General features: G+C 60.5%; 40 protein-coding genes (1 of these 40 running past the window's edge). 32 read left to right on the top strand and 8 right to left on the bottom strand.

All coding sequences use genetic code 11. The annotated features are described in order from the left end of the window. The 20 genes from Q7C33_RS15730 to Q7C33_RS15635 all read left to right on the top strand — a co-directional run. A partial coding sequence (locus Q7C33_RS15730) for a DUF2345 domain-containing protein (RefSeq protein ID WP_407683745.1) occupies positions 1–1,687 on the top strand: 1,687 nt, incomplete at its 5' end. 5 nt (positions 1,688–1,692) lie between these two features. Continuing rightward, positions 1,693–2,211, top strand: a complete 519-nt coding sequence (locus tag Q7C33_RS15725) for a hypothetical protein (RefSeq protein WP_407683744.1) — start codon at positions 1,693–1,695, stop codon at positions 2,209–2,211. 138 nt (positions 2,212–2,349) lie between these two features. Continuing rightward, positions 2,350–2,781 (top strand): hypothetical protein, encoded by a 432-nt coding sequence (locus Q7C33_RS15720; RefSeq protein WP_407683743.1) that lies wholly within the window; start codon positions 2,350–2,352, stop codon positions 2,779–2,781. A gap of 105 nt (positions 2,782–2,886) precedes the next feature. Then, positions 2,887–4,932, top strand: coding sequence for a lipase family protein (locus Q7C33_RS15715; protein ID WP_407683742.1), 2,046 nt, complete (start codon positions 2,887–2,889; stop codon positions 4,930–4,932). 28 nt (positions 4,933–4,960) lie between these two features. Continuing rightward, complete coding sequence (locus tag Q7C33_RS15710; RefSeq protein WP_334597536.1) at positions 4,961–5,734, top strand: hypothetical protein; 774 nt, start codon at positions 4,961–4,963, stop codon at positions 5,732–5,734. Then, positions 5,731–6,504, top strand: coding sequence for a hypothetical protein (locus Q7C33_RS15705; RefSeq protein ID WP_407683741.1), 774 nt, complete (start codon positions 5,731–5,733; stop codon positions 6,502–6,504). The genes Q7C33_RS15710 and Q7C33_RS15705 overlap by 4 nt, the downstream gene beginning before the upstream one ends. A 73-nt stretch (positions 6,505–6,577) precedes the next feature. After that, a complete protein-coding gene (locus tag Q7C33_RS15700) occupies positions 6,578–6,844 on the top strand; it encodes a PAAR domain-containing protein (protein ID WP_030142757.1) in 267 nt (88 codons plus the stop codon). A 3-nt stretch (positions 6,845–6,847) separates the two neighbouring features. Beyond that, complete coding sequence (locus tag Q7C33_RS15695) at positions 6,848–8,008, top strand: hypothetical protein (protein ID WP_407683740.1); 1,161 nt, start codon at positions 6,848–6,850, stop codon at positions 8,006–8,008. Beyond that, positions 8,005–11,349 (top strand): ImcF-related family protein, encoded by a 3,345-nt coding sequence (locus Q7C33_RS15690; RefSeq protein ID WP_407683739.1) that lies wholly within the window; start codon positions 8,005–8,007, stop codon positions 11,347–11,349. The genes Q7C33_RS15695 and Q7C33_RS15690 overlap by 4 nt, the downstream gene beginning before the upstream one ends. 123 nt (positions 11,350–11,472) lie before the next feature. Further along, on the top strand, positions 11,473–12,618 hold the full coding sequence (locus Q7C33_RS15685) for a sterol desaturase family protein (protein ID WP_407683738.1): 1,146 nt from the start codon (positions 11,473–11,475) through the stop codon (positions 12,616–12,618). Continuing rightward, complete coding sequence (gene tssA / locus Q7C33_RS15680; RefSeq protein ID WP_407683737.1) at positions 12,615–14,201, top strand: type VI secretion system protein TssA; 1,587 nt, start codon at positions 12,615–12,617, stop codon at positions 14,199–14,201. The genes Q7C33_RS15685 and tssA overlap by 4 nt, the downstream gene beginning before the upstream one ends. Before the next feature lie 22 nt (positions 14,202–14,223). Continuing rightward, positions 14,224–15,996, top strand: coding sequence for a type VI secretion system baseplate subunit TssF (gene tssF, locus Q7C33_RS15675; protein ID WP_407683736.1), 1,773 nt, complete (start codon positions 14,224–14,226; stop codon positions 15,994–15,996). After that, positions 15,960–17,057, top strand: a complete 1,098-nt coding sequence (tssG, locus tag Q7C33_RS15670; protein ID WP_407683735.1) for a type VI secretion system baseplate subunit TssG — start codon at positions 15,960–15,962, stop codon at positions 17,055–17,057. Before tssF ends, tssG begins: the two co-directional genes overlap by 37 nt. After that, positions 17,038–17,574, top strand: a complete 537-nt coding sequence (gene tssJ / locus Q7C33_RS15665) for a type VI secretion system lipoprotein TssJ (RefSeq protein ID WP_407683734.1) — start codon at positions 17,038–17,040, stop codon at positions 17,572–17,574. Before tssG ends, tssJ begins: the two co-directional genes overlap by 20 nt. Positions 17,575–17,577: 3 nt before the next feature. Continuing rightward, entirely contained in the window at positions 17,578–18,045 is a 468-nt protein-coding gene (tssE, locus tag Q7C33_RS15660; RefSeq protein ID WP_407683733.1) for a type VI secretion system baseplate subunit TssE, read from the top strand. Continuing rightward, positions 18,042–19,160: an OmpA family protein gene (locus Q7C33_RS15655; protein ID WP_407683732.1), complete on the top strand. Its 1,119-nt coding sequence runs from the start codon at positions 18,042–18,044 to the stop codon at positions 19,158–19,160. The genes tssE and Q7C33_RS15655 overlap by 4 nt, the downstream gene beginning before the upstream one ends. A 163-nt stretch (positions 19,161–19,323) precedes the next feature. Next, positions 19,324–21,039 carry a type I secretion system permease/ATPase gene (locus Q7C33_RS15650; protein ID WP_407683731.1) on the top strand — a complete coding sequence of 572 codons (1,716 nt, stop codon included), beginning with the start codon at positions 19,324–19,326 and terminating at the stop codon, positions 21,037–21,039. 19 nt (positions 21,040–21,058) lie between these two features. After that, positions 21,059–22,378, top strand: coding sequence for an HlyD family type I secretion periplasmic adaptor subunit (locus Q7C33_RS15645; protein WP_407683730.1), 1,320 nt, complete (start codon positions 21,059–21,061; stop codon positions 22,376–22,378). Between the two features lies 1 nt (position 22,379). Beyond that, on the top strand, positions 22,380–23,717 hold the full coding sequence (locus Q7C33_RS15640; protein WP_407683729.1) for a TolC family protein: 1,338 nt from the start codon (positions 22,380–22,382) through the stop codon (positions 23,715–23,717). Between the two features lie 107 nt (positions 23,718–23,824). After that, complete coding sequence (locus tag Q7C33_RS15635; RefSeq protein WP_407683728.1) at positions 23,825–28,213, top strand: M10 family metallopeptidase C-terminal domain-containing protein; 4,389 nt, start codon at positions 23,825–23,827, stop codon at positions 28,211–28,213. Positions 28,214–28,275: 62 nt separating this feature from the next. Here Q7C33_RS15635 and Q7C33_RS15630 read toward each other — a convergent pair whose 3' ends face one another. Continuing rightward, complete coding sequence (locus Q7C33_RS15630) at positions 28,276–29,895, bottom strand: inorganic phosphate transporter (RefSeq protein WP_407683727.1); 1,620 nt, start codon at positions 29,893–29,895, stop codon at positions 28,276–28,278. A gap of 307 nt (positions 29,896–30,202) precedes the next feature. Here Q7C33_RS15630 and Q7C33_RS15625 point away from each other — a divergent pair, with 307 nt between their 5' ends. After that, positions 30,203–31,015 carry an oxidoreductase gene (locus tag Q7C33_RS15625; RefSeq protein ID WP_407683726.1) on the top strand — a complete coding sequence of 271 codons (813 nt, stop codon included), beginning with the start codon at positions 30,203–30,205 and terminating at the stop codon, positions 31,013–31,015. A 62-nt stretch (positions 31,016–31,077) separates the two neighbouring features. Next, positions 31,078–32,064 (top strand): acrylyl-CoA reductase (NADPH), encoded by a 987-nt coding sequence (gene acuI / locus Q7C33_RS15620; RefSeq protein WP_198797293.1) that lies wholly within the window; start codon positions 31,078–31,080, stop codon positions 32,062–32,064. 47 nt (positions 32,065–32,111) lie between these two features. Here acuI and Q7C33_RS15615 read toward each other — a convergent pair whose 3' ends face one another. The 3 genes from Q7C33_RS15615 to Q7C33_RS15605 form a co-directional block, all read right to left on the bottom strand. Next, positions 32,112–32,675 (bottom strand): cytochrome b, encoded by a 564-nt coding sequence (locus tag Q7C33_RS15615; RefSeq protein ID WP_217861905.1) that lies wholly within the window; start codon positions 32,673–32,675, stop codon positions 32,112–32,114. Between the two features lie 98 nt (positions 32,676–32,773). Beyond that, the gene (locus Q7C33_RS15610; protein ID WP_217861906.1) at positions 32,774–34,228 is read right to left on the bottom strand and encodes an aldehyde dehydrogenase family protein; all 1,455 of its coding nucleotides are present in this window, start codon (positions 34,226–34,228) and stop codon (positions 32,774–32,776) included. A 32-nt stretch (positions 34,229–34,260) separates the two neighbouring features. Beyond that, complete coding sequence (locus tag Q7C33_RS15605) at positions 34,261–35,634, bottom strand: aspartate aminotransferase family protein (protein ID WP_030138695.1); 1,374 nt, start codon at positions 35,632–35,634, stop codon at positions 34,261–34,263. A gap of 430 nt (positions 35,635–36,064) precedes the next feature. Between Q7C33_RS15605 and Q7C33_RS15600 the strand changes: the two genes are divergently transcribed. From Q7C33_RS15600 to Q7C33_RS15590, 3 genes are all read left to right on the top strand, one after another. Beyond that, on the top strand, positions 36,065–37,042 hold the full coding sequence (locus Q7C33_RS15600) for a helix-turn-helix domain-containing protein (RefSeq protein WP_030138696.1): 978 nt from the start codon (positions 36,065–36,067) through the stop codon (positions 37,040–37,042). A 120-nt stretch (positions 37,043–37,162) separates the two neighbouring features. Then, entirely contained in the window at positions 37,163–38,611 is a 1,449-nt protein-coding gene (locus Q7C33_RS15595; protein ID WP_334597549.1) for an APC family permease, read from the top strand. A gap of 150 nt (positions 38,612–38,761) precedes the next feature. Then, positions 38,762–39,013 (top strand): 2Fe-2S iron-sulfur cluster-binding protein, encoded by a 252-nt coding sequence (locus Q7C33_RS15590; RefSeq protein ID WP_030138698.1) that lies wholly within the window; start codon positions 38,762–38,764, stop codon positions 39,011–39,013. A gap of 85 nt (positions 39,014–39,098) precedes the next feature. Here the strand turns inward: Q7C33_RS15590 and Q7C33_RS15585 are convergent, their stop codons facing one another. Next, positions 39,099–39,734 carry a hypothetical protein gene (locus tag Q7C33_RS15585; RefSeq protein WP_030138699.1) on the bottom strand — a complete coding sequence of 212 codons (636 nt, stop codon included), beginning with the start codon at positions 39,732–39,734 and terminating at the stop codon, positions 39,099–39,101. 99 nt (positions 39,735–39,833) lie between these two features. Then, positions 39,834–40,748 carry a LysR family transcriptional regulator gene (locus tag Q7C33_RS15580; RefSeq protein ID WP_030138713.1) on the bottom strand — a complete coding sequence of 305 codons (915 nt, stop codon included), beginning with the start codon at positions 40,746–40,748 and terminating at the stop codon, positions 39,834–39,836. A gap of 258 nt (positions 40,749–41,006) precedes the next feature. Here Q7C33_RS15580 and Q7C33_RS15575 point away from each other — a divergent pair, with 258 nt between their 5' ends. The 5 genes from Q7C33_RS15575 to Q7C33_RS15555 all read left to right on the top strand — a co-directional run bounded on the left by Q7C33_RS15575 (position 41,007) and on the right by Q7C33_RS15555 (position 50,087). Next, positions 41,007–42,032 carry a zinc-dependent alcohol dehydrogenase family protein gene (locus tag Q7C33_RS15575; protein ID WP_217861925.1) on the top strand — a complete coding sequence of 342 codons (1,026 nt, stop codon included), beginning with the start codon at positions 41,007–41,009 and terminating at the stop codon, positions 42,030–42,032. 670 nt (positions 42,033–42,702) lie between these two features. Further along, the gene (locus Q7C33_RS15570) at positions 42,703–44,187 is read left to right on the top strand and encodes a hypothetical protein (protein ID WP_198797301.1); all 1,485 of its coding nucleotides are present in this window, start codon (positions 42,703–42,705) and stop codon (positions 44,185–44,187) included. Positions 44,188–44,262: 75 nt separating this feature from the next. Continuing rightward, positions 44,263–45,660 carry an aminotransferase-like domain-containing protein gene (locus Q7C33_RS15565; RefSeq protein WP_217861926.1) on the top strand — a complete coding sequence of 466 codons (1,398 nt, stop codon included), beginning with the start codon at positions 44,263–44,265 and terminating at the stop codon, positions 45,658–45,660. 88 nt (positions 45,661–45,748) lie between these two features. Next, a complete protein-coding gene (gene pgm, locus Q7C33_RS15560) occupies positions 45,749–47,395 on the top strand; it encodes a phosphoglucomutase (alpha-D-glucose-1,6-bisphosphate-dependent) (RefSeq protein ID WP_030138717.1) in 1,647 nt (548 codons plus the stop codon). 223 nt (positions 47,396–47,618) lie between these two features. After that, positions 47,619–50,087, top strand: a complete 2,469-nt coding sequence (locus Q7C33_RS15555; protein ID WP_407683725.1) for a UvrD-helicase domain-containing protein — start codon at positions 47,619–47,621, stop codon at positions 50,085–50,087. A gap of 61 nt (positions 50,088–50,148) precedes the next feature. Here the strand turns inward: Q7C33_RS15555 and Q7C33_RS15550 are convergent, their stop codons facing one another. Both Q7C33_RS15550 and Q7C33_RS15545 read right to left on the bottom strand, forming a co-directional pair. Beyond that, a complete protein-coding gene (locus Q7C33_RS15550; RefSeq protein WP_003201764.1) occupies positions 50,149–50,427 on the bottom strand; it encodes a DUF1652 domain-containing protein in 279 nt (92 codons plus the stop codon). A gap of 192 nt (positions 50,428–50,619) precedes the next feature. Continuing rightward, complete coding sequence (locus Q7C33_RS15545; protein ID WP_407683724.1) at positions 50,620–52,080, bottom strand: MFS transporter; 1,461 nt, start codon at positions 52,078–52,080, stop codon at positions 50,620–50,622. A 134-nt stretch (positions 52,081–52,214) separates the two neighbouring features. Here Q7C33_RS15545 and Q7C33_RS15540 point away from each other — a divergent pair, with 134 nt between their 5' ends. Then, a complete protein-coding gene (locus Q7C33_RS15540; protein WP_407683723.1) occupies positions 52,215–53,120 on the top strand; it encodes a LysR family transcriptional regulator in 906 nt (301 codons plus the stop codon). Between the two features lie 14 nt (positions 53,121–53,134). Then, positions 53,135–53,239 carry the 5' portion of a hypothetical protein gene (locus Q7C33_RS15535; RefSeq protein ID WP_323155041.1) on the top strand. It continues 288 nt past the right edge of the window, so only the first 105 of its 393 coding nucleotides appear in the window; the start codon lies at positions 53,135–53,137; its stop codon lies off the right edge, out of view.

Raw genomic sequence — 53,239 nt, 5'->3', positions numbered from 1 at the left:
GGGTGGCAGGGGGGTGTTTATCAGTGCGGATGAGCAGGCCAAGGCCAAGGGGGAACAGCTGGATATGACGGCCGCCATTGAACAGTTGGAAAGCGCGCTCTCCCTGGCGCGCTCCTTGGCCGAAGCGGCCCGTAGCGCTCAAGCAACGCCAAGCGACATCGACAGCCAGCAACGCCTGAACCAGGCATTCAACGGATTGAAGCAGCCTGGCGTACTGCTGCACGCCCCAAGCGGGATCGGCATGGTCAGCCCCGAAGCCGTATGCCTGGCCTCCGGCGCCGAGAGCGTTGGCATCATCGCTGCGCACAACGCTGATATCGGCGCAGGCCACAATATCACCGCCACCGCGCAGGGCGGCATCAGCGTAGTGGCCAAAGAAGCCGGCCTACAACTCAAGGCTGCCGAAGGGAAGGTCGAGCTACATGCTCTAGGCAACGATCTTCATGCCTTGGCGAAGACCGACGTGAAGATCGAAAGCGTTCAAGGGCGCGTGGAAATCAGTGCTCCACAGGAGTTAGTGCTCAATTGTGGTGGCGCCTACATCCGCCTGAAAGACGGTGACATCGAAGTGGGTGCGCCGGGCAATATCTATTTGAAGGCCACCCATGTGGAAAAAACCAAAGGGGCCAGCCTGAACACACCCGCATCCCCTTTACCAGCCGGTTATGCCGCCGGCTATACGCTCAAAGACCACGCCCAGGCAGCGATGCCGTTTGCCCGCTATCGCGTTACGACCCAACAGGGGGATGTGTTCAATGGAGTAACGGACAGGGATGGGCGGACCATGAGTGTCAATACCTTGGTGCCGGGGGATTTGCGGGTTGAATTGCCTGAGGCAGTTTATGACGAACAACTTCGCTTGATCGGTCCTAACGGTGACTTGGCAAGCAATCTCAGATATTCGGTCACCTTGGTGGATGGCAGCACCGTGGAAGGCGTGACGGATGAACAGGGCTACACGGGGCGCCTCGTAACCGAAAAACCCATACAGGTCACTCAGCTGAAGCTCTTTCCTCCTGAAAAAATGGAATCTTTCTGCTGCGCGGCACTTAACGCCCAGACGTCACTGGACATTGATTTGAGGCCCTTGGACGTTTCTACCAACGACACGAATGTCGGTACTTCCACCCGAAACATCCCGCTGCCTGAAGGCAAAAAACGAGCGCTGACTGCGGGCGAGATCGCCATGGCTAGAACCGTATTCAAGGATGCAATCAACTATACGAAAGTCAAAGTACATCACGGTGGGTGGTGGTTGTTTCTGGGATTCCAGAATACGGCTGTTACACCCAATGGGGAGATGTACTACCCAGCAAGTACCGAGTACTACAGGGACGATTTCTCCAATACGATAGACGGCGAGTACAAGGCTTTGTTCATGCATGAGATGACTCATGTTTGGCAGCATCAACTTGGCTATCCTGTGAAACATAAAGGTATGTCGGTGAGTAGTCGCGGGGCAGAGGCGTACAAGTATATTTTGAGTGCCGGCGGGGTTTTTTCTGATTACAACATGGAGCAGCAGGGGGAGATTGTTTCCGACTATTACATGATTTGCATTATGAGGGATGCCCGTGCTGTGTGGAATAAGCGGAACTCTACACAGAGTCCTAGTCTTCTCGCCTCAACAGTAGCGGGGCTTCTAGCAGCCCCTGCCAACAAGGCTAATCTTCCCAATAAGGCGTAGAACATATGAAGTACGCAGTATTTTATCTGTTTGGTGTTTCTCTGACGCTTGGTGCTTCGGCTAACGCGACATCATTTGGGCGCAAGGCTAACGCCGATATTGCTACGATTGACAACAAGCCGGCCATCTGTTTGCCAAACAAGGAAAGTCCTGTATTCAGGTTGGGATGGGTATCCCTATCCGAGGGGGGCGTCAGAAATCCCGCATCCTGGGGGATCGCACTAAGAGAGGGTGCTCAGCCGACAGTACTGCATCCCGGCGACTGCGTTGTTTTTGGTACGGTTCCAGACGGCTATGAGAATGACGATCTAAAAGTAAAAGCTCGACCTTTGAAAGTTGAGATTAATAGGGTCTATATCTTTCGATTGACTGACGCTTACCGTCCAAGAGATACGTATGCAGTTATTTTTTCCATCGGTAGGGCCGCGGATGGAACCCTGGAATATCTTCAGTACGATCGAACCATTGAGCATGGCGAGCTGGTTCCACCTCGCCACGCTACTCAGGGCGCTAATGATAAATAGCCTTTGCCAATTTGCGGAGTGTTGATGATTCAGCGGTCTTCAATAAGATTTATCAGTATTCGCACTCGCCGGAATTTAAGTGCGACTGCCTTCAAGTGGCCGGTTTTGGCCAGGGTCATAGGATGGATAACAAGAACTATGAAAACACAATGGATTTATATTTTCTGGGGCGGGATGGATCTGCTGTATTTAGGCGGGTTCTGCTATCTGAGTATCTCTCAAGGGGATATTCCTTTTTTTAGCGATCTGCGCGCCTTTGTTTTGTTGGGTGAGGAACACGGCTTGGTTTCTGCAGTGCTTTTTATGTCATATCTGGCGCTGAACGTGTCGATCATTTTTTCCTTGCTTTTATTTTTTTTGGGAAGTGATTCGGTGCGATATGTCGTCTATGTGCAAGCGCCGCTTAGAATCCTGCTGGCGATGCCATCCTTAGTGTTTCTCCCCTTGGTCGTGAGTTTTGGCGATGTAATTTATGCTGAATCGCTGATTGTTTTGTTGTTGTTCTCTGAGGTATTGAAAGTTGGCTCCGTTCATTTTTACAGGGATGGCTTTATTTCTGTGAGCAAATGAACTGCTTTGGTTGGCTAGTTTGCGAATAGCGACATGGTTTTATCTGCGGTGGGTGGAGACCCATTCGCTACGTAAGGACACATTAATCATTAAGGAGCGATCGATATGAATGATACCCGGCACCGTACGGATACGCTTAATCCATTCAAAGTCATTACCGTGGGCAAACAGAAACAGCACTGGATCGAATTCCAGTTGCTGGACGAGCAAGGTGACCCCTTGGCGAATATGCCCTTCCGTGCGCAGAACGAGGCCACGCGTACGGCCTATGTTCCCGAATACGCTGGCATCAGCGATGCCGACGGGGTGATCCGTATTGACGGCTTGCACCCGCTGGCCATCACCTTGTTGCTGGAGGCCAATTCGCTGGCCGGGCAATTGCAAACCCGTCGTTTGCGCGCCGAACGGCCTGAGCCACACAGGCCTATAATTGGCGACCGTACCCCGCTGTACAGTCCGCAGCGTTCGGGTTTTTCTCCAATCGAACGACAGGCCATTGAGGCCGGGCATGGCTACCACTACCTGCGTATCGGCCAGTTGTGCGATCAGTTGCCCAATCTGTCCCCGCCATTGACCGACGCCAGTCAACCGCCAGCCTTTCATTTCCCGGACCGGACGTTCAGTGGTTTTACGGTCGACGATGAACAACTGGACCGCCGCCATGTGCTGGAGGTCTGTCCGCTCCGGGCCTGGTCGCTGGTGCTGCATCACCAGCCCCATTACAGCCTTGCCAACGCCTACAACCTGGGGCTGATGAGCATCTTGTCGTACAGCACATGGCCGGAGCAGGACCGAGGCTCCGTCAAGGAATTTTTCAACCAGCAATGCCTGGACCTGTCACGTACGCCGAGGATATGGGACGGGGGGCAGAATTGGCCTTGTCTGGTCAGCGATGTGCCTTTTGATGAGCGCTATACGATAGCCAAACCGTTGGACACCCGTCAGGCGCGTCCCCCGGAAGGAGATACGCAACTGTTCTACGCCATCAATGCAACCCAGGTGCTGGTGGCCTGGCGCGGCACAGAGATGGCCTACCCCTTTACCGACCTGGCGACAGACGTGACCTTTCGACCGGTCCAGCCAGAAGTTGCGGCCAACTGCGAACCCAAGGTGCCCTGTGCGGACCTGACGCCGGAAGGCAGCGTGCATCTGGGCTTTCGGGATGCTTATGAGGTTGCAAGAAGGATTTATTCCGATGATTTGGGCAAGACGATTCCTGGAGAGGCCTTCGACAGGAAGCTCTTCATTTGCGGCCATAGTCTTGGTGGCGCCCTCGGGCTGATTCATGCAGCCTCACTGCAAACGCACAATCCAGTGCTGTACACCTACGGCATGCCGCGCACCTTCACCCTTAAGGCTGTTCAAGGCCTGGGGAAATTGCAGCACTTCCGGCACGTCAACGACACCGACACTATTCCCAGCGCACCGCCCGAAGCGGCGCTGGATAATTACCTGTACGACTTGTACGGCCCGTTGGGCACCACCCTGGGATTTACCTGGTCGTTGCTCCAGCTAACAGCCAGCGCGGTGTTCAAGCATGGCGATCCTTTTTGTCACCACGGCGAAATCGCCATGTTCTTCAGGGCCGAGCAGCATGTGCAGGAACGTGGCTCGCAATACCCGGCCTATCGCAACAAGGACGGGCTCGGCGCGCCTTACTACACCACCATCGCTCGTCCCCTGCATGAAAAGGCCAAGTTCTACCTCGTACCCAGCCTGAGTCCTGAGGACGACCAACAGGCCAAGCAAGCGCAAAAAGGCCTGATCGGCACGCTGCGGCCGGGTGATCGGGCCCGTTATTTCCCACCCCAGGGCAACCCCAAGAAGGGCCGACTGAGTGGCCTCGGCAACCATTTCATGTCCGAGTATCAACCCTACCTGCATAACCACCTGCTGGAGTCGATCAACCCCGAGCGGGAGCCCTTGATGAAGGAGCAGCTTGAGCGACAACGCTTTGAGCAGCAGATGCACGAGCATTACAGCCGCATCCATGAACACGAGCGGGACCGTAATCGGGTCTTCCTGGGTTTGCAGGGTTTGCTGCCCCAGGCTTTGGGCACCACACGGGAGGTCGAGGGCGGTATCGAGGCGTTACAGCGCTTCGATGCCGTGGCCAACCCGAATACCTACTTTACGAAAACCTGGGGCTGAGTCCGTCGACACGACCAAGGAGTGGATCATGATCAAGAAAATACCCATCGCCATAGTGGCAATGGTCATCAGTCTCAGCGGCTGCGCGAAGGACTACAGCCTGGCGCCACCGGCGGACAGTGAAAAAGTGACGGTAACGGTGAAAGTGCCTAAGGATTTGACAGCGAGACCCATGCAGGTCATTTACCGTTCCACCATCTGTACGTTCACCGACCACACGGCAATGGGTAAGCCTTATCAACGTGACGAGTATCAGCGAACTGATATATGGCCTGTTCGCCAAGGACAGAGTGACCTCTATCGAGCCGAGCTGGCTATGGACGGTGGCGGCGCGTGCCAATGGCGCTTGAGCAACGTGACCTTCGGTGTCGCTTATGCCGATCCGGCTCGTTTTGGGGAGAGCGTGAACTTCGGCGGCGGCGGCGGCGTGGTGGTAATTTTCGACGACAACAACTCCCCACGCGGGGGAGCCGATTTCAAAGTGGAAGGAGACTTAACAATAAAAAAAGATTATTACCCGTGGGTAAGTGAGGCATTTCTCGGAGGGTATCGGAAACATATCAGTTTGCTGGGCGAGGGATATATCTATCTTATGTATCAGGCGTTGCAAGCTCGGAAAGTATATTTTGACCCCGTCCTGCACTCGAACTTCATGCTTCACTCAACTGAACCCAAGGAGAAAAAAGAAGGCAGCTACATTGCATTCACCTTCCCCGACGGAAGCGTTTGGGCCGATGGTCGCTTGGACTCGAAGTTTCAGAAGCTCCAAGCCATTCGCCTGGCTGCGGAGAACAAAAAATGAGATCAGTTCTCCCGTTTATATTTATCACTTCGTTCGCGAGCCTCAGCGGTTGCGCCAAGGACTACAGCCTGGCGCCACCGGCGGACAGCGAAAAAGTGACGGTAACGGTAAAACTGCCTAAGGAGCTGAAAACCGAAACCATGTGGGTGATGTATCGCTCGGCCACTTGTAAGCGCATCAGCTATGGCGCTAGCGGCCAACGTACCGAACGGGATGGTCATAACTCCGTTTATAAAGAATTCGAACGCCAGGGGCAGAGTGATATTTATCAAGTCGAGCTACCCAAAGATGGGGGCGGTGCATGCCAATGGCATCTGGCCAATGTCACCTTCGGTGTTGCTTATGCCGATCCCGCTCGCTTTGGTGAAAACGTAATTCCTGGAGGAGGCGGTGGAGTTGTGGTGATCCTCGACCACAACAACTCTCCACGAGGAGGAGCTGACTTCAAAATAGATGGAGACTTAACGATACAAAAAGATTATTACCCATGGGTGAGCGAGGCATTTCTGGGGGGATATAAAAAACACATTAGCCTATTAGGTGAGGGGCATTTATATCTTAAATATCAGGCACTGCAAGCTCAGAAAATATATTTCGAACCCGTCCTGCACACCGACTTCATGCTGCATTCAACTGAGCCCAAGGAGAAAAAAGAGGGCAACTACATTGCATTCACCTTCCCCGATGGAAGTGTTTGGGCCGATGGTCGTCTGGACTCGAAGTTCCAGAAGCTCCAAGCCATTCGCCTGGCTGCGGAGAACAAAGAATGAAGCCACTTGTTCCCGTTCTGCTTGAAGCAAACCTAACAGTCATTAACCAACCTTAAGAACAGGAGTTCTGAACATGTCACAGGGATTTGTTTTGCTGGGTGATAAAACCACTCACAACGGAGAAGTCATCTCGGCCTCTTCCACGATGATTATCAGAGGCAGACCTGTAGCGCTGGTCGGCGATAAGGTCCGCTGTCCGATACCGGGGCATGGGGTCAATCCCATCGTCGAAGGCTGCGGGGAATGGTCCGAGAATGGTCGCGAAATGGTGGTCAACGGTTGCCGCAGCGAGTGTGGTTGCCAGTTGATTTCCAGCGCTTCCGATTGCGCGGTGGGCTGAGCCATGAGTTGGGATCGTCAGGCACCCGAAGTGGTGGAGGCCCCGGCGCCTATCGTGCTGGGTCGCTGGGTATTGGCGGCAGGCGCGGCAGTGCTGGCGTCTGTTTTGTTGTTCTTGTTGCATACCGCCGGACACATGCCGGTATTACAGGAACTGAATATCTGGGCATTTTCCGGTTCGCCGTTGCTGGCTTGGGCATTGATGTTCAGCGCTCGCGCCTATGCCTACGGTGGCGCGCTGAGCCATCACCAGTTCCTGCAAGCGGAGGCGCAAGATGCGCAACACGCTTGGCAGGACTGGGCGCATCGCTATCTGGCGGTCCAGGCCAGCTGTGTGCTGTTGCCAGATCGCGTCTCCGCCAGTGTGGTCGTTCAAGACGGAATCAATCTGCCGCCTCGAACGGGACAGGCTCGGCGCGTTACCGAGCTCCCGCAGCAGCCAAAACGCGCGCCCGCCGGACTGTCATTGCTGTTGTCGGCCCTGGAGCCGGTCGTACGCGTTTTGCCGGCAAGACAACCGTTGCGGGTCACTCTGCTAAGCGATGTCGAGCCCGAGGAATACGCCGTGTTGCGCGATACGTGGCATCAAATCTGGGCCACCGACATGGGGTTGCCGCCGCCAGAGTCGGTCACCGTATCAGCTGAATTGTCATACCGGTGGATCGACGAGACGCTGAGGACAGGCAGTACCGCCGTTGAGTTGATCCTGGTGCTGCAACTACAAGGCGAATCGGCGTACTCGGACGGCTTGGCTGCCTTGCTGTTGTGCCCGGATAAGTCGGCGCTCGCGTGGGAGCTGCCGGTAATCGGTGGTTTGTTGCGCCCCATGCCGCTGGATATCAAGCACTTGCCCCACGAATTATCGATATTCCTGCAAACCCAAACCAACGCTCGCCAAGCGACCGGCTTATTGGCCGATAGCGCCGACTGGCAATCATTGATGGGCCAAGCCTTCGCCGCCGGCGGTGCTCTGGACGCTTCGCTCGAAGTAGGGCAGCAGTGGGTTCAGGAGCGCCTGTGTGGGGTGACAGGACCGTTCAGTCATTGGCTGACGGCAGCGCTGGGCGTGGAGATGTCCAGGCATCAACAATGCCCTTTGTTGCTCTTGGCCGAAGATGAATCAGGGCATTGGATCAGCACCGTGACGACCGGAGAGATCGCATGAGAACCTTCACTAACTTATGGCTCCGCACGGGTGCGGCGGTATGGCTCGTCACCCTGACGGCACTCTTGGGATGGGCTATCTGGTCGTACGGCGATCGGGTGGGCTTGGTGGAAGATGCCCAGAAGCTGTTGGCTTTGTTGTTAATCATGACCATGGCCGTAATGGGGTATCAGGCACCTCTTTTGTTGATCTATCTCAAGCGGCAGTTCCACCGTGAGCACGAACTGGCGGGAAAAGCACGCCCTGACGCGGATGCGAGTTTGGTGCTGCCACGCCGATCAGGTTCTGAACACTTGGAGCTCCACGAAACCCTCCACCACCAATACGGCCCCCTCTGGCGCCACAAAGTCCGTCTCCTGCTCATCGTCGGCGAACCCACCGAGATCACCGCCATCGCCCCGCAGCTGGCGGATAAGAAGTGGCTCGAAGGCCAGCGCACCGTGCTGTTGTGGGGCGGCAGCCTCCAAGAGAGTCTGGAAAATCCTGTGCTCGACCCATGGCTCAACCTCCGCCGTTGGTGCCCCTTGGACGGGGTCGTCTGGGCGCTGACCCCAGAGCAAAGCGCCGATGCAGTGGCGCTGGCCAAGGGCATGCGCCATTTGCAGGGGCTGGCCCGTCGAATGCGGCGGCAGGTGCCGTTGCATCTCTGGCAGGTGTGCGAAAGCACCTGGTCCCAGGAGGGGCGCGAGCGTCAGCCGGTGGGGTGTCTGCTGCCGGCCAAGGTCACCCCAGCGATGCTGGAAGAATGCCTACAGGAGTTGATCGAGCCTTTGCGTCACCAGGGCATCGTGCAAATGAAGCTCAAGAAGCAACTGCACCACGATTTTCTGCTGCGCCTGTCGCGGGATTTGCAGGCCGATGGCATTGCCCGTTGGCGCCAGGCGCTCGTGCCGTCGTTGAGTGGGTTCAATCCGGGGGTGAGGCTGCGTGGGCTGTGGTTCAGCCAGGCGCTGCGCGAGATCAGGAACGCTGACGGCGAGCATTTCTGGTGGCCGGATCCGGTGTGGCAGGGCGTGCAGCACGACAAGGCGGTTGGCGCGCGGCTGGGCTGGGGGGCGCCGCGGGTCGTTTATGCGTTGTTCCTGGGTTTGGCCGTGGTGTGGGGCGTGGGAATGGCGCTGTCCTTTGTCGGCAATCGGGCGCAGATCGTTCAGGTGCAGGCGGTGTTGGCGGGGCTGGACGCGTCGTCGCGGGCCGATGAGCAATTGCTCGCCTTCAACGAGCTGGTCCACGTGCTGGCGCGCCTGGATCACCGTGCTGTGGCCGGTGCGCCATGGCATCTGCGCTTTGGCTTGAACCGCAATCCCGTCCTGCTTGAAACGCTCTGGCCGCGTTACGTCGAGGCCAATAATCGCCTGGTGCGCGACCCGGCGGCGGCGCGGTTGCGCGAGCAACTGGAGGCGTTGGTCAAGTTGGCGCCGGGCAGTGCCGAGCGCGTCGAGCGCTCGGCGGTTGCCTATGATCAGCTCAAGGCGTACCTGATGATGGCGCGACCGGAAAAAGCCGAGGCGGACCTCCTGGTCAAGACGCTCGCCCATGCCGAACCCACCCGGGAAGAGGTTGCCCCCGCGCTCTGGCGAACGCTGGCGCCCGGCTTCTGGCAGTTCTACGCCGAGCAGTTGGCCGCGCACCCCGACTGGCGCATCGAGGCCGACCCTCGGCTGGTGGCGCAGGTACGCCAGGCCTTGCTCGATCAGTTGGGCCAGCGCAACGCCGAGGCCAGCCTGTACCAACAGGTGCTGGATGACGTCGGCCAGCATTATTCGGCCTTGGGCCTGGCGCAGATGGTCGGCGACACCGAGGCCGCCGGGCTGTTTTCCAGCAAGGCCAGCGTGCCGGGGGTGTTCACGCGCCAGGCCTGGGAGGGTCAGGTGCGCCAGGCCATCGACGACATCGCCCAGGCGCGGCGTGAGGAAATCGATTGGGTGCTCAGCGACAGACCCGGCGAGGTCGATCCCCGGTTGACGCCGGACGAGCTGAAGACGCGCCTGACTGAACGCTATTTCCAGGATTACGCCAGCGCCTGGCTGGGGTTTCTCAACAGCCTGCGCGCCCGCCAACCGAAAAACCTGGACGGGGTGATCGAGCAACTGACGCTGATGAGCGATGTGCGTCAGTCGCCGCTGATTGCGTTGATCAATACCCTGGCTTACCAGGGGCAGGCCGGCAGCCGCGCGCCGGCCTTGGGCGACTCGCTGATGAAGTCCGCGCACAAGCTGATCGGGCCGGACAAGGCGCCGGTGATCGATCAATTCGTGGATCTGCCCGGTGGACCGCTGGACGCTACCTTCGGACCGTTGTTGACGCTGCTGGGCAAGGGCGCCGAAGACCGAAACGCCAGCGACCATCTGAGCCTCCAGGCCTACCTCACCCAAGTGACCCGCGTGCGCCTGAAGCTGCAACAGATCAGCACCGCCACCGACCCCATGGAAATGACCCAGGCGCTGGCGCAGACGGTGTTCCAGGGCCGCGGCATCGACCTGACCGACACCCAGTCCTACGGCCGATTGATGGCCGCCAGCCTCGGCGCGCAATGGGCCGGCGTTGGCGAGACGCTGTTCGTCCAGCCGCTGGAACAGGCCTGGCAGCGGGTGCTGCAACCGTCGACGGCGGGCCTCAACAGCCAGTGGCAGCGCTCGATCGTCGAGCACTGGAACGCGGCCTTCGCCGGGCGCTATCCGTTCGCCGCGACGGCCAGCGATGCTTCGCTGCCGATGCTGGGGCAGATGATCCGCGCCGACACGGGGCGCATCGAGCGCTTCCTGCACAGCCAGTTGAGCGGCGTGCTGCGCAAGGAAGGCAACCGCTGGGTGGCCGATCCGCGTCATGGTCGCGGCTTGCGGGTCAATCCGCAGTTCCTGACGGCAATCAACCAACTCGGCGACCTGGCCGACGTGCTCTTCACCGACGGCGGCCTGGGCCTGAGTTTCGAGCTGAGCGGCAAAGGCGTGCGCGATGTGGTGCAGACCACCTTCATCCTCAACGGTGAAAAACACGAGTACTTCAACCAGAAGGAACGCTGGCAGCGCTTCGGCTGGCCGGGGCGCAGCGACTATCCCGGGGTCAGCCTGACCTGGACCAGCGTGCACACCGGCGAGCGGTTGTTCGCCGACTACGCCGGCACCTGGGGGCTGATCCGCTTGCTGGAACAGGCCAAATTTACGCCGCTGGACGATGGCGACAGCCGCTACCGCATGGTGCTCAAGGCCCCCGATGGCCTGGGCCTGACCTGGCACCTGCGCACCGAACTCGATGCCGGGCCGATGACGCTGCTGAAGTTGCGCGGGTTCAAGTTGCCGGGGCGGATATTCCTGGAGGGACGCGAGGCGGCGGACGGGTAGGCGCGCGAGAGGAAAATGAGTCTGCTTGGATTGATCGTTGGAGGGATCCATTGGCGCCTGGCTCTCCGTCGCGCTGAAGCGACAGGAGAAATACCGCTCGGCTTCAAACAAAAAGGATAGGTAATGCACAAGATCAAAACTTATTTACAGAAACATGGGCACGCTCCTTTCATATTTGGCGAAGGGCGCATCAGTGGCTACATCGGTGCCGCCTTGGGATTGTTGAGCTTGCTCGCAGTGTTTTGCTTCCTGCTGCCGGAGTGGCTGACGACCAGTGAATTGCGCGAGGTTTACGACGAGCAATTCGCCCGGTCGCTGTTGCTGCTCGGGTTGATCCTGTCGTTCAGCTTGGGCACGTTGAATATAATGCTCAACGGCCATAAGCGCTTGGGTGTTACGGCTATTGTCGCTTCCGGTCTGGCCATGGTCCTCGGTGGGACTGACATACAGGTCGATGCCATCGGTAAGACACCTTACTCCTTGGGGCTGGATTGGTTCGTACTGGCGCTCCTGATATCTGCGGCGGTATTTATCCCGCTGGAAAAGTTGTATGCCAAGGATCCGGAGCAGAACATCCTGCGTCCCCATTGGCGCACGGACCTGGGCTATTTTTTCGTCAGCCATATGCTGGTGCAATTCATCCTGATTTTCATCACGGCTTCCTCAAACTTCATGGCGGGATGGGCGGTTTCCCCGAACCTTCAGGAGAGCGTCCAGAGCCTGCCTGTGGTCGTGCAGTTTTTTCTCGCGGTATTGGTGGCTGATCTGGGGCAGTACTGGCTGCATCGCCTCTACCACGTGGTGCCTTGGTTATGGCGAGTCCATGCTGTCCATCATTCAAGTACCGCGATGGATTGGCTGGCCGGTTCGCGGGTCCACTTCGTTGAAATTTTACTAACGCGCACAGGTGTACTGGTGCCGTTGATGTTGCTGGGTTTCGCTGCGCCTGCATTGAATGCCTATGTGGTCCTGGTTGGCATTCAAGCCGTACTGGCCCACGCGAATATGCGAGTCAACGCGGGCTGGCTGGAATTCATTCTTGTACTTCCCCGATATCATCACTGGCACCACGCCCGTCATGCGGACTACATCTATAAAAACTACGCGATTCACCTGCCGCTGATCGATATGGTGTTTGGAACGTTCAAGTTACCTGTGAAGGACTGGCCGGCCCGCTACGGTGTATTCGGCAAGCCGTTGCCAGACGGCATCGTGCGGCAGCATGGATACCCGTTCCGGAAGCCCGTGTCCGAGAGCTCCAAGCCATGAGCCTGCAAAGCTTGATCACCCGTTGCCTCGGAGAGCGCGACGCGGTGGCCGTTGCCCGTGAACAGGCCGCACGTTGGCAGCCCTGGTTGCAACCGATCAGCGAGGCGTCACCCGTCGGTGACGACCCTGGCTATGACGATGACTTCCAGCGCATGCGCGAAGAGGTCGACAAGTTGTCGGGTGCCGATGCCGAGCGAGTGGCCCAACTGGCTGAGAAGCTGCTGACCCGGACCTGCAAGGATCTGCGCGTGGTCACCTATTACGTGTGGGCGCGCTTGCATCGGGACGGTGAGGCGGGGCTGGCCGACGGTCTGTGCCTGCTGGCGGCTTTGGTGGAGCGGTTCGCCGACAGCGTACTGCCGGCGCGCGCCACCAGTCGCAAGGTGGCGCTGCAATGGCTGGCCGGCGCCAAGGTGCTGGACACCCTGTCGCTGTACCCCGAGGTGGTCAAGGCCGAGGCCGAGCGCACGGCCGCGGCGTTGGCCTGGCTGGAGCAGGGGCTGGAGGCTTGGCCGGAAGATCAACGTCCTTGCCTTGGCGCGCTACATGCCGCGCTGTCTGCCCGCCTGGCTCAATCCGGCGGCGTGGAGGCGGTGGTTCCGCAGAATGCGGCCAGCCAGGAATCGAATGCCCAGGCAGGCACGCCGACCGTTCCCGCGATCAAGTCCGGTCGGGATCTGTTGGACCACGGCCGGGCCTTGGCCGGTTATTTGCGCGATCAACCCCACGGCTGGCTGGCAGGCCATCGACTGATGAAAAGCCTGCGTTGGGACACGGTGCATCAGGCGCCGCCCGAGGACGCCGACGGCAATACGCGGTTGACGCCGCCGAGGGCGGATTATCGGGCGCAGCTCAAGCGTTTGTACCTGCAACAAGCTTGGCGGCAGATGCTCGATCAAGTGGAGCGGATCTATGCCGAGGGCGTGAACCATTTCTGGTTGGACTTGCAGTGGTACGCGTACCAGGCCTTGAGTAAACAACCCGCGCCACAGGATGGTTGGGCGGACGTCGTTCAGCGTGACTTGGGCATGTTCCTCGAGCGGTTGCCGGGGATCGAGCTGCTGCGCTGGAGTGACGGCACGCCCTTCGCCGATGAGGCAACCCGTGAATGGATCGCCCAACACATCAGCGGCAATGGCCCTGGGCAATGGCTGCCGGCTCCATCGTCGACGCATGGCATCGGCGATGCCGACATCTTGTCGTGGGAGGGTGAAGCCTTGGCGCAGGCCGACAGGGAAGGGGTCGAGCCCGCACTGGCCTGGCTGGCGGCGCGTCCGGACATTCAGGGTGGGCGGCAACGTTGGCTGTTGCGTCTGCTGATGGCGCGGGTCGCCGAACAGTTCGGCAAGACCGATCTGGCCATCCACCTGCTGGGGGAGCTGGACGCCGCCGTTCAACACCACGATCTGCGCGGGTGGGAGCCCGAGCTGTATTTCGAAGTCAAGGCTCGTCTGCTCAAGCTGCTGCGCCTCAAAGCCCAACGCAATGACACCGACAAACCCGCCCTGGCTCGACGCATGGAAACCTTGCTGGCGGCGCTCGTAGCCATCGATCCGGTACGTGCCGCCGTGCTGTGCGGCTGACGATCATTAATCAGGATTCTTTATGGACATGGACAATCTGACACTGCGCTATTTTGACGCCGAAATGCGCTACCTGCGCGAGGCCGGCAAGGAATTCGCCGAGGCGTTCCCGGACCGTGCGGCGCTTCTCAACCTGGACAAGCCGGGGGCGCAGGACCCCTATGTGGAGCGACTGTTCGAGGGCTTTGCGTTCCTGATGGGGCGCCTGCGGGAAAAGCTCGACGATGATCTGCCGGAGCTGACCGAAGGCCTGGTGAGCCTGTTGTGGCCGCATTATTTGCGGACCATTCCGTCGCTGTCGATCATCGAGCTGGTGCCCGATCTTGCCCAGATCAAACGCAGCGAACGGATCGCCCGGGGGTTCGAGATCCTCTCGCAACCCATCGGGCCGCAGCGCACCTGCTGCCGCTATACCACCACGCAAGACGTGACGTTGCAGCCGCTGGCGTTGGCGTCGGTGGCGCGTGACCACGAACCGGATGGTCGCTCGCTGCTGCGCTTGCGCTTTGCCCGCAGCGAATCCGTCCCTTGGACGGAGATCGACCTGCGTCGCCTGCCGTTGTACTTGAATGCCGATGCACCGCTGGCCAGCGCGCTGCACCAAGCCCTGACCTTGAACCGGCAGGCTATGTACGTGCGCGTCGCGGAGCAGCCTGGCCGCACGCCTTTGGATGGTTACTTCGCGGCCAAGGGCTTTGCCGACGAGGATCGGCTGTGGCCCAAGGGCGACAGCGCCTTCAGTGGTTACCAGTTGCTGCTGGAATATTTCACGTTCCGGGAAAAATTCATGTTCGTCACGCTCTGCGGCTTGGATCAACTGGTGATTGAACCCAATGCGCCCTGGTTCGACCTCGAAGTGGTACTGCGTGAACCCTGGCCCCATGCTTTTGACCTGAGCGCCGAACACATCCGCCTGCACGCGGTGCCGGTGATCAATCTGTTTGTGCTGGAGGCCGATCCGCTGGAGCTGGACCCTTTGCAAACCGATTACCTGCTGCGCCCGATGCGCTTGCAGGACGGCCATCTGGAAATCTATTCGGTGGACGAGGTCACCGCCTCAAAGGAAGAACAGCGCCTGGACTACGTGCCGTTCAGCAGCTTTCGCCACAAGGGCGGCATGCTGCGTGACGAAGCGCCGGAACGTTATTTCCATACTCGCCTGAAGCGCGCCGCCAATGGCTTGCACGACACCTGGTTGATCCTCGGTGGCGAAGGCTTCGACGAGGATCGGCTGCTGCGGCCCGATAAACGCCTGTCGCTGCGCCTGACCGGCACCCACGGCCAACTGCCGCGCAAAGCGTTGCAGAGCACGGTGCTCGATACGGCGGTGCAGCTCACCCAGTTCGGCCTGCGGGTGCGCAACCTGTGTGCCCCGACGTTGCCCTGCTATCCGCCAAATCGCGACCGTTTTCATTGGCGCATCCTCAGCCACCTGGGCTCGAATTTCCTGCCGATGCTCGACAGCGCCGAGGTGTTGCGCGGGACGTTGGCGTTGTACGACTGGACGGGCAGCGAGCTGAACCGGCGTCGGCTGGCGGCGATCGTCGAGGTAAGTCATCACCTGGTCCAGCGCTTCGAAAAGGGCTTCCTGCTGCGCGGGGTGGATATCGAAATCACCCTGGACACCAACGGATTCGCGGGGGAGGGCGATATCAGTCTGTTCGGCGAAATGCTCAACCGCTTCTTTGCGCTCTACGCGGACGTCCATCTTTACACCCAGCTCACGCTGGTCCTTCAACCTACTGGAGCGTGCCTGCGATGGAGCGAGAATCACAGCCAGCGTATTCCCGGTTGAACACCGGCGGGTTGCTGAGCACAGTGCAGGAGCGGGTGGCCGAGGCCAGCCTGTACCGTTTTTGCCAGTTGCTGGAACAAGCGCTGCCCGGAAATCCTCTGCTGGGCAGCACCGCGCGTCCGACGGACGACCCGGTGCGTTTTCGGCCCGATCCCGGCATGGGGTTCCCGGCCGGAGAGCTGAAAGCGATCGAACTCGATCCGGAGAATCCGGGGCGTCCAGCGACGGTACGCACTCGTGTGCTGGGGTTGTACGGTGTCGATTCGCCGTTGCCGACGGCGTTTCTCGATGACATCGCCCAACGCCGGGAAGGGCATGAGGCGCTGGAGGCATTCCTCGACATTTTCAATCACCGGATATTTACCCAGTTCTACCGGATCTGGCGCAAGTATTCCTACCCGGCCACGTTCGCAGCAGGCGGCACCGATGCAACGTCGCAATGCCTGCTGGGCCTGATCGGGCTAGGCATTCCCGGAAGCACGCGACGGGTCGCGACGCCGATTTCGCGTTTCCTTGCGTTGCTCAGCGTCATGCGCCTGCCGACCCGTAACGCCGAAGGCATCGAGGCGTTGGTCAAGCTGCTGGCGAGCAAGACCCAGGCGCGAGTCAGCCCGCACTGGCCGCAGAAAATTCCTTTGGCGCATCCGGCCAGCCTTTGCCCGTCCCGTCTGGTGACACTGTCTGAAGGCACGCCGCTGGGCAGTGTCGGGCGGGACGTCAACAGCCAGTTGCACCTGATGCTTTGCACCGATGACGCGAAGGAGGCCAACGGCTGGTTGCCTGGCGGAACGCTGCACAGCGACCTGCTGGTACTGCTGCGGGTGTACCTGGGATGGCGTTGCAGCGCGACGCTGCAATTGACGGTCGCGCTGAGCAGCCTGTCGACCCCGGTCCTGGGCAATCCCCGGATTCGATTGGGCATGACCGGTGTGCTGGGCTTGGGCACAGACACCTGGCGGGCGAAAGAACACGAAACCCTCACGATCAATCTGGGCCGTTATCAAGGCCTTTCGATCCATTCTCGGAACAGGGAAACACAGCATGTCTCGTACCCTTTTTAATCTATCGATACTGGCAGTGATCGTCACCGCACTGGGCGGGTGTGGATTGGCCCAGACCGTCACGCAAGGCACTGCATCCGCCGCCGAGACGATTTTCCATAAGCAAGTGAAGACCCTGCATCTGGACTTCAACGCGCGCCCGGCGCTCAACACCGACGTTGCGGACATGAATGCGCTGTCGTTGCCAACCCTGGTCCGCGTGTACCAATTGCGCGATGGCAAAGCGCTGGACCGGGCGACTTACGAGGGGCTGGTGAGGGGTGACGAGGGGCTGCTCGACGGCGCGTTGCTGGACAAGCGAGCCGTGGTGGTGAAACCCGGAGCAGGGACGCAGTTGAGCGTGCCGATGAATCCACAGGCGCGGGTAGTCGCGCTGGTGGGCCTGTTTCGCAATCCCGATGCTCAACCCGACACCTGGCGCCTGCTGCTGACACGCGATGACTTGGACCCGGATCGGGCACGGCTCATCGAGATGGGAGACAACCAACTGACCTTGCGTCCCTTGGCGAAGGAATAAGCCATGACCGAGCCCAACCCCTCGCTCTACGAAATGTTGCTGCAAAACTTCGACGGAGAACTGGATGTGCATCGCGTCAGCGAGCAGGACCAGCACACGCTGTCGGTCCTGGACAACCTCCAACGCATCCTCAATTGCCGGGCGGGCGCACTCAGTCATTTGCCGGACTACGGACTGCCGGATATGGGCACGGTTCTGCAGGGCTTGCCAGCAACGGCGCATACCTTGATGAAGACCATGACCGACACCTTGCTCAAATACGAACCACGGTTGGCGGAGCTTGCCATCGAGCTGCTGCCCCAGGTGCTGCCGGGGCATCTGGAATGTGCGCTGGACGTGCAGTTGAAAGGCGGGCGGCGGGTGAGTTTCGGGACCACCGTGGGGCCGGAGGGCAAAGTCCTTGTGCGTCACCTGACGCGGCAGAACTACTTTTCGACGCCTGGAATGGATCACCCAAGGGGCGGGCGATGAGCGCGTTGTTCGAGGTGCATGTTCGACTCGGCGGCGATCCGCGCGGTTATGCTGAGTTCGCCGCCCTACGCGGTGAATTGGCGAAGCTGGGCCATAGCGCCTGTCCCGACGTGGATTGGCAGAAAGTGGAGCAGTTGTGCCTCGTGCTACTGCAATTGAACGGGGCAGAACTGCAGACCGTGTGCTTTTATGCGCTGGCGCGGGGGCAGCGTCACGGTTTGGATGGCATGGTCGAAGGTATGAGATTGCTCAAGACTCTCTGTGGCCAATGGTCCAGTCTTTGGCCGGCGTCGGTCCCCGTTCGCCTGGATATGCTCGGGTGGTTGTTTGCCCAACTGCAAACGCTGCTGCGCAGCTGGGCGCTGTCGACCAACAACCTGCGCGCATTGCTTGAGTTGGATAATGCGCTTACCGACCTCAGTGAACGGTTGCCCTGCCAGGCGCCCGTACCGTTGACCACGCTGCAGGCCCTGCGACTGCAGGTCACGCACCTCATCCAGCGCTTGGAACGGAGCGACTTCGGCACCGAAACGGCATTGCTCCCCGTCCGGGTGGCGGAACCGGCACTGATGATGCCGATCGTGCTCGTGCCGCCGCCCGATGCGACAAGCGGCAAACGACGGTTATTGCCGTGGCTGTGCGCAGCGGCGCTTCTGCTTGCCGTCGCCGCTGGGGTTGCCGGGTGGTGGAAGGGCGCGCAGACGGACGTCGCCTGGCCCGATCCGGTGCGCCTGGACAGCCTGTCGCTGTTCGACGCCGGCAGCGCGGAGCTCAAGCCCAGCTCGACCCCTGTCCTGGTCAAGGCCCTGGTCGACATCAAGGCCCAGCCAGGCTGGTTGATCATCATTGCCGGGCATACCGATGCCACAGGTTCATCGGAGCAGAACCTCCGGCTCTCCCATGCCCGGGCGTCTGCGGTACGTGACTGGATGCAGAGCGTGGGCAGCATTCCCGCCGATTGTTTTGCCGTGCAGGGCTTTGCCGCCCATCAACCCATCGCAGGAAACGATACCGAGGCCGGGCGAATTGCCAATCGACGTGTCGACATCAGCCTGGTGCCGCAAGCAGGAGCTTGTGAGCTTCCAGCAAACCGCAGGCCAGAGAGGCTCCTTTGAAATTCCTCCTTAAGAACCGCAAGGATGTGCCGATACAGCGCGGTAGATCCGATTTTGCGGGCACTGCAGTAGTGTCCAAGAAAAGATATTCCAGGCGTTTGCGCGCCTGTGCCCTTTTGATTTTTTCCAGGTTTGACCCTAATCGGACCTCAGGGAATGAACCATGCCAGCCCACTCCAGGACCGAGTTGGAGGATGCCCTTGCCGCGTGCAAAAGCAGCTTTCTTTCCGTTGCCTTCTTCAGTTTTTTCGTCAACCTGCTGATGCTGGTTCCCTCGTTTTACATGCTGCAGGTCTATGACCGGGCGGTCGCCAGCGCCAGCCTGTCGACCTTGTTGATGTTGACGCTGATCATGTTGCTCCTGTTGACCACGATGGGCGGACTGGAGTGGGTTCGGTCGCGGATCATGGTGCGGATCAGCACGCGCCTGGATACGTTGCTGGGCCAGCGCCTGTTCGACGCGAGTTTCAAGCAGGCGCTGACAAGCTGCGGCATGAACGCCACGGCCCAGCCCCTGAGTGATTTGAACGCGTTGCGCCAGTTCCTGACCGGCAACGGCCTCTTTGCGTTTTTCGACACGCCCTGGATTCCGATCTACCTGGCCGTCATGTTCATGTTCCATCCCTGGTACGGCTGGATGGGGCTGTTGAGCGCGGTGCTGTTGGGTACGCTGGCCTACGTCAATGAAAAACTCACCCAGGCACCGCTGCATGCGGCCAACCGCGAGCAGATGGCGGCTACCGCTTTCACCAACAAGAGCTTGCGCAACGCCGAGGTGGTTGAATCCATGGGCATGCTTGCCAGCTTGCGTCAGCGCTGGAGCGAGCAGACCCACACCGTTCTTTCCCTGCAGAGCCTCGCCAGTGACCGCGCCACGACGGTCGCGACCGTCTCCAGGACGTTCCGCCAGGTCGTCCAGTCGCTGGTGCTGGGCTTGGGTGCGTACCTGACGATCAATCACGAGATTTCGTCTGGGCTGATGATCGCCGGCTCCATTCTGCTGGGGCGAGCCCTGGCGCCCATCGATCAATTGATAGGGGTCTGGAAAGGCTTCCTGGGCGCACGATCGCAATATGCAAGGCTGCACCAATTGCTGGCAACGATCGCCGCCGAACCTGAGCGCATGTCCTTGCCGGCACCCGAGGGCGCGATCCGGGTGGAAGGCCTTTCGGTTGGCGCGCCCAACCAGCGCAAACCGATTATCCGTGGCCTGACATTCGAGGTGCCGGCGGGTTCCGTGGTGGGCATCATTGGTCCGAGTGGCGCGGGCAAGTCGACGCTGGCCAGGGCATTGCTCGGCATCTGGCCAAGCCTGGCGGGTACGGTGCGCCTGGACGGTGCGGACATCAGCCAATGGCGGCGGGACGAACTTGGCCCCTACATCGGTTATCTGCCGCAGGACATCGAGTTGTTCGAAGGCACCATCAGCCAGAACATTTCACGCTTCGGTCCGGTGGACGCACCAGCCGTGGTCGCTGCCGCGCGCATGGCCGGGGTGCATGAACTGGTTCTGCAATTGCCCGATGGCTACGACACCTTGATCGGGGCCAATGGCGGTGGCCTGTCCGGCGGCCAGCGCCAACGCATCGGCCTGGCTCGCGCGCTGTACGGCGAACCGCGCCTCGTATTGCTCGATGAGCCGAACTCCAACCTGGACGATGCGGGCGAAAAGATGCTCGCCGAGGCGCTGCAAAAACTCAGGCAGAGCCGCGCCACGGTGTTTGTCATCACTCATCGGTCCGGCGTGCTGGCGCAGGTCGACAAACTGCTGGTCCTCAATCAGGGCGAACTGAGCCTGTTCGGGCCGCGCGACAAGGTCCTGGCGCGACTGCAGGCTGCCACGCCCGCGGCGCACCCGGCCGCCGCCATTGAATCGTAGGAAGCGGATGAGCCATTCGATGCAACAAATCAAGCCATCATCCGCCCCTGTCACCGGGTTTTCCATTGACGACAAACCGATACGGCGCATTGGCTATCTCATGTTGCTGGTGACATTCGGCCTGTTTGGCGGCTGGGCCACCCTGGCGCCGCTTGACAGCGCGGCGCTGGCGCCGGGCGTGGTCACCGTCAAGAGCTACCGCAAGACCGTGCAGCACCTGGAAGGGGGCATCGTGCGCGAGCTGCGCGTGCATGACGGCGACCTGGTGAAGGTCGGTGATGTGCTGCTGGTGCTCGACAACACCCAGGCGCGCTCTGAAATGGAAGCGATGCGCAGCCAGTTGATCGCAGCGCTCGAACTTGAAGCCCGACTGGTGGCCGAGCGTGATGGCTTGTCCGAGCCGCTGCCCGTTGCCGCCCTGGACCTCGCTGATGCTCGGGTGCGCGAGGCGCGCGACAGCGAAGCACGGATCTTCCAGACCCGGCGGACCTCCTTGCTCGGGGAAATCGCGTTGCAGGAGAAGTCCATCGGGCAAATCGAGGAACAGATTCGTGGCTACAGAGCGGTCGTCGCCAGCAAGCAAATGCTCGCGGCTTCCTATCAAGAAGAAATTGTCGATTTACGCGCGTTGTTGTCCGAAGGCTACGTGGACAAGCAGCGTTTGCGCGAGCAGGAGCGCAGCCTGGCCCGGCTGCAGGCCGAAATTGCGGAAAGCCAGTCTGCCAGCGCGCGGGCCAGGGTTCAGGCCGACGAAGCGCAGTTGAAGATCTTGCAGCTGAAAAAGACCTTTGCCAGTGAAGTCGCGGGTTTGCTGGGCGATGCCCGAACCAAGGTCTACGAGCTCCGCGAACGGTTGGCCACCCTGCAGGATCGCGACCAGCGCACCGATATCGTCGCGCCCGAATCCGGAAAGGTCATGGGCTTGACCGTGCATACCCTGGGTGCGGTGGTCAGCCCCGGGACGGCGCTGCTCGACATTGTTCCGGCCAACGAGGAGCTGATCGTCGAGGCCCAGGTTTCACCGATGGACATTGACCGCATTGCGCCGGGCAAGCTGGCTGGCATCCGCTTCAGTGCGTTCAAAAGCAGTACCACGCCGGTCATCGAGGGCCAACTGGTACAGGTGTCTGCCGATCGGCTGATCAACAAGGACACCGCAACCCCGTATTACCTGGCACGCGTGGCCTTGACCGATAAGGGGAGGCAGGCATTGGGCGGTCTTACCCTGGTGCCCGGGATGCCCGTCGAGGTGTTGATCAATACGGGGTCGCGAACGTTGTTGGAATACCTGATGCAGCCTGCCAGCAATGCGTTTGCCCGTTCGTTGATCGAGGATTGATATGAAATCTCTGGTCGCACTGGGGCTGGCCGTCCTGTCGTTTGGCGCCCTGGCGGACAATGGGCAGGCGTCTGCCTATGTCGATCTCTGGCAGTTGCATCAGGAGGCGCAGGGCGCCGATCCGCGTATCCTGCGGGCGGAAGCCCTGACTCGCAGTGGTGAAGGTAACGAGCGTGCGGCCTTCGGTCAATTGTTGCCGCAGCTCAATGCCAGCGGCAGCGTCAACCGCAGCCGGCGCGACGATGAGCTGAGCCGTATCCAGTACAACGGCAAGCGCATGGCGGTGATGCTCAACCAGGTCATCTACGACCCGCAGGTCTGGCGCAGTTATCAGCGCTACGTGGAGCTGGCGCGCCAGAGCGAATTTGAGTCCGATGACACGCGAGTGCAGGCCAGCATTGACCTGTCCGAGCGCTATTTCGCCGTGCTTGCCGCCGAGGACGAATTGGCCCTGGTGCGCAGCGAGCTGGGCGCGACCGAGCGCAATCTCAAGCGCGTCAACGCCCTGTATGCGCGGCAGATGGCAATGGTGACCGACACGCTGGACCTGGAGGCGCGTGTGGATGCGCTCAAGGCTGACGAGATCGAAGCCGTCAACAAGGTCGAGGTCAGCCGCGAAGCCATTTCCGAATTGGTGGGGCGCGAGGTTCGCGAGCCGTTCAAGCGCATCGCCGAGAGTCCGGCGTTCAGTCTGCCGGCCCAAGCGCAGGATTACTGGGTGCAGACTGCGCTGGACAGCAACCCGGCGCTGCACGCTCGCGAACACAGCATTCGCGCCGCCGAAGCCGCCATCGGAGAAGCCAAGGCCGGCCATCTGCCAAAGCTGGGCCTGAACCTGATGGCGCAACGCAGCGACATCGGCTACGAAGGTGCGCTGGCGCCTCGCTCGGACAATCTCGTCGCGTCCCTGGACTTGCAGATGCCGCTCTACAGTGGCGGCACCACCCGCGCCCGGGTGTCGACTTCCGAGAGCGACAAGGAGGCCGCGCAACAAGAACTCGAGGCGTTACGGCGCCAAGTCATCAAGGAGACTCGCACGGCCTACCTGGGCATGACCGCCGAGCTAAGCCGTATCAAGGCGACGCATCGCGCGCTCGAATCGGCCGAGAAGTCGCGACTCGCCACGGAGAAGGCCTTTTCCTATGGCGTCAAGAATGCCGTGGACGTACTGGACAGCATCAAGGAGGAGTTTCGCGCGCGGCGTGATTTCTATCAGTCGCAGTACCGCTTCGTGACCAGCCTGCTTGTCCTGCATCGTTGGAGTGGCAGGTTGGGGGAGGGTGATATACGCAAGGCCAACGACTGGCTGGCTACCCCCGGTTCATCGGATGTGCGGTAGAAAAAATGATGGCCAAGTAATATTATTGGCGCCATTTTTCAGGCAATATTAACGACTTGTAGCGGCCGCATCCGGGAAGGGCCGCAGATCGCTCATAGGAAGCTTGTATGCCCAGTCCCCTTGGTTACTCCTCCGTTTCGTCTGCGAAATTGACCACTAACGTGCAGGTCAACAGCCTGCTATACGGCACTTATTGGACCGGTAGCGCGACCACGGGCACGTCGTTGACGTACAGCTTCCTATCGATGAACTCTTATTTCGCCAGGGATTACAGCGGGGATCAGGAATTCCGGTCCAGTTATTTCCTCACCTCGGCGCAACAGAACAGCATTACTAGCGCGCTCGGCACTTGGAGTTCGGTTTCCAATATCAAGTTTACGAAAGTCAATGACTCAGTCACCAACGCTGGTGACTTGCGGTTTGGCGGCTACATGGACATGCCCGATGGCTTTGCCGCCTGGGGCTATTTCCCTTCCAAGACCCCCAGTGGCGGCGACGTATGGATCGGTCCGGTCACCAACGACCCGAATCCCGTCAAGGGCACGTACGACTACATGACGTTCATGCACGAGATCGGCCACGCGCTGGGTCTCAAGCACCCGTTCTCGCCAAGTGCTACGAACAGCACCGTGTTGTCCTCTCAGTTCGATGACGTCCGTTACACGATCATGAGCTACAACAACAACTATTCGTATGAGCCCACCACACCGATGTTGCTGGACATCGCTGCCATCCAAAGCCTGTATGGCGCGAACAAGCAGTGGCAGGTCGGCAACAACAGCTATAGCTGGGCGGCCGATCAATCGGTTTTCGAGACTATCTGGGACGCCGGCGGTGTTGACACCATCGATGCGAGCAACCAGGCGCAAGCTGTGCGTATCAACCTCAATGAAGGCCAGTTCAGCAAGATCGGCGCGACTTTCCAGAATCTCACTACCCAGACTGACTTCAACGAAGGGCTGGCGATTGCCTACGGTACCAAGATCGAAAACGCGATTGGCTCGGCCAACGACGATACGCTTATCGGCAACGCGTTGGACAACGTACTGAACGGTCGCGCTGGCGCAGACGTCATGATCGGTGGGTCAGGCAACGACACTTATGTCGTCGACAATATCAATGACGTCATCCAAGAAACCAGTGCGCTGAACAGCGGAGTCGACACTGTCCAGGCTTCCAGCAGTTACGTCCTGAGTGCCAATATCGAGACGTTGATCCTGACTGGCTTCGGCAACATCAACGGCACCGGCAACGCACTGAACAACCGCATCACCGGAACGCTTGGCGCCAACGTCCTGGACGGCGGCGCTGGCATCGACACGCTGGTCGGCGGCACCGGCAACGACACCTACGTGGTCGACAACCTCAAGGATGTGATCAGCGAAACCAGCACCCTCGCCAGCGAGATCGATACCGTGCGCGCCTCCTTGACCTGGAGCCTGGGCACCAACCTGGAAAACCTCACGCTCACCGGCAGCGCCAACCTCAACGGCACCGGCAACGCATTGAACAACGTGCTGACCGGCAACGCTGGCAATAACCTGCTCGATGGCCTCGCCGGGCGCGATACCTTGGTCGGTGGCGCCGGTAACGACACGTATACCCTCGACAACGCGGGTGACAGCGTCGTAGAGCTTGCGGACGAAGGCATCGACCTGGTCCGGACAGCGGTCAGCCATACCTTGTCCGCCAACGTCGAGAATGCAGTGTTGCTCGGCGCCGCCGCGCTCAACCTCACCGGCAACGCATCAAATAACAGCCTGATCGGCAACGCCGCGGCCAACGTGCTCAATGGCATGGACGGTGCGGACATCCTCGACGGCGGCGCCGGCATCGACACCCTCATCGGTGGCACCGGCAACGACACCTACGTGGTCGATAACCTCAAGGACGTCATCAGCGAAACCAGCACCTCGGCCTCCGAAATCGACAGCGTTCGTTCCTCGGTGAGCTGGACCCTGGGCGGCAACCTGGAAAACCTCACGCTGACCGGTGTTGCCGCGATCAACGGCAGCGGCAACGCGCTGGACAACGTGCTGATCGGCAATGCCGCCGCCAACGTGCTCAACGGCCTGGGCGGCGCGGATAGCCTGGACGGTGGCGCCGGCAACGACACTTACTACGTCGACAACCTCGGCGACACGGTGATCGAGCGCGGCACGGCGCTGACCGAGATTGACAGTGTCGTTTCGTCCATCAGCTACGCCCTGGGCGCCAATCTGGAAAACCTGACATTGGGCGGCGCCGGCAGCATCAACGCTACCGGCAACGCGCTGAACAACCGCATCACCGGTAACGCGGGCGCCAACGTCCTGGACGGTGGCCTCGGCATCGACACGCTGGTCGGCGGCACCGGCAACGACACCTATGTGGTCGACAACCTCAAGGACGTCGTCAGCGAAACCAGCATCCTGGCCGGTGAAGTCGACAGCGTACGGGCCTCGGTCAACTGGGTGCTGGGCGCCAACCTGGAAAACCTCACGCTCACGGGCAGCGCCAACCTCAACGGCACCGGTAACGCGTTGAACAACGTGCTGACCGGCAACGCTGGCAATAACCTGCTCGATGGCCTCGCCGGGCGCGATACCTTGGTCGGTGGCGCCGGTAACGACACGTATACCCTCGACAACGCGGGTGACAGCGTTGTCGAACTCGCGGACGAAGGCATCGACCTGGTCCGGACAGCGGTCAGCCATACCTTGTCCGCCAACGTCGAGAACGGATTGTTGATCGGCGTCGCCGCGCTCAACCTCACCGGCAACGCATCAAATAACAGCCTGATCGGCAACGCCGCGGCGAACGTGCTCAATGGCATGGACGGTGCGGATACCCTCGACGGCGGCGCCGGTATTGACACCCTCATCGGCGGCACCGGCAACGACACCTACGTGGTCGACAACCTCAAGGACGTCATCAACGAAACCAGCACCTCGGCCTCCGAAATCGACAGCGTTCGTTCCTCGGTGAGCTGGACCCTGGGCAGCAACCTGGAAAACCTCACGCTGACCGGTGTTGCCGCGATCAACGGCAGCGGCAACGCGCTGGACAACGTGCTGATCGGCAATGCCGCCGCCAACGTGCTCAACGGCCTGGGCGGCGCGGATAGCCTGGACGGTGGCGCCGGCAACGACACTTACTACGTCGACAACCTCGGCGACACGGTGATCGAGCGCGGCACGGCGCTGACCGAGATTGACAGTGTCGTTTCGTCCATCAGCTACGCCCTGGGCGCCAATCTGGAAAACCTGACATTGGGCGGCGCCGGCAGCATCAACGCTACCGGTAACGCGCTGAACAACCGCATCACCGGCAACGCTGGCGCCAACATCCTCGACGGTGGCCTCGGCATCGACACGCTGGTCGGCGGCACCGGTAACGACACCTACGTGGTCGACAACCTCAAGGACGTCGTCAGCGAAACCAGCACCCTGGCCGCTGAAGTCGACAGCGTACGTGCCTCGGTCAACTGGGTGCTGGGCGCCAATCTGGAAAACCTCATGCTGACCGGCAGCGCCAACCTCAACGGCACTGGCAACGCGTTGAACAACGTGCTGACCGGCAACGACGGCAACAACCTGCTGGACGGCCTCGCCGGGCGCGATACCTTGGTCGGTGGCGCGGGTAACGACACGTATACCCTCGACAACGCGGGTGACAGCGTCGTAGAGCTTGCGGATGAAGGCATCGACCTGGTCCGGACAGCGGTCAGCCATACCTTGTCCGCCAACGTCGAGAATGCAGTGTTGCTCGGCGCCGCCGCGCTCAACCTCACCGGCAACGCATCAAATAACAGCCTGATCGGCAACGCCGCGGCGAACGTGCTCAATGGCATGGACGGCGCGGATACCCTCGACGGCGGCGCCGGTATCGACACCCTCATCGGTGGCACTGGCAACGACACCTACGTGGTCGACAACCTCAAGGACGTCATCAGCGAAACCAGCACCTCGGCCAGCGAAATCGACAGCGTTCGTTCCTCGGTGAGCTGGACCCTGGGCAGCAACCTGGAAAACCTCACGCTGACCGGCGTTGCCGCGATCAACGGCAGCGGTAACGCGCTGGACAACGTGCTGATTGGCAACGCCGCCGCCAACGTGCTCAACGGTGGCGCAGGCAACGATCGTCTCGATGGCGGCGCTGGCAACGACACCCTGATTGGCGGGGTGGGGACCGACACCCTGACGGGCGGCGTCGGAGCTGATCGTTTCGTTTTCAGTTCGTTGAGTGAGTTGGGCAAGGACGGGGCGGGCGACGTCATCCTCGATTTCAGCCGCCTGCAAGGCGACAAGATCGATCTGTCGAAACTGGATGCCAATGCGCTGACGCCACTGTTCAACAAGTTCAGCTTTGTCGATGCAGGGGATTTCACTGGCGCGGGGCAGTTGCGCTTCGTTGATCATGTGCTCTATGGCAACGTCAACGATGATCTGGGCGCGGACTTCGAAATCCAGTTGGTCGGTGTCAATACCTTCAACGCCAACGATCTGGTCGCCTGAAAACAAGTTCGGGGCTCGGTGAAAACACACCCGGGCCCCGAACATTCCCTTCGGGATTCGGATCAGAACAGTTGGGTGAACAACCAGTAAAGGCTGCCGGACAACAGGATGGCGGCTGGCAGCGTGAGCACCCAGGCCATCAGCAGGTTGCGGATCGTGCGCATCTGCAGGCCACCGCCGTTGGCGACCATCGTGCCGGCCACGCCCGAGGAAAGCACGTGGGTGGTGGACACCGGCAGGCCGAACACGTCGGCAGCGCCAATGGTCAGCATCGCGACCGTCTCAGCCGAGGCGCCTTGGGCGTAGGTGAGGTGCGACTTGCCGATTTTCTCTCCCACCGTCACCACGATGCGTTTCCAGCCGACCATGGTGCCCAGGCCAAGGGCGATGGCCACGGCGATCTTCACCCATAGCGGAATGAACCGCGTCGAATTGTCGATCTGCTGCTTGAACAGTTGCAGCTTGTCCCGGGTGTCGGCATCAAAGTCGCCGACCTTGTTCTTGTCCATCAGGCGAATGGTTTCGCTGGTCAGGTACATGTCGTTGCGCACGTTGCCCACGGCTTCGACGGGCACCTTCGCCAGGGAGCCGTAGCCTTTGACTTCGGCACCGATGCTGCCGGTCATCGCGGCAAGGGCCGGCACCAGTTGTGGCGTGGCCTGCTTGCTGCTGACGTAGGCGGACAGGATAGGGCGCGGGTCGGCCGGCGCCGGCGAGGGCGAGTGCTTGACCAGGGCTTGTTGGGTGACTTGAGCCACCGCGGCGAATTGAAGTGCCTGGTCGGCAGGCATCGTGCGGTTGAGTGCATACGCCATCGGCAGGGTGCCTACCAGGATCAGCATGATCAGGCCCATGCCTTTCTGGCCGTCGTTGGAACCGTGGGCGAACGAAACGCCGGTGCACGTCAGGATCAGCAGGCCGCGAATCCACCAAGGTGGCGGTGTGTTGCCTTCAGGTGCCTTGTACAGCGCGCGATTCTTGACGAAAGCCCGCAGCGCCAGCAACAGCAACGCGGCGCAGCCGAAGCCTACCAACGGCGACAAAAGCAGCGCGTAGCCGATCTTGGTCGCCTGGGCCCAGTCCACCCCGCTGGTGCCATCGCGACCGTGCATCAGCGCATTGGCGACGCCGACGCCGATGATCGAACCAATCAGCGTGTGGGAAGACGAGGCCGGCAGGCCCAGCCACCAGGTGCCGAGGTTCCAGAGGATCGCGGCGATCAGCAACGCGAAGATCATGGCGAAACCGGCGGAGGAACCGACCTGCAGGATCAGCTCCACCGGCAGCAAGGCGATGATGCCGAAAGCCACCGCGCCACTGGACAGCAACACCCCAAGGAAATTGAAGAAACCCGACCAGGCCACCGCGAAATTGGGGGCCATGGAGTTGGTATAGATAACCGTGGCCACGGCGTTGGCGGTGTCGTGGAAACCGTTGACGAACTCAAAGCCCAGCGCGATCAGCAGCGCGACACCCAGCAGCAGGAACGGTGTCCACGTGGTCACCACGGTGCCGAGCTCGTTCATATCGTGCATCAGGCTGTAGGCAGTGAACAAAAGGCCGATGCCCAGCACCGCGAAAAAAATCGCCAGGGTCATCATGCTCGGTTTGCGATCCAGCTGCGGTCTCGAAGGGGAGGCGACCGAGCCCGACAGGTTGGAAGCCAGGGTAGGCGTTGTCATGGTGGGAAACTCGCGAAATAGGAGGCATTCCCGATCCTAGTCGCACTTTGTTACAAAGCGGTGATGATGGTAATTCCGGGATTGTTTCATCGGTGAAACGTTTTTTTGCTGATGATCGCAGCAAGTTCAGTAACGGTTCCGGTGAAGCCTGTCGGACAGACTACGGTTCTGGCGAACAAAGCATGGCGTGATCAATTAGATGTCGATCAAAATCAAAACTGTTGACGTTTATGATTATGCTCATCATCATAGATTTGCCCGACACGCTTCGATGCCGGCCCCGACCCTGCTGCCCGAGGAAAACTTCATGACAATCAACAAACCCGTAGCATTGGTAACAGGCGCTTCGTCCGGTATCGGAGAGGCCATCGCCGTCAAGCTCGTTGCGGCGGGCTACAAGGTCTATGGCACCAGCCGCAGAGGCGTCCAGTCGGATCAACGGCCGTTTGCCATGCTGGCGCTGGACGTGACTGAGGATGCCTCTGTCGAGCACGCTGTGCAGGAGTTGTTGCAGTTGGAGGGCCGTATCGATCTGCTGGTCAACAATGCCGGTTTCGGGCTCGCGCCTGCGGCGGCGGAAGAGAGCTCCATCGAGCAGGCCAAGGCGGTTTTCGATACCAATTTCATGGGCGTTGTCCGGATGACTCGCGCTGTTGTGCCCCACATGCGACGCCAGGGCAGCGGTCGCATCATCAACATCGGTTCGATCCTCGGCGTCGTGGCCGTGCCTTATGTGGCGCTCTACGTCGCGAGCAAACATGCGGTAGATGGCTATTCTCAAGCCCTGGACCACGAACTGCGCACCCATGGCATCCGGGTCACTGTGATCGAACCCGGCTATACCCGGACTTCGTTCGAAAGCAACAGCCTGGAGGCTGACGCCAAGCTGGACCTGTACGAAGATATTCGCGTAAAGGTCACCAAAGTCGTCAACCAGGCGATGGCGACCGCCGAAAGCGCAGATGTTGTGGCTGACGTGGTGCTCAAGGCGGCGCGGGCCGGGCGTCCCAAGCTGCGCTATACCGCTGGCAAGGCGGCGGCGCAGTTGCAATGGATGCGTCGCTTCGCCCCGGCTGGCGTTCTGGATACGGGTATCCGCAAAGCCATGCAGCTTGCGTGAGTCTGCCCCGTCCAGCCGCTTGCCCGTAGTCCCAATCCTTCAATCGAACAGGAAACATGACAATGACTTTCAAGGCGCTGCTCACCACTAAAGCCGACGATGTGATTTCCACCCGCCTGGTCGATTTCAAGGATGAGGACCTGATGGCCGGCGACGTTACCGTGGCGATCGAGTACTCGACGGTGAATTACAAGGACGCCATGGCCCTCAGCGGGCGTTCGCCGGTCATCCGCCAGTTCCCGTTGATTCCGGGCATCGACTTCGCCGGCATCGTCGAAACGTCGAGCCACGCCGGTTTCCAAACTGGTGATCGGGTGCTGGTCAATGGCTGGGGGCTGAGCCAGACCCACCACGGTGGCTTTGCCCAGAAGGCGCGGGTGAGTGGCGACTGGCTGGTGAAAATCCCGGAGGCGTTTTCAACCCAACAAGCCATGGCCATCGGCACCGCCGGCTACACGGCGATGCTCAGCGTCCTGGCGCTGGAACACGGCGGCCTGACACCCGAGCGTGGCGATATCCTGGTGACCGGTGCCAATGGCGGCGCCGGCTCGGTGGCGATCGCGTTGTTGTCCGGCCTGGGTTATCGGGTGATCGCCTCGACCGGACGGCAGGAAGAGGCCGACTACCTGCGCGACTTAGGTGCGGCCGAAATCATCGATCGCCGCACCTTGTCAGAGCCCGGCGCGCCGATTGCGAAGGAGCGTTGGGCGGGTGTCATCGACTCGGTCGGCAGCCATACCTTGGCCAATGCCTTGGCCCAGACCCAGTACCGCGGGGTTGTCGCTGCCTTCGGCCTGGCCCAGGGCGCGGACCTGCCCGGCTCGGTGCTGCCGTTTATCCTGCGCAACGTGACCCTGGCGGGTATCGACTCGGTAAACGCTCCGCAAGCTGCGCGCTTGCAGGCCTGGTCGCGACTGGCCCGGGATCTTGATGTCAACAAGCTTGCCCGCACCACCCAGGTGATTGGCTTGGCCGAGGTTCCGGCAGTGGCTGCCCGGGTGTTGCAAGGGCAGGTTCGCGGGCGCACGGTCGTCGACGTGAACGCATGAACACTCGATAAGGAGGCATTCCATGACGGTGCCAAGGCCCCTGGTCGTCACAGCATGCGGCGTAAGACGTCGCTGCGAGGGTCACGGTCGAAGAACCGGTGCTTGAGGGCGCCGGCGATGTGCACCAGGACCAGGCCGAGCAGGGTATAGGCGAGTACCTTGTGCAGCCACTGGAAGACCACGAACCAATCGTCATTCTTGCCAAGAAGCTCCGGAAGGTTCACGCCAAAAAAGAACACCCCATCGCTCATCGTGTAGGTGCTCGACATCGAATAGCCCATCAACGGCACGATCACCAGCAGGGCATACAGGGTGCGGTGCGCCAGCCTTGATGAAACTCTCTCATACCGCGCCAATGTCTCCGGCGGTTGCGGCAGCCTGGGCGTGCTTATGCGCAGGGCGATCTGGATCAGGACCACCAGGAACACCAACACCCCAAAGGATTTGTGCCACGGGTAGTACAGCTCATATTTGCTCGCCACTTCGTCATTCAGCCCGGTCATGTGCCAGCCGGCCCAGAGGAGGCCTGCGACGAGCAAGGCGCGCACCCAGTGCAAAATACGCAGGGACGTCGGATACCGATCAATTATTGTTTGATTTGCCGGACTCATCGCAGTCTCTCCAAGGATCATCAACGCATCGAAATGCACCTCGAACGGCCCCTGCCAGCTCGCATTGCAGGGCCGTTCGGTCAGTGCGGGTTTTGTTCTCAGCCGGGCAGCAACACGGTGATGACCTTCTCTTCGGTGTAGGCCTGTGCGCCGCTGAACCCACCTTCACGCCCGATGCCGCTGGACTTGACGCCGCCCCAAGGCAGGTTGGCGTCCAGTGGGCTCCAGCAATTGACGCCGACGGCACCGGCCTTCACCGCGGCGGCCACGCGATGGGCTCGCACCAGGTCGGCCGTCCAGACCGTGGCCGCCAGGCCGTAAGTGGAGTCGTTGGCCAGCGCGATGGCCTCTTCTTCGCTGTCGAACGTGATCACCGTGCCGACGGGGCCGAAGATCTCGTCCCGGGCGATCGCCATGTCATTGCGGGCATTGGCGAAAATCGTCGGCTGGACGAACCAGCCCTGGCCAGCATTCGATACGCCGCCCGCCAATAGCGAGGCGCCTTGTTCGATGCCCAGTTGGATGTAGCGGTTGACGCGGTCGAATTGCGCCTTCTTGGCCACCGGGCCCATCTGGACGCCAGGCTGGCGTGGGTCGCCGACCTTGACTGCGCGCGCGGCGTCGGCGAGCGCGGCGGCGAAGCGTTCGGCGATGCCGCGCTGGACCAGGATGCGCGAGCCGGCCGCGCAGATTTGTCCCTGATTGGCGAACAGGCCGAGGGAGCAACCGAAGAGCGCGTCGTCGAAGGAGGCATCGTCGAAGACAATCTGCGGACTCTTGCCGCCCAGCTCCAATGCCACGCGCTTGAACAACACACCGGCGGTGCGCTGGATCTCGCGCCCGGCCTCGGGGCTGCCGGTGAAGCTGATCTTGGCCACGTGCGGGTGCTCGCACAGGGCGCGGCCGACCTCGTCGCCGTAGCCGGTGACGACGTTGATGACACCGTCGGGGAAGCCCGCTTGCTGAGCCAGCGCCGCCAGGTGCAGGGCTGATTGTGGCGTTTCTTCCGACGGCTTGACGACCACCGTGCAGCCCGCCGCCAACAACGCGGCGAGCTTCCAGACGGTGATCATCAGTGGTGAGTTCCAGGGAACGATGGCACCGACCACACCCACCGGTTCCCGCACCGTGTAGGACAGGGTCTTGGTGCCGAAATAGCCACCAGTGGGAATGGTGCGCCCTTCGAGCTGATTCGCCCAGCCGGCGGCGGCACGCAGGTTGGCGATCGCGTTGGGGATGTCCAGCCGGCGTGGTTCGACCGGTGAACGGCCGATGGCGTTGGCGTCCAGGTCGGCCAGCAATTCGGTGTCGCGCTCGACCAGGTCCGCCAGTTTCGACAGCAGCCGACCGCGCTGGGCTCCGTCGAGTTGGCGCCAGGCGCCATGCTCAAGTTGCTGGCGTGCCGCGCTCACGGCGCGGTCCACATCCTCGGCGGTGCCGCGGGCGGTGCTGCCGTAAGTCTGTTCTGTCACCGGATCGACGAGCGCGATGCGACGACCGTCCGAAGCTTCGAAGGTCGTGCCTTCGATGAAGTGATTGAAATGCTGGGTCATTTTTGCGATCCGTAATGAGGTGAGATGGACACTCAAGCCTTCAAGGAGGCCAGGGCATCGCCAAAAATGTCCAAGGCCTTGAAGAACAGCGAACGAGGGATCGTCAGCGAGGGCATGACCCGCATCACGTTGCTGTAGCGACCGCAGGGAATCATCAGCACGCCGTGGTTCAGCAAGTAGCCCATGATCTGGCCGATCTTCGCCGGCGCCAGTGGCGCCTTGGTGATTGGGTCCTCCACCAGCTCGATTCCGATCATCAGGCCGCGACCGCGCACTTCGCCGATGAGGGGGCTGTCGAAGCCACGGATGCGCTCCTGGGCTTCGAGCCCGAGGGTGTGAGCACGGTTGAGCAGATCGAGTTCTGGATCCTGGAGAATGCTGATGTTGGTCAGGGCCACAGCGGCGGACAGCGAGTTGGCGGCAAAGGTGTTGGGCACCGATCCATCGGGAATCGCGGCCGCCAGGTCCGAGCGCATGATCAGGCCGGCCATGGGCAGGTCGCTGCCGATGCCTTTGCCGAAGGTGAGCATGTCGGGCTTCACGCCTGAGTGCTCGACCGCCCACATCTTGCCGGTGCGCCCGGCGCCGGACTGCACTTCGTCGACGATCAGCAACGCACCGCTGCGGTCGCAGGCCTGGCGCAACAACTGCAGGAACTCCGGTGAGGGAGGCACGTAGCCGCCTTCGCCCTGTACCGGTTCCACGATCACGGCGGCTACATCATCGGCGGCGGTGTAGGGCGTGTTGAGCAGGTAGTCCACGTATTCGCCGGCAATCTGCTCGGCGCTTTTGTGCGTGGTGTCGAACGGGAAACGATAGGCATAAGGGTAGGGCGCATGAATGACGCCACCCATCTGGGCACCGTAGCCCTTGCGGTAGGCCGTGCCCGTGGTCAGCGCGCCCGATGCGTTCCAGACGCCGTGGTAGCCGCCATGGAAAGCGATGATCTGATGGCGTCCGGTGATGCGCTTGGCGAACTTGATCGCGGCTTCCAGGGCATCGCTGCCGCTTTGCGTGAAGAAGGTGATGCAGTCGCCGCGCAGTCCGTCGGGCGCGATCTCGGCGATCTTGGCGGCCAGTTCGGTGCGCCGGGTGCTGTTGACTTCCAGGGCGTGCATCAACACTTCGGACTGTTCACGGATGGCCTGCACGACCTTCGGGTGGCAGCGGCCTACGCTGCTGACGCCCACGCCAGCGGACAGATCGATGTAGGTGTTGCCATCCGGGTCCTTGAAGGTTGCGCCAAAGGCACGGTCCATGGCGACGGGCATGCGTGCGCCGCCGCGCGCCATCGACTCGGTACGCGCCGACAATGCCAGGGCCTCGGTGGTCTTGGGGCCGGGGATGGTGGAAATGATCCGCGGGGCGTCCGCGAAATGGAGGGATTCAAGTTTGGCTTCACTCATGACGGTCTCTCAGGATGTCGATTTTCAGTGTCTCGATCATCCCCGCCGCCTGTTCGCAGCCGTTAGCCCGAATCGGCACATTGCCAGCGTCGTTGGAGCACTAAAGTGAGCGGTGTACTTTTCAAGCCGCGTCGCCATTGACGCCTGATCCCTGTGGCGAGGGAGCTGCTCCCGCTCGGTGGCGCAGCCGCCGCAAAAGTGAGCGATGCCGTGTGTTGACGGCGTCGTTTGGGACTGCTCCGCAGCCCAGCGGGAGCAAGCTTCCTCGCCACAGGGATTGGTTGCGACAGGAACCTGTTGGTAGCAGTCTTCGTGCATTCACAGAGAAGGCTGTAGCGATCAAACAAAATTTGCGGAATTCTCTTATTGTGAGAATATCGGCAAGGAAGGCGCTCAAACAACAAGAACATTGGCCGAGGCGTTCGTCATCATGAAGCATCTCAACATCAGCCGGTTCCATGACATTCATGTCCATGCCGCGACCGTCCAGGAATGGAGCCAGGACTACAACCAGTTGACCGCCGGCTCGGCCGAGAGCTCGCTCATCCAGTTGACGACGGCGCGTTGCCATGTTTTTCGCGAGCAGATCAACCAGCGCGTCGTGCAGCACGGCGTGGCCCCACGGGGCAAGATGTGTTTTGCCGTGCCCATCACCGTCCCGGGTTCGGTCCGGATGCAGGGAAGGGAAGTGGACGACAGCAGCCTGTTCTTTCTCCACGGTGGCGAGGAGTTCATGTTCCATATGCCGATGGGCATGGAGCTGCTGGCCATTACGTTCGAGCGCGAGCTGTTCGAACAAGCGTTGGCGCAAACCGAATCGGCCAAGGACATCGGCCAGTTGCTGCGGCAACCGGTGATCAGGGTGTCGACCCAGCGCTACGCAGGTGCTCGCCGTCGAATGCTGGCGGCATTTTCCCAGGCGCTGTTGAGCGAAGAAGATGACGTTGCCCAGGACCGGGAATTGCAGCTGGAACAGACCATGCTCGGCGAGTTGCTGCAACTGATGACCGACCCCGCTTGCGACAAACAGCAGCGCACGCCAAGTTCCACACGCAGTTACATCGTCGAAAAGTGCCATCGCTTGGCGACCGCGCAGCTGAACAACGTGCCCAGCGTCGATGAGTTGTGCCAGCGTCTCCAGGTAAGCCGGCGCACCGTGCAGAACAGCTTTCGCGCGGTCGCCGAGACGACGCCGATCAATTACCTGCGCTCCGTCAGGCTCAATGGCGTACGCCGGACGCTGATGTCGACCCGGGCGTCCCATCTATCGATCGGCGATGTCGCCGCCCAGTGGGGCTTCTTTCACCTGAGTCATTTTGCGGCCGAGTACCAGGCCCTGTTCGCAGAGTTGCCATCCCATACCGCCCGCGCCGCCATTGCCGATTACGCGCGTGCCGATTTGGGTTAGTGAGGCATCGAGGGAGAGGCATAGGATCGAATCCGGCGTGCGACACCCACGATAATGCGATCCCGCCGTGGCCCGCGCCGATCCTGCAGCGAATACCTCATCCCATAAGGTCAACAAGACATGAGCGTACCTCTCCCGGTCAACAGCTCCACCGAGCTCAAGCGTGGCGCCCTGGGTGTCGGCTTCATCATCTTTTTCGTGGTCTCGGCGGCGAGCCCGTTGAGCGTCATTGCCGGCGGCTTTCCCATCGGCATCATGCTCGGCAACGGCGCGGGTACGCCGGCACTGCTGATCCTGGCCTTGTTGGTGTTACTGGCGTTTTCGGTGGGCTACACCACCCTGGCCCGGCATCTCACCCACGCGGGCGGTTTCTATGCCTTTACCTCCGTGGGGCTGGGCGGAATGGCCGGTGGCGCGGCGGGGGTGCTGGCGATGTTTGCCTACAACATCCTCCAGGTCGGCTTGTACGGTATGTTCGGCGGTGTCGTCAGCGGCACGATGCAAAATGCGTTTGGCCTGCTGTTGCCCTGGTGGGCATACTCGCTGATGGCCATGGCCAGCGTCGCGATCCTCGGCTACCGCAAGATCGATCTGTCTGCCCGGGTGCTGTCAGTCATCGTCATTGCTGAATACCTGGCAATCCTGGTCCTGGATTTCGCCATCCTGAAGTCCGGGGGCGACAGCGGCATCAACCTGGATGCATTCGATCGCAGCCATGTGTTCAGTGGCACACCCTCCATTGGCTTGTTGTTCTGCTTCGCGGCGTTCATCGGTTTCGAAGCCACCACCATCTACGGCGAGGAGGCGAGGAATCCCCAGCGAACCATTCCGATTGCCACCTACTGCTCGGTGTTGCTGATCGGCGGCTTCTACGCGCTGTCGGTCTGGTCGATGGTGGTGGGCGTAGGCGCGGACAAGATTGTCGCCACGCTCCAGGCCTTGCAGGACCCGACGACATTTATCTATGGCATGTCCGACCACTTCGTCGGCCCCGGGTTGACCCAGATCATTCGTGTGCTGTTCATGGTCAGTATCTATGCCGGATTGCTCGCCTTTCATAACGCCGCAGCCCGTTATTTCTTCGCCATTGGCCGCGATGGGTTGCTGCCGAGCCGGTTGGGCACGACCCACCGTATCCACCAGAGCCCCCACATGGGCTCGGCGTTGCAGAGCTTGATCTCCGCCGTGGTCGTGCTGGTTTTCGCCGCGATGGACGCAGATCCTATCCTGCAACTGTTCGCCTGGCTGTCCAACCTGGCGACGCTGTGCGTGATCCTACTGATGGCGCTCACCTCCGCCGCGGTCGTGGTTTTCTCCCAGCGTCATCCGGAGCTCAAGTTGGGGCTCTGGCGAGGAGGCCTCTTTCCCGGTTTTTCATGCCTGGTGTTGTTGGCGGTGCTGGTGATCGCCGTGGTGCACTTCGATGTGCTGACGGGTGCCAGCAAGGCGCTGTCCTACAGTCTTTGCGCCATCATCCCGGCTGCCTTACTGGTGGGCGTGTTCCTGGCGGCTCGCCTGCGGGAGGCGGCGCCGCAGCGGTACCTGGCATTGGGTTGCCACAAGCTGTAACGGCTCCGATGATCCGCAAGCAAAATTAATGAACATTTTCAGCACCGGGATATCGACTCTGTAACTGAACATTTCCGTCCAGACATTCGGCCCTCACGTTTCGTTGGGCCGCTGTCACGGCGGTCGGTCGGCCAATGGGGGCGAGTTTCCATGAGCGTCAACAATCAGTGCTGCGTCGAGTACAACGGTCGGACCTTGAGGGGTAAAGCAGACCAGCCGCTGATCGATTTCCTGGCCGAGCAGGGCATCGATCTGCCTCACGTCTGCTATCACCGCGCCCTCGGGCCGATCCAGACCTGCGATGTCTGTTGGATCGAACACGATGGTGAGATGGTTCGTGGCTGCACGTGGGGGTTCTGGGTGTTTCGCGGTAAGGTCAAGGCTGAGTTACCGCGGGAGTAGTCAGTTGATTTTGGCTTGAGGTCCAGCATGTTGAGAGCGTTCAGCAGCCCCCGGATGGTGGCTGCCGTTGATGATGAGCTCTTTTTCAGGGCTTGGTCTTGCCGAGTTGCTTGCCCGTCTCAGTGACGATAGCTTGGAGACCCAGCTCGTTAATCTTCTTCCAGTCGCTGTCTGTGGCCAATTGCATGCTGTCACGAGTGTTGGTTGTCACTTCCAGCGGCACGGTGCCCGGCGCTTCGATTTTCAGATGGGCTTTGTTGTTCACGGCCACGGTGAACGCGCCAGGAGAGAACCACGACCAGTATTCGATGATGTGCACATTGACCGGTGTAGCGCTCGGCGTTGGCGTGGTCACGATTTGATAGCCAGCCTGCTGATAAGCTGTGGCCACAGCATTCCCTACCAGTTGTGACACGGTCCGCCCGGAAGGAAGCACCACATCACCAAGCCCTTTACCAAAACCGTTGCGTTTGCGACCGATGGCTCGCTCGGTGACGCTGGTGTCGTTTACTTCATCGTTTTTCAGCGAAGGAATATCAGCGCTGCGTGGCTTGATTTCGAATACCCGTTCATCCAATGCATTGATGTAAATCTGCTGGCCTTGGCCTGAAGCGGCCACTTGCGGTACCGGGCCGGTTACATCCACCTCGGAACGGTTGGTCACGCATCCTGCGAGTGAAGCGAGAACGATAACGGCGGCGGTGGTTTTGAAATACGACATGAATGCTCCTTTGCGGTGGGGTCTTCCTTGGGCCCTGGCCGTTTTCGGGCGCCAGGGCATAAGAGTCTTGCGGTTTGCGAGATGGTTGAGCGCGCGGCGCTACAGGCTATCAGGGTCGCCAAAAAACATCTGAATCCGCGAACGCAACCAGCGCTCGCCCGGATCGTTGTCCTGTGACCCGCGCCAGGCCATGTGCAGTTCGAAGCTGCGCACCGGGATCGGCGGGTCTTCGGCACGTACGCCGCCGGCGGCGGTCAGTGCGTCGGCGGTGTAGTCGGGCACGATGGCGATGATGTCGGTGCCTGATAACAGTGTGCTCAATCCGTTGAACTGCGGCACGGCCAATACCACATGGCGCTTGCGGTCGAGTTTTTCCAGCTCTTCATCGATGAACCCGCTCAAGTCACCTGCGAAGGACACCAGGGCGTGGGGGCGGGCGCAGAATTCATCCAGGGTTAGCCGTCCCGGCGCGGTATCGGCCCGCAGCACTTTGGGCATGCTGCGCCGCAGGACCTTGCGCTTGGCGTTGGCCGGCAGGTCTTCGGTGTAGCTGACGCCAATGGAGATCTCGCCGGACGCCAGCAAGCCCGGCATCAGGATGTAATTGACCCGGCGCACCACCAGCACGATGCCTGGCGCTTCGGCCCGCAGCCGCTTGAGCAGCATCGGCAGCAGGGCGAACTCGGCATCGTCCGACAGACCGATGCGAAACACCGAGGTGCTGGTGGCCGGGTCGAATTCCGCCGCCCGGCTGACCGCCGTTGAAATCGAATCCAGGGCCGGAGAGAGCAGGGCGAAGATCTCGACCGCCCGAGCCGTGGGTTCCATGCTGCGCCCGGTGCGCACGAACAGAGGATCATCGAACAGGCTGCGCAGGCGCGACAGCGCGGCACTGATGGCCGGCTGGCCGAGGAACAGTTTCTCGGCGGCGCGGGTCACGCTGCGTTCATGCATCAATGTTTCGAACACGATCAACAGGTTCAGGTCGACACGACGCAGGTCATTACGATTCATCTGGGGTCCTGGCAGATTCGGCAAGCTTGACGTGGACGGCCATATGGGAACAATGGCCGGCATGAATCTTACGGGGAAAGGCTGGTACTCTGCATCGGGTAAATGCATTTTCTTCAGGATAAGGCTTACAGGACTGGTTCGGTTTTCTTGCTGCGGAATCAATGACAGGCATGTCGACTATTAATAGCCACTGATGGTCTTGGGTACAAAGCCCGGATAGAGTTCATGGCATTAGAGGTTACTTTGACGAGGTTTGCGATGTCCCGCACGATCCGTTTTCACAAGTTTGGTGGTGCCGAGGTGCTCAAATGCGAAGAGCATGCGGCGGCTCTTCCTGCGCCAGGAGAAGTGCAGGTCCGTGTCGAAGCGATCGGCATCAGCTGGTATGACACCCTTTGGCGCCAGAACCTGGCGTCTTCCCAGGCCCGCCTGCCATCAGGGCTGGGACATGAAATGGCCGGCGTGGTAACTGCCGTCGGCGAGGGTGTCGACGATCTGGCCGTGGGCGACAAAGTCGCCAGCTTCCCCGCCGAGAGCCCGAACGATTACCCGGTGTATGGCGAAGTCATCGTATTGCCGCGCACCGCCCTGACCCGTTATCCCGACGTGCTCAGCCCGATCGAAGCCGCCGTGCATTACACGCCGCTGCTGATCGCCTATTTCGCCTACATGGACCTGGCCAGGGTCAAGCCTGGGCAATTTGCCCTGGTGACCGACGCCAGCCATTGCGCCGGCCCATCCTTCGTACAGTTGGGCAAAGCCTTGGGTGTGCGGGTGATCGCAGCCACCAAGACGGCCGACGAGCGTGAATACCTGCTGTCGCTGGGCGCTGAAAAGGTCATTGTCACCGAAGAGCAGGACTTGCTGATGCAGATCAACAAGCTCACTGACAGCCGTGGCGTCGATGTTGTGTTCGACGGCCTTGGCGGGCCGCAGATGTCGCTGCTCGGCGATGTGTTGGCGCCCCGTGGCAGTCTGGTGCTGTATGGCCTGCAAGGCGGCAACCAGACGCCATTCCCGGCCTGTGCGGCGTTCCAGAAGAACATCCAGTTCTTCGTGCACTGCATCGGCAACTTCACTGGCAAGCCGGAACTGGGCATTGTCCAGGACCAGGTGGCGTTGCAACGCGCGTTGCGCGACATCAATCAACTGACCGCCGACCGCGTGCTGTTGCCGCTCAAGACTCGGGTGTTCCCGTTCTCCGAGTTCGTCGAGGCTCATCGCTACATGGGTGAATGCCCTTGCCGTGAGCGCGTTGCCCTTCAGGTCGTCGATCCCGCCTGATCTGTCCCCTTGCGCAAGAGTCATTGTCTACGGCTCTTGCGCGGTCTCCGGCCGAATCGGCCCTGTATTCTCTCTGTCATCGCGTCCGCTTGACGCCGAGCGTAGCTACGCCTGGACGCGCGATGTCGAGGCTGCTGCCCAATCGCCCAGGATCAACGACCCGCAAACCCAACTGAACTGGTTTTTGCCGTCAATCTGTATCTTCTAATCATTATTTAAGTCTTGATAATTGAGCGCTTGTTTCTATCAAGGAAGAAATCATGGTGCGATATAAATATCTAAAGTTCATTCCTGTTAGTGCATGGTCTGGCCGCATTTGCATGCTTTAAACCTATCTATCAACATTTGGAGGGCATGACCCGGCGCATGCGGAGTTGCGGCTAGGTTTGTTCTTTATTTTATGTATCCATTGTCTGTGGGACGCTGTAAGAAATTTCCTAGGACGCATTATGGAATGCGGCGATGCTCAATGAAATAAGGGGGAGCAAGGAGAGGTGTGTCAAGCAGGTAGGACGACTTTTACATGTGTGACAAATAATTACCAGAGGCAAGGTGTGAGCGGACTGCTAATACTGTTTGCAATAACAAAGTCTTTCATCCAGGCCAACCCGCCCTGCAATCAAGTCGGTGCGGGTGTGGCGCCGATAATCGAATTTCCAGGTAGATGGCTATGAGTGCAATTCATGAGCAGGCAATGACCTACGTATACCAACAGATGTTGCAACGCTTGCTGGATTTCTATTCCCGCGCGGAACGCACCGCAATACAGCTTTTGGTTCAGCGTCTGATCGTGGCAGCTGGCGGCGCTGAGCGAGTTGGCGATTATCGAGTGCTGATGGTCCAGAATGGCAGTCGGGAAAGCTTCTACGTCCTGACGGCCTTGCGGGCGGCGCAGTTGACCATCGCGGGCCGGTATCCAGCGACGTTCGGCCTGCGCGTCGTGACTCCCCGTATGGGCGATATCTCACAAGCCACCCTGGAAAACATTCATCACTGCTACAGCGCGCTGTTCGTCTACGACGACCCTCGCGTGGAGCTGTTGATGGCCGACAACCGTGAAGTGACGTCCTTCAATCATCGGAAGCCGTTATCGACGGCAGCGCGAGATGCCAACCGTACGGACTTGTTGATGTTCGGCCATCTTCGCTCGCCTGATAGCCTCTTGGGCCTGGGGGATGAGGGCTACCTGGCGATGGCGGAGTTCTACAGGAACATGGCGCGCTGGGGAACGGGAGTGGATTCGTGGGTCAGCAGCGACACGCCACGGCAGCAGAAGCAGTTCATGGCCGGGCTTCAGCGTGCGTCCAGGAGGTTCGGCCTGGTCATTGAACCGGGCGGTGGTTTCGATGGCCTCTTTGCACAACTCGATGCCATGGGGGGCGAGCTTTTCCGACAGTTCTACGGCCAGGAAAACATCGAGCCATGGCGTCCCGAAGGGCGTTTCGAGGCGTGTCGACGGTTGGGGCGCGTCAGCATCGATGATCTGATCGTCGATCGGCTGGAAGAGAGCAGTTGGGCGTTGTTCGGCGAGTTCCTGGGAGTGCGACCCGATGGGCTCATCGCACCGACGCTGGATCATGAATACCTCAGCCCGTACCTGTCGGCTCATTTGTATGGCCTGCAAGCCTGTTACCTGCAAGGACGCAGCTATGAACATGGGTATGGTGACTACGTCCAGCGCACGATCATGCTCATGCATCGCAAGCAATTGCCCATGCATGTCTGCCAGCAGGTCCAGGAACTGTTCGGTTCGCCTTCGGTCATGCCTGAGCGCCGCGCCCAGGCCGCCGCCGAAGCACAGGAAACCCTGGGGCTTAGCGAAACGCAATTGGTGTGCATGTTGTATGCGCCCTTTATTGAAAACGGCGCGGGCCTGGAAAATTACCTGCGTTGTTGCCATCCCGACATGCTGTTCGCCCTGCCGGAGCTGCGCAACGCCATAGAGGGTGGGCCCGCCACTGAGGAGGCGAAGCAATGGTTGTACGAGATCAGCGGCCTGTCCGTCGCCTTGCTCAACAAGGTATACCAGTCCCCCATTGCTGTGTCGGAGCAGCCAATCGTGACTGTGTCCGCCCGCCGGTCTGTGCCTGAGGCGCCCGACTCGAGCGAGGACGAGCAAGGCGCCCATGAACTGTACGAACGCTGGGCGCGCTGAGGAAGGAGGCTTGAGGGATTTCGTTTTCAGCACCGAGGCAGGACCGGCTGTGGCACGTTTCATTGGGCTTGCCTCATGAAGGGAAGTCGTGAACCCGATTTTGCCTACCAGGCGGTCTACAGGTACCTGACAAACCTGATCAATGAACTGGGCGCTGATCCTCGGGTGCGCTTGCCGTCGTTGCGCCAATTGGCCGAGCGATTGAGCGTGTCCATATCCACCATCCAGTACGCCTATTCCTTGCTGGAAAAGGAAGGGCGAGTGTATTCGATCGCCAAATCCGGCTATTACGCACTGCCAGCGCCTTCTGCGACCGCCCTGGGCGACGGTGGCGACTTGCTCGAAACCTTTTACGTCAATGCCCGTCGGCCAGGCATGCTGATGCTGGGTGCTGATGAGCCGGCGTCATTGCAGTCGCTGGACAGTCCGCTCCTGTTGCTTGAGCGCGAGTTGTTGCGCCAGTACCCGCGTGCATCCCAGATGCCCTCGCAACCCTGGGGCGAGCAGGAGCTGCGCATGGCGCTGGCGGCTCGCTACACCTCTTCGCCCGCCCGATGCTGGAGCGCCGATGACGTCTATATAGGCGCTGACCTGCGCGGGGTGTTGGAAATCCTGATTGCCGTGCTGACGTTGAAAGGTGCGACTGTCCTGGTTGAGTCGCCCTGTGACTGGACTGTCTTGCGTTTGCTCCAGGCGGCCGACATCCAGGTTGTCGAGCTGCCCTTGATGGCGGACAGGGACGTTGATGTCGAACAACTGGAACAGTTGCTGGCGAGCGAAACGGTACGGCTGGTGGTGCTGTCTTCGGTCCTGAGCATGCCCATGGGCACGGTGAAAAGTGAAGCCAACCGTCGAGAGGTGGCGCGTCTGTTGGAGCAGTGCGGTACCTGGGTGCTGGAGAACGACAGTTACACCGATCTGGTATTCGAGCCAGGGAGCCCTCCGTTCCGGGATTTGGTCGATCCGGACAGGCTGATTGTCTACTCCACGTTTGAAAAGACCATTGGTCCCGAGGCGCCCTATGGTTATGTGCTGTCGCGGCAACTGACACTGGTGTTGCAACGGCAATTCCTTTTGCGTGCGTTTCGTCTGTCGCCGATCCGCCAGAAAGCGATCGCGCGCTTGTATGGCAACGGTCGGATCGACCAGCACCTGCTGGTGCTGCGGCGCCTGCTGCGGGAAAACGCTGCTTCGACAATACAATTGATGCGTGATCGGCTGGGCGACTGCCTGCAATGGGTCGAGCCCGAAGGTGGCGCAACGGTGTGGGCTCGATCATCGCGACAGGCAGATATGCGTGGGGTATTCCAGCGATTGCTTGGCAGGCGCATTGTCATCGCCCCGGGGGAGTTGTTCAGCATTCAGGGCCTCTACAGCCAGCATTTGCGCCTGACTCACGCATTCCAGGGAGCGGATGATCCGGACGCCGCGTTCTATGCGTTGGCCGAAGCATTGAGGCATGAGCAATCATGATCGCAGGGTTATGGATCGAACCCGTCGCGTCATGGTCGAACTGTCAGTAAACTGCACCCATTCGAGCCACTCCATTCCGAGGTTTTGCATGACAGTCAGTCCATTTGCGGGCAAGCCGGCACCGGCAGAGTTGTTGATCGATATCCCGCGACTGGTGACGGCCTATTACACCGGCCGGCCCGATGCCTCGGTTGCGACCCAGCGCGTGGCTTTCGGTACTTCAGGGCATCGAGGCAGTTCCTTCGAGTTGGGCTTCAACGAGTGGCACGTGCTCGCCATCAGCCAGGCAATCTGCCTGTACCGTGAAGCCCATGGCATCAACGGGCCATTGTTCGTGGGTATCGACACCCATGCACTCTCCACGCCTGCCGGCGCCAGCGCATTGGAAGTGCTGGCCGCCAATGGCGTGACCGTGATGATCGCCGAAGGTGACGAGTACACCCCCACGCCAGCGGTTTCCCATGCCATCCTGTGCTACAACCGCGGCCGCACCACTGGCCTGGCCGACGGCATCGTCATCACGCCGTCCCATAATCCACCGCAGAGCGGCGGCTACAAGTACAACCCCACCAATGGTGGCCCGGCAGATACCCATATCACCAAGTGGATCGAAGCCAAGGCCAACGAGTTGCTGGCCAACCAATTGGCGGGTGTCAAGCGCATCAGCTACGAGCAGGCGCTCAAGGCCGAGACCACCCACCGCCACGATTTCCTCAATACCTACGTCGCCGACCTGGTCAATGTCATTGATTTCGATGCCATCCGCGAAGCCGGCTTGCGCCTGGGCGTAGATCCATTGGGCGGAGCAGGGGTGCGCTATTGGCCTGCGATCGCCGAGCACTATCGCCTGGATCTGGAAGTGGTCAATACACAAGTGGATTCGACGTTCCGCTTCATGACCGTCGACTGGGACGGGCAGATCCGCATGGACCCGTCGTCCAGCCACGCCATGCAAGGGTTGATCGGCCTGAAAGAACGTTTCGACGTGGCCTTTGCCTGCGACCCGGATCACGACCGTCACGGCATCGTGACGCCAAGCGGCGGCCTGTTGGCGCCGAACAATTACCTAGCAGTGTCCATCGATTACTTGTTCCAGAATCGTCCCCAGTGGCGGGCTGACGCCGCAGTCGGCAAGACGGTGGTCAGTAGCGGCCTGATCGATCGGGTTGCCAAGCGCCTTGGCCGACGCCTGTATGAGGTGCCGGTGGGCTTCAAATGGTTCGCTGATGGGCTGTTCGATGGCTCCCTTGGCTTCGGCGGCGAAGAAAGTGCCGGGGCTTCGTTCCTGCGCAAGGACGGCGGGGTGTGGAGTACCGACAAGGACGGCCTGATCCCGGCATTGTTGGCTGCTGAGATGACGGCTCGCACCGGTCGTGATCCAAGCCAGGCCTACCGCGCCCTGACGGATGAATTGGGTGAACCGTTCTCGGTGCGTGTCGATGCCAAGGCGAGTCCTCAACAGAAGGCGCTGCTGAGCAAGCTATCGCCGGATCAGGTCCAGTCCACCGAATTGGCGGGCGAGACAATCCAGAGCATCCTCAGCCATGCGCCAGGCAATGAGCAGGCTATCGGCGGATTGAAAGTCATGACCGAGAATGGCTGGTTTGCGGCGCGTCCGTCCGGTACCGAGGACATTTACAAAATCTACGCCGAAAGCTTCATTAGCGACGATCACCTGAAACAATTGGTGGTTGAAGCCCAGGCATTGGTGGACGGTGCCATTTCCGGGCAGTAACTGAGCGTCGTATCGCGAGCAAAGCCCGCTCCCACGCAGCAATGCATATCCTTGTGGGAGCGGGCTTGCTCGCGAACGCGTCTCCACGAAGCGCCGCGATACCAACCTGCCATACTACTTTCACTTCATCGCCTAAATCCCTGAGATAAAAGCTTTTGGCTGGAAACCGGTAGCAAATCCAGACACCATAGTCGCCATGGTTCTGAACACCGGAGTCCCCAGCGTGTCGCTACACAATCCCGATCTTCCCCCTGATCTCCTGCCCTTGGCCCAGATGTCCTGGTTCAAACGCCTGGCTGCGCGTTTTTTCGGTCATGGCCTGACGCGCCTGCGCGCCCAACACCGCGCATCGTGGCTGCACGGGCAGGCCGACGGATTTCGCAGCGGTCATACCGCCGGTTTTGACTATGGCTACAAGGAAGGCAGGGCCGAGGGGCTCGAAGCGGGGCGTCAGGTCCTGTTGATCCGCGACTCCCGTGGTACCGAGCACCCGGCCCCGCAAGTCGATGACCTGCTGTTTGACGATTGGCGATTGCCGCTGACCACCGAGCTGAAGAAACGCATCAAGGCGGATGTGGCGCGACTGCTACCGGCCCATGCGCAGCCCAGCAGCGGCCAATGGAAGATGATTTTCAGCGACACGCCGGCCACTTCGGTGGTGGCGGGCGCAGGTGCGGGCAAGTCAACGACCCTGGTGCTGCGTATTGTGTTGCTGTCGCAATACCTGGGGTTCGAACTGGATTCAATGACCGTGGTGACGTTCACCCGGGAATCGCGAAAGGACTTTGTCCAGAAACTCATCGAAACGTTTGCCCTGTGGGGGCGCGCGGTCAGCCAGAAGGAAGCCCGGGATCTGGTGCGCACCTTCCACTCGCGTATCTTGCCCATGGTCCGCAGCCTGCCGGGATTCGAGCGACTCCAGGCCTTCGAGACCTTGAGCCACCGCGCCGGAGCGGATGAGGATGACGCCCAGGGCAACCCGTTCGACTTGCGCATCAACGATGCCCAGCGCCAGCAGCTCAATGCCTGTTATTACAACCTCTATCAGCGTGACGAGCGTTTCCGCGAGTTGATCCAGCCGCTTTCCCGTCATGCCCTGCAGCTCAAGGAGCTGGAGCGCGACCACCCGGATGTGCAGAAGCGTGTGGCCGTGACGGAATTGGCTGCCCAGCGTGATGAAGCACTCTGCGACGCAATCGAAGACCTGTGGTTTCGCGCGGGGGCTTGGCCGATCAAAGGCATTGAACCGAAACGCCAGGTGTTCGAAATCAACGGAGCTAGATTTTATTGCCATGGCTACATCAAATCCCTTGATACCTGGGTGATGCTTGGATTCGATCCACGGGAGAACCCGCAGCTCAGCCGTCCCGGTGCCAAGCTGAGTGTGCGTGCGGAATGGGCCGTAAAGCGCACCTTGTTTCAAGCTTTCTTTCGTAAGCCACTGATTTGGCTTGATAAATACGGCGACTCAAAGCGCCTGTTGTCCGCCGTGGTTGGGGATGTCAGTGCGGGTCCCGGGTTCGACTACAAGGTCAAGGGCGAGCTGACGTCGGCCCCTTTGCTGGACTGTTTTGTCGCAGCGGCGGGGTTTATCGAAAATCTTGGCCTGGATGTACCTGAAGCCGTGGGCAGGATGTGTTTCTCAAGCAATGACCCGGATCGTTATTTCTTCGAGGCGTTGAGTCGTTTCTGGCGTGCGTTCGAAGATCATCTGCTGGATCAATCGCCTCCGGTCATGACCTATAACCGGATGTTTGCGTTGTTCAGCGAACACTCTCCGGAAAACTTCAAGCTGCTTGATGACGCCCTGTTGAGGCCGTTGTCGCATTTGATGATCGACGAATTCCAGGACGTTTCGCCCCAGATCGTGTCTTGGCTGAGGGCGAGCCTGCGTGAAGTGCGCAGGCGTGGCGCTGCCCTGCATACCGGGCGCGGCGCCCAGCGTTCTTCCTTGTTGTGCGTGGGTGATGACTGGCAGTCGATCTATGGCTGGCGCGGCAGCTCGCCGAGTTTTTTCATGGATTTCAACAAGCAGTTCCCGTCACCGGCCCACACTCGGGTGATGCTCACCGACAACTACCGCAGTCACCAGCACATCATTGACGCGGCTGAGCACATCGTACGCGGAGCGGCAGCCGTCCCCGGCAAGAAAGGCAAGGCCAGCGGCACGCCTCGTTCGCCAAGCCCGGTGACGGTGTTGGACAGGGACGATGAAGGCTTGGGGCGGCGGCTCGATGAACACTACCGCAACGGCGATTCTATCTTGATGCTGTATCGAAAAAGTAGCGATAAGTTACTGATAGATAAGCATATTAATTCGATAGTTAATGTGGATTCTAGCTTGCCCTATCCGCAACGCCGCCTCAGGCAAATGACTTATCACAGCGCCAAGGGGCTTCAGGCTGATGCGGTATTCCTGCTGGGGGATTGCCAGCACCTGACCAGTTCACCCTACAAGAATCAGGTCTACCGGATGGCCGGGTTGGGACAGGACGGTGACGCCGAACCCTATGATGCTGCGCAAAAGGATGAAATCCTGCGCCTGGCGTATGTAGGCATCACCCGGGCGGTTCAGCATTGCTATTGGTACGTCGACGGCCAGGATAGCCAGGCCGCCAATGCACCCAAGGCGTCGGACCGGATCGGGGTAGGCAAGCCGTTTTTCAACGATCGTCGCCGTGCTCGCGGCTGACGCGCTGGCGACCGTTCGGTGATCCACAAAAAAGCCCACATGAAAATGTGGGCTTTTTTTGTCAGGAGGCAAATCGTCGCAAGCCAACCGGCGGCACAAAGGCTTCAAGCTCGGCTTCCACCGCTTCGATGATTCGCTCCACGTCGGGGGCATTCATCACTGTCGCGCAGGGGATGCCGGCGATTGCGATCATGGTTTCGCCGCTGGCACGGTCAAACAGCCGGGCGACCATACTGCCTGGCGCGTCCATGCTGGCCTCGAAACCCATGGGATGGAAATGCCAGCGCATCAACTGGCAGGCGTTGGGGAACGTAACCTTGCTGAAAGATCCTTTATTCATCTGTAGCCCGCCTTCTTCATCAAGCGCTTCCGTTTGCTCATGTCAGGAAGGAAGAGCCCTCATGGCTCTACCAGTGAGAACTAAAAATAGCACCTGAAAATGAACGCCACGTGGATTTTTTCAGTCCGTTTGGCGATTGGTTCATTTTATTTGATCTGCATCATGACCTAAGTACAAATGCTCAGAGTGCCATCATGGTCGTCCCACAGTGTCCTGAAAAGCCGCCAATGGCTCTGGCTCGCGGTATTTGAAGGCGATGAAGCCTGCCAGCACCACCAGGGAAAGGGCGACGATGAAGGTGACGTGCAGCCCGTCGGCAACAGCCTCGGGAGTGGCGGAGGGAGTACCGTTGGTCGGCAACATGGCCGCGAAGACCGCGCCCAGCATCGCTGCGCCACTGAAGAAGCCGAGGTTGCGCGACAAATTGAGCAATCCGGCAATCACGCCGCGTTGGTTGGCGGGGATCTCGGCCATGACCGCCGCATTGTTTGCTGTCTGGAACATCGCGTAGCCCAAGGTCGTTACCATGATCGCCGTGACGTAACCGGCGATGCCAAGCGTCGGGGGAACCAGCGACAGCAGCAGGCAACCGCTCGCCATGGTCGCCAGCCCCAGGAGCCGCATGGGACGCACCCCGAACCGATCGGCGAGGCGCCCAGCAGGCATGCCGGCGAGGGCGGCGACGCATGGCCCGACGGCCAGTACCAGGCCGACAATGGCCGACGGGAGCCCCAGCGCGATCGACAAGTAGAATGGCCCCACCAGCAACGTCGCCATCATGACCGTTGCCACCAGCGCGCTCGTCGCCAGGCCCGATACCAGCAAGCGATCGCTGAACATCGTCAGCGGGATCAGCGGCGATGAGCGCCGATGCTGCGTCCGGACGAACAATCCACCGCTCAGAATGGCCGCCGCCAGCAAGCTGATATTCAGCCCACCAAAATGCCCGCCACCCAAGGTCATGGCCAAGGCGTAGGCGCCAAGGGCCGTCGCGAGCAAAAGCGTGCCCTTGATGTCGAAACGTACCTTCTCGGCGTTGGCGGCTTGCCCGGCGGGCAGGGACCGCCAGGCCAGCAGCAAGGTCAGCAGTCCGAGCGGTACGTTGACCAGGAACAACGCCTGCCAGCCAAACCCGGTCATCAATACGCCGCCCAGGGAAGGGCCCAGTGCGGTACCTACCGCGGACAGCGTGGCGAGCAGCCCCATGGCGCTGCCCGCCCTGGTCTTATCGACCGTTTCGCCGACCAGGGCCAGCGTCAGCGTCATCATGATGGCGGCCCCCAGCCCTTGCAGTGCCCGGGCGGCGATCAACAGCCCCAGCGACGGCGCGAGGCCGCACAAGGCTGACGCGAGCGTAAACAGCGCGATTCCCGCCAATAACAGCTTGCGTCGGCCAATCAAGTCGCCCAGGCGTCCGAGACTGACGATCAGCGTGGTGATCGCCAGGAGATAGGCCAGCACTACCCACTGAACGTGCTGGAACGAGGCGTCAAACGCTTGGGCCAACACAGGCAGTCCAACGGCGGTGACGCTGGCCCCCAGCGACGCCAATAACGTTGACAGCGCCAGGCTGGCCAAGGCCCGGCGCGCGGGAGCAAGCGGTTGAGGGCCGCTCGCGGGTGACAGGCTTGGTTTCATATTGGCTGGTTTCATCATGTTTCCTCGCAATCCGGTTCGCCTATAAAGCGCTGCGAGAACGGTACGCGGTGGCATAACATGGCGGAAGACGCACGAGTTGCATGTTATAGCTGCATGAAACGCTATCCATCCTATCCAAGGGCCCGATGATGTCCGCTACCGATCTCAACTTGCTTGTCACGCTGGACGCGCTCTTGTCTGAAGGCAGTGTGGCCGGTGCCGCCCGGCGGCTGCAGCTCAGCCCTTCGGCCATGAGCCGGGCCTTGGCGCGGTTGCGCCAGGCCATTGGTGATCCATTGCTGGTGCGGGCGGGGCGCGGTCTGGTTCCGACCCCGCGAGCGATCGAGTTGCGTGAGCAAGTCAGCCAATTGGTGCAGGGCGCTCAGGCCGCGCTACGTCCGGTGCAGGCCACGGACTTGCGGAGGGTGAATCGAACCTTCACGTTGCGCACCCGGCAAGGCTTCGTGGAAAACTTCGCGATCGAGCTGATCGAGCGGATTGCCCGGCAGGCCCCGGGAATAAGGCTGCGGTTTGTCGAAAAGACCGACAGGGACAGCACGGCGCTGCGCGAGGGCAACGTGGATCTGGAGACCGCCGTTGTAGACGAAGACACCAGTCCGGAGCTGCTGACGCAAGGGTTGTTCGGTGACCGTATCGTTGGCGTCGTGCGAGCAGGGCATCCCCTGAGCAGGATCGAAGTAAGCGCCGCTGATTATGCGGCGGGCGAGCACATTGGCATTTCCCTGCGTGGCTTGGAGCACGGCTCCATCGACCAGGCCCTTGGGGCCTTGGGTTTGTCCCGAAACCTCATCACCACCGTGCCGGGCTTTTCCACCGCGCTGGGGCTGGCGCGGTCCAGTGACATGATCGCCAGCGTGCCGGAACGCTACAGCACCCGTTTGCGCCTTGGCATGCACACGTTCGCATTGCCGTTCGTGCTCCCCGGGTTTACGGTAGCCATGCTCTGGCATCCGCGCATGGACGCTGACCCCGTGCACCGCTGGATAAGGAGCTGCCTGCGAGAAGTGTGCGCGGGCACGATCGAACCGTTGTGAAAGGAGATGTGCAGGTGACTAAAAAAAACACGATCGCAGCACTGATAGGCTTGCTGGCTTGCGCCAGCGCGATGGCGGAACTACCGGATCAGTCCATTCTCAGCCGCTACGGCATTGCC

The sequence above is a fragment of the Pseudomonas sp. BP11-1-1 genome (assembly GCF_052112105.1).
Taxonomy (GTDB): Bacteria; Pseudomonadota; Gammaproteobacteria; order Pseudomonadales; family Pseudomonadaceae; genus Aquipseudomonas; species Aquipseudomonas alvandae.
The sequence above is the reverse complement of the archived record's forward strand: the minus strand, read 5'-3'. Positions and strand labels throughout refer to the sequence as shown.

Excerpts from the sequence above, each read along its gene's own strand:
- acuI (WP_198797293.1), top strand. The coding sequence starts at position 31,078 with ATGACTTTCAAGGCGCTGCTCACCACTAAAGCCGACGATGTGATTTCC.
- pgm (WP_030138717.1), top strand. The coding sequence starts at position 45,749 with ATGACAGTCAGTCCATTTGCGGGCAAGCCGGCACCGGCAGAGTTGTTG.
- Q7C33_RS15630 (WP_407683727.1), bottom strand. The coding sequence starts at position 29,895 with ATGACAACGCCTACCCTGGCTTCCAACCTGTCGGGCTCGGTCGCCTCC.
- Q7C33_RS15580 (WP_030138713.1), bottom strand. The coding sequence starts at position 40,748 with ATGAATCGTAATGACCTGCGTCGTGTCGACCTGAACCTGTTGATCGTG.
- Q7C33_RS15710 (WP_334597536.1), top strand. The coding sequence starts at position 4,961 with ATGATCAAGAAAATACCCATCGCCATAGTGGCAATGGTCATCAGTCTC.
- Q7C33_RS15655 (WP_407683732.1), top strand. The coding sequence starts at position 18,042 with ATGAGCGCGTTGTTCGAGGTGCATGTTCGACTCGGCGGCGATCCGCGC.
- Q7C33_RS15565 (WP_217861926.1), top strand. The coding sequence starts at position 44,263 with ATGAAGGGAAGTCGTGAACCCGATTTTGCCTACCAGGCGGTCTACAGG.
- Q7C33_RS15715 (WP_407683742.1), top strand. The coding sequence starts at position 2,887 with ATGAATGATACCCGGCACCGTACGGATACGCTTAATCCATTCAAAGTC.
- Q7C33_RS15625 (WP_407683726.1), top strand. The coding sequence starts at position 30,203 with ATGACAATCAACAAACCCGTAGCATTGGTAACAGGCGCTTCGTCCGGT.
- Q7C33_RS15540 (WP_407683723.1), top strand. The coding sequence starts at position 52,215 with ATGTCCGCTACCGATCTCAACTTGCTTGTCACGCTGGACGCGCTCTTG.
- tssE (WP_407683733.1), top strand. The coding sequence starts at position 17,578 with ATGACCGAGCCCAACCCCTCGCTCTACGAAATGTTGCTGCAAAACTTC.
- Q7C33_RS15705 (WP_407683741.1), top strand. The coding sequence starts at position 5,731 with ATGAGATCAGTTCTCCCGTTTATATTTATCACTTCGTTCGCGAGCCTC.
- Q7C33_RS15575 (WP_217861925.1), top strand. The coding sequence starts at position 41,007 with ATGTCCCGCACGATCCGTTTTCACAAGTTTGGTGGTGCCGAGGTGCTC.
- Q7C33_RS15700 (WP_030142757.1), top strand. The coding sequence starts at position 6,578 with ATGTCACAGGGATTTGTTTTGCTGGGTGATAAAACCACTCACAACGGA.
- Q7C33_RS15545 (WP_407683724.1), bottom strand. The coding sequence starts at position 52,080 with ATGAAACCAGCCAATATGAAACCAAGCCTGTCACCCGCGAGCGGCCCT.
- tssA (WP_407683737.1), top strand. The coding sequence starts at position 12,615 with ATGAGCCTGCAAAGCTTGATCACCCGTTGCCTCGGAGAGCGCGACGCG.
- tssG (WP_407683735.1), top strand. The coding sequence starts at position 15,960 with ATGGAGCGAGAATCACAGCCAGCGTATTCCCGGTTGAACACCGGCGGG.
- Q7C33_RS15585 (WP_030138699.1), bottom strand. The coding sequence starts at position 39,734 with ATGTCGTATTTCAAAACCACCGCCGCCGTTATCGTTCTCGCTTCACTC.
- Q7C33_RS15605 (WP_030138695.1), bottom strand. The coding sequence starts at position 35,634 with ATGAGTGAAGCCAAACTTGAATCCCTCCATTTCGCGGACGCCCCGCGG.
- Q7C33_RS15695 (WP_407683740.1), top strand. The coding sequence starts at position 6,848 with ATGAGTTGGGATCGTCAGGCACCCGAAGTGGTGGAGGCCCCGGCGCCT.
- Q7C33_RS15550 (WP_003201764.1), bottom strand. The coding sequence starts at position 50,427 with ATGAATAAAGGATCTTTCAGCAAGGTTACGTTCCCCAACGCCTGCCAG.
- tssF (WP_407683736.1), top strand. The coding sequence starts at position 14,224 with ATGGACATGGACAATCTGACACTGCGCTATTTTGACGCCGAAATGCGC.
- Q7C33_RS15570 (WP_198797301.1), top strand. The coding sequence starts at position 42,703 with ATGAGTGCAATTCATGAGCAGGCAATGACCTACGTATACCAACAGATG.
- Q7C33_RS15615 (WP_217861905.1), bottom strand. The coding sequence starts at position 32,675 with ATGAGTCCGGCAAATCAAACAATAATTGATCGGTATCCGACGTCCCTG.
- Q7C33_RS15635 (WP_407683728.1), top strand. The coding sequence starts at position 23,825 with ATGCCCAGTCCCCTTGGTTACTCCTCCGTTTCGTCTGCGAAATTGACC.
- Q7C33_RS15590 (WP_030138698.1), top strand. The coding sequence starts at position 38,762 with ATGAGCGTCAACAATCAGTGCTGCGTCGAGTACAACGGTCGGACCTTG.
- tssJ (WP_407683734.1), top strand. The coding sequence starts at position 17,038 with ATGTCTCGTACCCTTTTTAATCTATCGATACTGGCAGTGATCGTCACC.
- Q7C33_RS15610 (WP_217861906.1), bottom strand. The coding sequence starts at position 34,228 with ATGACCCAGCATTTCAATCACTTCATCGAAGGCACGACCTTCGAAGCT.
- Q7C33_RS15600 (WP_030138696.1), top strand. The coding sequence starts at position 36,065 with ATGAAGCATCTCAACATCAGCCGGTTCCATGACATTCATGTCCATGCC.
- Q7C33_RS15690 (WP_407683739.1), top strand. The coding sequence starts at position 8,005 with ATGAGAACCTTCACTAACTTATGGCTCCGCACGGGTGCGGCGGTATGG.
- Q7C33_RS15640 (WP_407683729.1), top strand. The coding sequence starts at position 22,380 with ATGAAATCTCTGGTCGCACTGGGGCTGGCCGTCCTGTCGTTTGGCGCC.
- Q7C33_RS15595 (WP_334597549.1), top strand. The coding sequence starts at position 37,163 with ATGAGCGTACCTCTCCCGGTCAACAGCTCCACCGAGCTCAAGCGTGGC.
- Q7C33_RS15645 (WP_407683730.1), top strand. The coding sequence starts at position 21,059 with ATGCAACAAATCAAGCCATCATCCGCCCCTGTCACCGGGTTTTCCATT.
- Q7C33_RS15650 (WP_407683731.1), top strand. The coding sequence starts at position 19,324 with ATGCCAGCCCACTCCAGGACCGAGTTGGAGGATGCCCTTGCCGCGTGC.
- Q7C33_RS15725 (WP_407683744.1), top strand. The coding sequence starts at position 1,693 with ATGAAGTACGCAGTATTTTATCTGTTTGGTGTTTCTCTGACGCTTGGT.
- Q7C33_RS15720 (WP_407683743.1), top strand. The coding sequence starts at position 2,350 with ATGAAAACACAATGGATTTATATTTTCTGGGGCGGGATGGATCTGCTG.
- Q7C33_RS15685 (WP_407683738.1), top strand. The coding sequence starts at position 11,473 with ATGCACAAGATCAAAACTTATTTACAGAAACATGGGCACGCTCCTTTC.